This is a genomic window from Streptomyces araujoniae (assembly GCF_050871195.1).
In the GTDB taxonomy this organism is placed as follows: domain Bacteria; phylum Actinomycetota; class Actinomycetes; order Streptomycetales; family Streptomycetaceae; genus Streptomyces; species Streptomyces bacillaris.
Genome location: NZ_CP194070.1, coordinates 5,574,104 through 5,631,774, shown reverse-complemented (window position 1 = coordinate 5,631,774; position 57,671 = coordinate 5,574,104). Strand labels below are relative to the sequence as shown.

The 57,671-nt window shown below is 72.6% G+C and carries 41 protein-coding genes and 1 pseudogene (2 of these 42 running past the window's edge); 22 read left to right on the top strand and 20 right to left on the bottom strand.

Features of this window, described 5'->3' with window-relative positions; translation table 11 throughout:
* The 6 genes and pseudogenes from ACQ9ZG_RS24395 to ACQ9ZG_RS24370 form a co-directional block, all read left to right on the top strand.
* A protein-coding gene (locus tag ACQ9ZG_RS24395; RefSeq protein ID WP_028416450.1) for a phage tail protein crosses the window boundary here: on the top strand, positions 1-379 show its 3' portion. 212 nt of this gene lie to the left of the window's left edge; the window shows 379 of its 591 coding nt (coding positions 213-591); its start codon lies beyond the left edge, outside the window; the stop codon is at positions 377-379.
* 4 nt (positions 380-383) lie between these two features.
* A pseudogene (locus tag ACQ9ZG_RS24390) lies at positions 384-446 on the top strand (zinc ribbon domain-containing protein); the annotation flags it as partial.
* Between the two features lie 624 nt (positions 447-1,070).
* Complete coding sequence (locus ACQ9ZG_RS24385) at positions 1,071-1,790, top strand: zinc ribbon domain-containing protein (protein ID WP_028416449.1); 720 nt, start codon at positions 1,071-1,073, stop codon at positions 1,788-1,790.
* Between the two features lie 242 nt (positions 1,791-2,032).
* Positions 2,033-3,088, top strand: coding sequence for a terpene synthase family protein (locus tag ACQ9ZG_RS24380; protein ID WP_441350853.1), 1,056 nt, complete (start codon positions 2,033-2,035; stop codon positions 3,086-3,088).
* A gap of 298 nt (positions 3,089-3,386) precedes the next feature.
* Positions 3,387-5,696 carry an N-acetylmuramoyl-L-alanine amidase gene (locus ACQ9ZG_RS24375; RefSeq protein ID WP_499281235.1) on the top strand — a complete coding sequence of 770 codons (2,310 nt, stop codon included), beginning with the start codon at positions 3,387-3,389 and terminating at the stop codon, positions 5,694-5,696.
* A gap of 41 nt (positions 5,697-5,737) precedes the next feature.
* Positions 5,738-7,246, top strand: a complete 1,509-nt coding sequence (locus ACQ9ZG_RS24370; RefSeq protein ID WP_499281234.1) for a carboxylesterase/lipase family protein — start codon at positions 5,738-5,740, stop codon at positions 7,244-7,246.
* Here ACQ9ZG_RS24370 and ACQ9ZG_RS24365 read toward each other — a convergent pair.
* The 7 genes from ACQ9ZG_RS24365 to ACQ9ZG_RS24335 all read right to left on the bottom strand — a co-directional run bounded on the left by ACQ9ZG_RS24365 (position 7,243) and on the right by ACQ9ZG_RS24335 (position 14,579).
* Complete coding sequence (locus tag ACQ9ZG_RS24365) at positions 7,243-8,406, bottom strand: CopD family protein (protein ID WP_499281233.1); 1,164 nt, start codon at positions 8,404-8,406, stop codon at positions 7,243-7,245. The genes ACQ9ZG_RS24370 and ACQ9ZG_RS24365 overlap by 4 nt on opposite strands.
* Positions 8,407-8,494: 88 nt before the next feature.
* The gene (locus ACQ9ZG_RS24360; protein WP_018492268.1) at positions 8,495-8,710 is read right to left on the bottom strand and encodes an EF-hand domain-containing protein; all 216 of its coding nucleotides are present in this window, start codon (positions 8,708-8,710) and stop codon (positions 8,495-8,497) included.
* A gap of 105 nt (positions 8,711-8,815) precedes the next feature.
* Positions 8,816-9,721, bottom strand: a complete 906-nt coding sequence (locus ACQ9ZG_RS24355; protein ID WP_499281232.1) for a polysaccharide deacetylase family protein — start codon at positions 9,719-9,721, stop codon at positions 8,816-8,818.
* 391 nt (positions 9,722-10,112) lie between these two features.
* Positions 10,113-10,628, bottom strand: coding sequence for an ATP-binding protein (locus ACQ9ZG_RS24350; RefSeq protein WP_018492266.1), 516 nt, complete (start codon positions 10,626-10,628; stop codon positions 10,113-10,115).
* A 293-nt stretch (positions 10,629-10,921) separates the two neighbouring features.
* Entirely contained in the window at positions 10,922-11,689 is a 768-nt protein-coding gene (locus tag ACQ9ZG_RS24345; RefSeq protein WP_028416443.1) for an enoyl-CoA hydratase/isomerase family protein, read from the bottom strand.
* Positions 11,690-11,788: 99 nt separating this feature from the next.
* Positions 11,789-13,033, bottom strand: a complete 1,245-nt coding sequence (locus tag ACQ9ZG_RS24340; protein ID WP_084992104.1) for a L,D-transpeptidase — start codon at positions 13,031-13,033, stop codon at positions 11,789-11,791.
* 295 nt (positions 13,034-13,328) lie between these two features.
* Complete coding sequence (locus tag ACQ9ZG_RS24335) at positions 13,329-14,579, bottom strand: L,D-transpeptidase (protein ID WP_099220402.1); 1,251 nt, start codon at positions 14,577-14,579, stop codon at positions 13,329-13,331.
* Positions 14,580-14,733: 154 nt separating this feature from the next.
* On the opposite strand from ACQ9ZG_RS24335, the gene glgX reads away from it, so the two are divergent.
* Positions 14,734-17,061 carry a glycogen debranching protein GlgX gene (gene glgX, locus ACQ9ZG_RS24330; RefSeq protein ID WP_499281231.1) on the top strand — a complete coding sequence of 776 codons (2,328 nt, stop codon included), beginning with the start codon at positions 14,734-14,736 and terminating at the stop codon, positions 17,059-17,061.
* A 12-nt stretch (positions 17,062-17,073) separates the two neighbouring features.
* On the opposite strand, the gene ACQ9ZG_RS24325 is transcribed toward glgX, so the two are convergent.
* From ACQ9ZG_RS24325 to ACQ9ZG_RS24310, 4 genes are all read right to left on the bottom strand, one after another.
* Positions 17,074-17,739: a response regulator gene (locus tag ACQ9ZG_RS24325; protein WP_109916932.1), complete on the bottom strand. Its 666-nt coding sequence runs from the start codon at positions 17,737-17,739 to the stop codon at positions 17,074-17,076.
* Between the two features lie 58 nt (positions 17,740-17,797).
* Positions 17,798-19,087, bottom strand: coding sequence for a sensor histidine kinase (locus tag ACQ9ZG_RS24320; RefSeq protein ID WP_499281230.1), 1,290 nt, complete (start codon positions 19,085-19,087; stop codon positions 17,798-17,800).
* 65 nt (positions 19,088-19,152) lie between these two features.
* Positions 19,153-19,884 (bottom strand): ABC transporter permease, encoded by a 732-nt coding sequence (locus ACQ9ZG_RS24315; RefSeq protein WP_499281635.1) that lies wholly within the window; start codon positions 19,882-19,884, stop codon positions 19,153-19,155.
* Positions 19,885-20,014: 130 nt separating this feature from the next.
* Positions 20,015-20,932 carry an ABC transporter ATP-binding protein gene (locus tag ACQ9ZG_RS24310; protein ID WP_109917241.1) on the bottom strand — a complete coding sequence of 306 codons (918 nt, stop codon included), beginning with the start codon at positions 20,930-20,932 and terminating at the stop codon, positions 20,015-20,017.
* 194 nt (positions 20,933-21,126) lie between these two features.
* Here ACQ9ZG_RS24310 and ACQ9ZG_RS24305 point away from each other — a divergent pair, with 194 nt between their 5' ends.
* Together ACQ9ZG_RS24305 and ACQ9ZG_RS24300 are read left to right on the top strand one after the other, a co-directional pair.
* On the top strand, positions 21,127-23,217 hold the full coding sequence (locus ACQ9ZG_RS24305; protein WP_499281229.1) for an ABC transporter ATP-binding protein: 2,091 nt from the start codon (positions 21,127-21,129) through the stop codon (positions 23,215-23,217).
* A complete protein-coding gene (locus tag ACQ9ZG_RS24300) occupies positions 23,214-25,175 on the top strand; it encodes an ABC transporter ATP-binding protein (protein ID WP_499281228.1) in 1,962 nt (653 codons plus the stop codon). Before ACQ9ZG_RS24305 ends, ACQ9ZG_RS24300 begins: the two co-directional genes overlap by 4 nt.
* Before the next feature lie 83 nt (positions 25,176-25,258).
* Here ACQ9ZG_RS24300 and ACQ9ZG_RS24295 read toward each other — a convergent pair whose 3' ends face one another.
* Entirely contained in the window at positions 25,259-25,525 is a 267-nt protein-coding gene (locus ACQ9ZG_RS24295; protein ID WP_338106997.1) for an LPXTG cell wall anchor domain-containing protein, read from the bottom strand.
* Between the two features lie 25 nt (positions 25,526-25,550).
* Positions 25,551-26,762: an FAD-dependent oxidoreductase gene (locus ACQ9ZG_RS24290; RefSeq protein ID WP_499281227.1), complete on the bottom strand. Its 1,212-nt coding sequence runs from the start codon at positions 26,760-26,762 to the stop codon at positions 25,551-25,553.
* Between the two features lie 155 nt (positions 26,763-26,917).
* Here ACQ9ZG_RS24290 and ACQ9ZG_RS24285 point away from each other — a divergent pair, with 155 nt between their 5' ends.
* Both ACQ9ZG_RS24285 and ACQ9ZG_RS24280 read left to right on the top strand, forming a co-directional pair.
* Positions 26,918-27,508: a TetR/AcrR family transcriptional regulator gene (locus ACQ9ZG_RS24285; protein ID WP_499281226.1), complete on the top strand. Its 591-nt coding sequence runs from the start codon at positions 26,918-26,920 to the stop codon at positions 27,506-27,508.
* A gap of 374 nt (positions 27,509-27,882) precedes the next feature.
* Positions 27,883-29,928 (top strand): M4 family metallopeptidase, encoded by a 2,046-nt coding sequence (locus ACQ9ZG_RS24280; protein ID WP_028416430.1) that lies wholly within the window; start codon positions 27,883-27,885, stop codon positions 29,926-29,928.
* A 118-nt stretch (positions 29,929-30,046) separates the two neighbouring features.
* Here ACQ9ZG_RS24280 and glgP read toward each other — a convergent pair whose 3' ends face one another.
* On the bottom strand, positions 30,047-32,719 hold the full coding sequence (glgP, locus tag ACQ9ZG_RS24275; RefSeq protein ID WP_499281225.1) for an alpha-glucan family phosphorylase: 2,673 nt from the start codon (positions 32,717-32,719) through the stop codon (positions 30,047-30,049).
* Between the two features lie 726 nt (positions 32,720-33,445).
* On the opposite strand from glgP, the gene ACQ9ZG_RS24270 reads away from it, so the two are divergent.
* The 4 genes from ACQ9ZG_RS24270 (at position 33,446) to glgB (ending at position 41,444) form a co-directional block, all read left to right on the top strand.
* Positions 33,446-35,464, top strand: a complete 2,019-nt coding sequence (locus tag ACQ9ZG_RS24270) for an alpha-1,4-glucan--maltose-1-phosphate maltosyltransferase (RefSeq protein WP_499281224.1) — start codon at positions 33,446-33,448, stop codon at positions 35,462-35,464.
* The gene (gene treS, locus ACQ9ZG_RS24265; RefSeq protein WP_018492249.1) at positions 35,461-37,167 is read left to right on the top strand and encodes a maltose alpha-D-glucosyltransferase; all 1,707 of its coding nucleotides are present in this window, start codon (positions 35,461-35,463) and stop codon (positions 37,165-37,167) included. The genes ACQ9ZG_RS24270 and treS overlap by 4 nt, the downstream gene beginning before the upstream one ends.
* 252 nt (positions 37,168-37,419) lie before the next feature.
* Positions 37,420-38,850: a maltokinase N-terminal cap-like domain-containing protein gene (locus ACQ9ZG_RS24260; protein ID WP_499281223.1), complete on the top strand. Its 1,431-nt coding sequence runs from the start codon at positions 37,420-37,422 to the stop codon at positions 38,848-38,850.
* A gap of 65 nt (positions 38,851-38,915) precedes the next feature.
* A complete protein-coding gene (glgB, locus tag ACQ9ZG_RS24255; protein WP_499281222.1) occupies positions 38,916-41,444 on the top strand; it encodes a 1,4-alpha-glucan branching enzyme in 2,529 nt (842 codons plus the stop codon).
* Between the two features lie 118 nt (positions 41,445-41,562).
* Here glgB and ACQ9ZG_RS24250 read toward each other — a convergent pair whose 3' ends face one another.
* A complete protein-coding gene (locus tag ACQ9ZG_RS24250; RefSeq protein WP_026238270.1) occupies positions 41,563-42,921 on the bottom strand; it encodes a cation:dicarboxylate symporter family transporter in 1,359 nt (452 codons plus the stop codon).
* A 159-nt stretch (positions 42,922-43,080) separates the two neighbouring features.
* On the opposite strand from ACQ9ZG_RS24250, the gene ACQ9ZG_RS24245 reads away from it, so the two are divergent.
* From ACQ9ZG_RS24245 to ACQ9ZG_RS24235, 3 genes are all read left to right on the top strand, one after another.
* The gene (locus tag ACQ9ZG_RS24245; protein ID WP_028416425.1) at positions 43,081-44,784 is read left to right on the top strand and encodes a sensor histidine kinase; all 1,704 of its coding nucleotides are present in this window, start codon (positions 43,081-43,083) and stop codon (positions 44,782-44,784) included.
* Positions 44,781-45,455: a response regulator gene (locus ACQ9ZG_RS24240; RefSeq protein ID WP_028416424.1), complete on the top strand. Its 675-nt coding sequence runs from the start codon at positions 44,781-44,783 to the stop codon at positions 45,453-45,455. The genes ACQ9ZG_RS24245 and ACQ9ZG_RS24240 overlap by 4 nt, the downstream gene beginning before the upstream one ends.
* Positions 45,456-45,719: 264 nt before the next feature.
* Positions 45,720-46,343, top strand: coding sequence for a helix-turn-helix domain-containing protein (locus ACQ9ZG_RS24235; RefSeq protein WP_018492243.1), 624 nt, complete (start codon positions 45,720-45,722; stop codon positions 46,341-46,343).
* Between the two features lie 49 nt (positions 46,344-46,392).
* On the opposite strand, the gene ACQ9ZG_RS24230 is transcribed toward ACQ9ZG_RS24235, so the two are convergent.
* Entirely contained in the window at positions 46,393-47,418 is a 1,026-nt protein-coding gene (locus ACQ9ZG_RS24230; protein WP_018492242.1) for an ATP-dependent 6-phosphofructokinase, read from the bottom strand.
* Positions 47,419-47,734: 316 nt separating this feature from the next.
* Between ACQ9ZG_RS24230 and pta the strand changes: the two genes are divergently transcribed.
* From pta to pyk, 3 genes are all read left to right on the top strand, one after another.
* Complete coding sequence (gene pta / locus ACQ9ZG_RS24225) at positions 47,735-49,816, top strand: phosphate acetyltransferase (RefSeq protein ID WP_028416422.1); 2,082 nt, start codon at positions 47,735-47,737, stop codon at positions 49,814-49,816.
* A complete protein-coding gene (locus ACQ9ZG_RS24220; RefSeq protein WP_499281221.1) occupies positions 49,813-51,084 on the top strand; it encodes an acetate kinase in 1,272 nt (423 codons plus the stop codon). The genes pta and ACQ9ZG_RS24220 overlap by 4 nt, the downstream gene beginning before the upstream one ends.
* Before the next feature lie 74 nt (positions 51,085-51,158).
* On the top strand, positions 51,159-52,586 hold the full coding sequence (gene pyk / locus ACQ9ZG_RS24215) for a pyruvate kinase (RefSeq protein WP_028416420.1): 1,428 nt from the start codon (positions 51,159-51,161) through the stop codon (positions 52,584-52,586).
* Between the two features lie 136 nt (positions 52,587-52,722).
* Here the strand turns inward: pyk and ACQ9ZG_RS24210 are convergent, their stop codons facing one another.
* The 4 genes from ACQ9ZG_RS24210 to ACQ9ZG_RS24195 form a co-directional block, all read right to left on the bottom strand.
* Positions 52,723-54,084, bottom strand: a complete 1,362-nt coding sequence (locus ACQ9ZG_RS24210; protein ID WP_109914799.1) for a hypothetical protein — start codon at positions 54,082-54,084, stop codon at positions 52,723-52,725.
* Entirely contained in the window at positions 54,074-54,643 is a 570-nt protein-coding gene (locus ACQ9ZG_RS24205) for a DUF6114 domain-containing protein (protein ID WP_109914800.1), read from the bottom strand. Before ACQ9ZG_RS24205 ends, ACQ9ZG_RS24210 begins: the two co-directional genes overlap by 11 nt.
* Before the next feature lie 90 nt (positions 54,644-54,733).
* Positions 54,734-55,387, bottom strand: a complete 654-nt coding sequence (locus ACQ9ZG_RS24200; RefSeq protein ID WP_026238268.1) for a DUF6230 family protein — start codon at positions 55,385-55,387, stop codon at positions 54,734-54,736.
* Positions 55,388-56,074: 687 nt separating this feature from the next.
* Complete coding sequence (locus tag ACQ9ZG_RS24195; RefSeq protein WP_109914801.1) at positions 56,075-57,043, bottom strand: tetratricopeptide repeat protein; 969 nt, start codon at positions 57,041-57,043, stop codon at positions 56,075-56,077.
* Between the two features lie 434 nt (positions 57,044-57,477).
* Here ACQ9ZG_RS24195 and ACQ9ZG_RS24190 point away from each other — a divergent pair, with 434 nt between their 5' ends.
* Positions 57,478-57,671, top strand: partial view of a TetR/AcrR family transcriptional regulator gene (locus ACQ9ZG_RS24190; RefSeq protein WP_109914802.1) — the beginning only. It continues 433 nt past the right edge of the window; the window shows 194 of its 627 coding nt (coding positions 1-194); the start codon lies at positions 57,478-57,480; the stop codon falls past the right edge of the window.

The window sequence follows — 57,671 nt, the reverse complement described above, 5'->3', positions numbered from 1 at the left end:
GGGGGCGGGCATCGACCCGGCCTGGCCGCCGGAGCTGCAACGGGCGGTGGTGGCGCGAGCGGTGGAGCTGCACCGGTGGCGCGGCACCCGGCGCGGCCTGGTCGACCACCTCCGGCTCTGCTTCGGCGTCCACGCCGACGTCCGGGACGGCGGGGGCGTGGCCTGGTCGGCCGAGCCGGGTACGGAGCTGCCCCCGGCCCCGACCGGTGAACTGCTCGTACGGGTCTGGCCCGTGGCCCCCGGCGCCACGGTGGAGGCGGCCCGCGTCCTGGAGGTGGTGACGGCCTCCTGCCCGGTCCACCTCACCTGCCGGGTGGAGATCCTGCCGGGCCCGCCCGAGACGGCGCCCGGGACGACCACAGAGACGACGGGAGGCTGACGCGATGCGCTCGTGTCCGGCGTGCGGAACGGCCAACCGCGAGGACGACGACTTCTGCGGCAACTGCGGTGCGTACCTGGGGTGGTCGACCGAGCCCCGGCGCACTCCGGCAGCGCGCGGACCGGAGCCCGCGCCCGCGCCTGCGCCCGCACCCGAACCGGCCCCTGAGCCGGTCCCGCAGCAGGAGCCGGAGCGGCGACCGGCACCGGAGCCCGTACGCGAGGGGCGTACGCCCCCGGAGCCCGCGACCATGCCCCCACCTGCGCCGCGCCCGGAAGCGGCACCGGCACCGGCACCGGCACCGGAAGCACCGCAACCTGCCCCGCGAACGGAACCGGAACAGGAACCGGAGGCACCGGACACTCCGGCGCCCCCGGCGGCCCAGCCCGCGAGGCCGACCGCCCCGCCCGCCGCGCCCCCACGCCCGGCGACAGCCCCGGCGCCTCCCGCAACGCCCACACCGACACCCCCGTCTCCGCCCCCGCCGGGCACCCCACCGAGCACCGCGCCGACGGCCGCCCGCACCACCCCCGTACCACCGCGACCCACCGCCGTACCACCGCAGCAGCCCCGGCAGCACGCTCCGGCTCCCGCCCCCGTACGGCCGGGAGTTCCCCGGCCCCCGGAGGAGGCGCCCGTCGGGGCGGTCCGGCCGGCCAGGCCCGTCGCCCGGCGGCCCGTCGTACGGCCGGTGGAGGCGGACGAGGCGGTGGAGGGGGAGCCGTGTCCGGCCTGCGGTACGCCGAACGCGCCCGGGCGCCGGTTCTGCCGCCGGTGCGCGGCGCCCCTCCGGGCGAAGGCGGAGGCCGCGCCGCTGCCGTGGTGGCGGACGGTGTGGCCGTTCCGCCGCCGGGTGCGGGTCCGGTCGGGTCGGGCGCTGCGGCGGATCCTGCTGGTGCTGGCGGTCGTCGGACTGCTCTTCGTGGGCTTCCTGTTCCTGCCCGCCGGGCGCGTGATCTTCGAGGACGTCCGGGACAAGCTGGGCGGCACGGCGGAGATCAGCCCCTCCGCGGTGACCGCGAGCGCCGAGGCGCCCGGCCATCCGGCGGGCGCGGCCGTGGACGGCCTGACCAACAAGTACTGGGGCGCGCCCGCCCTCGGCGCGTCGCTGACGGCCACCTTCGGGACGCCGTTCCGGCTCGTCGGGGTGGTCCTGCACACCGGGGCGTCGACCGAGCCCGAGGAGTTCCGGCGGGAGCCCCGGCCCGTCCGGGCGGATCTGATCGTCACCACGGTGGACGGCACGGTCCATGAGAAGGAGCTGACGCTCAACGACAAGCCCGGCGAGCAGACGGTACGGACCGGGATCAGCGATGTCGTCACCGTCCGGCTCGTCCTCCGGGAGGCCGCAGGTGAATCGAAAAAGCGTCCGATAGCACTAGGCGAGATCGAATTCTTCCAGCGCACCTGAGGGCCGTGAAAAGGGCGCATATTCCAGGGGCACAGACACCTCACCGTCACGTTCAACCCCAGAAGCCCCGCAACTGCTCATATCTGCTCAGCTGTTCGGTTCGATGAAGCAATTCCGGTCACATATGGCTTCCCTTCATGACTCCACAAGCGGTTGACTGGGCATCACACATGGTGACGTGATCGCCTTCCGCGGCTCGCCGACCCAGCTCCGGCGGCCGCACATCCTCGCGATCACCGGGAATGCGCTGTGCGCATCGCCCGTCCGTACTCATCGACGAGGGGGCTGCAATGAGCCAGATAACGTTACCGGAGTTTCACATGCCGTTCGCCAGTACCGGATGCAATCCGGGCCTGGACAAAACCAGGGAGGCGGCCTGGGAATGGGCGGAGTCGGAAGGGCTGATCCTTTCGGTCCCGGCTCGCCGGAAGATGATCCGCACCCGGCCCGAACTCTGGATTTCTCTCATCTTCCCGAAAGCGTCGCAGGATCATCTGGATCTCTTCTGCCAATGGCTTTTCTGGGCCTTTCTGGTGGACGACGAGTTCGACGACGGACCGGCCGGGCGCGACCCCCTGATGTGCGAGGCGGCGATCACCCGGCTGGTGGACGTGTTCGACGGGGCCGAGCCGCACGGGCCGATGGAGCGGGCCCTCGCCGGGTTGCGCGAGCGGACCTGCCGCGACCGGTCCCCCCAGTGGAACAGGCAGTTCCGGCGGGACACCGCGGCCTGGCTCTGGACGTACTACGCCGAGGCGGTCGAGCGGGCGGCCGGGCAGGTGCCGAGCCGGGTGGAGTTCGTCAAGCACCGCCGGGACTCGGTGGCCATGCAGCCGTTCCTGGACCTGCACGAGATCACCGCAGGGATCGACCTGCCGGATTCCGCCCGCAGCCTGCCCGCGTACATCGCCCTGCGGAACGCGGTGACCGATCACTCGGGCCTCTGCAACGACATCTGCTCGTTCGAGAAGGAGGCCGCGCTCGGTTACGAGCACAATGCGGTACGGCTCATCCAGCGCGACCGGGGCTCCACGCTCCAGGAAGCCGTCGACGAGGCCGGAATTCAGCTGGCACGTATCGCCGAGCGGGTGGTGCGCGCGGAAAAGGAACTGATCGAGGAAATCGAGGCGGCGGGAATCAGCGCCTCCACCCGGACCGCCCTGGAGCGCTGCGTCCAGGACTACCGGGGGCTCGTGCGGGGCGACTTCGACTACCACGCGCGCGCCGAGCGCTACACCCGGCCGGACCTGGTGGAGCGGGAGGCACGCGACTCGATGTCCGGGTACTTCGCCGCCTGACGGTGCCTCGGCTCGCGGAGGTCCGGACGGCGGGAGCGTTCCGGACCTCCGCGAGCAGAAGCGATGAAAGCCCCATACCATCCCCAACCGCCCCATCGGCGGCGGTCGACCGCATCACATCGCGCCAGATCGGAAAGAAACAGGACCGGTCAGTAGCGATCACGTGGAAGACTGTGACGCGCAAGCATGTCCCGGGTCGCCCCACCGGCCGGGCGGACGCACCGCGTCCTGCCCCCGGTCGACGACTGACCGGTCGGAATGCCATGTCTTCCACCACAGTCCCCGGGGATGACCACACGTGAGATCACAGCGAAGAATATGGACCACGGCTGCCGTCGCCACGGCGGCCGTGGCGGGCACTCTGGTCTTCCAGGGGGTGACGGGAGGCTCCTCCCCCGACCGTGACGCGGACGCCATGTCCGCTCCGGGGGCGGCGGAGCCCGAGGTCCACCACACCCCGCTCAAGACCTCCGAGGACGGCACCACAGCATCCCTCGGCCGGCGCTCCACCGACCGGTTCAGCCTGCTCGGCGTGACCTGGACCGACCCCGCCGCCGAAGTGACCGGCCGGGTGGAGGCCCGTACCCGCTCCGCCGCCACGGGCGAGTGGACGGGCTGGCTGCCGCTGGACACCGAGATCGACGGCCGCACCGAGGCCGGCCGGTCCGGCGTCCGGGGCACCACCGAGCCCCGCTGGGTCGGTCCGTCCGACGGCGTCGAGGTGCGGGTCGGCGCCGCCGGCGGGGTGAAGGCCGGGCTGCCCGAGGGGCTGCGGCTGGACACCGTCGACCCGGGCGGCCGCACCACCCCGCTCGCCGCCGGACCGGCCGCCTTCGCCGCCGAGCCCGCCGCGTTCAGCGCCGACGGGTCCCCCTCCGCCGAGCCGGAGCCCTCCGACGAGCCGACCCCCGGGGAGCCGACACCGGCCCCGTCCCAGGAGCCGGAGCCCTCCCCAACCACCGCGTCTCCCGAACCGACGCCCCCGAGCCCCACCCCGAGCGCGAGCGCGACCACCGCGTCCCCGACGCCCTCCGCCCCGCCGACCCCCAGCCCCTCCACGACCCCGCCGCTGCCGCCCGGCCCGCCGTCCACGGTCCCGCAGCCGCCGATCGTCCCGCGGGCCGGCTGGAAGGCCGACGAGTCGCTCAACAACGAGTCGCCGGAGTACACGGCCTCCGTCAAGGCGGTCTTCGTCCACCACACCACGCAGACCAACGACTACTCCTGCGCCGACTCCCCGGCCATGGTCCGCGCGCTGCACACGTACCACGTGAACGCGAACAAGTGGAAGGACATCGGCTACAACTTCGTGGTCGACAAGTGCGGCACCGTCTTCGAGGGCCGCAAGGGCGGGGTGGACCGGCCCGTGATGGGCGCCCACACCTACGGCTTCAACCGGGACACCACCGGGATCGCCGTGATGGGCCTGCACACCCAGACCCCGGCGAGCAGCGCCGCGACCACCGCGGTCGCCCGGGTCGCCGCCTGGAAGCTCGGCCAGTACAAGGGCGACCCGACCGGCACGGTCCAGCTGACCGCCGGGGCCGACGGCGGCAACCTGGCGCACAAGAAGTTCACCGCCGGGCAGCAGTACCCCTTCCAGCAGATCTCCGGCCACCGGGACGGGTTCGCCACCGAGTGCCCCGGCCTCGGCCTCTACAACCAGCTCCCCGGCATCCGCTCGACGGCCGGCGGCACGGTCACCGGCCTCGCCATCGCCTCGATGAGCGGAGCGAGCGCCTCCGGCGCCACGTACTACACGAAGTCGGCCGTCACCGTCGGCTGGCGGACCACCACCCCCGCCGCCTTCGTCAAGGGGTACGAACTCCTCGTCGGCGGCAAGCCGGTGGCCTCCGTCAAGGGCAACGCCACCTCGGCCCCGGCCACCCTGGCGCTCGGCAGGCACTCCGTCCAGGTACGGGCCACCCACCAGTCGGGCAAGGTCACCACCTCGGCGGCGGCCACGGTCGTCGTCGAGCGGACGGCCCCCGCCTTCACCACGAAGCCGGCCCTCACCCTGCGCACCGGCACGGTGAACACGGCGGCGGTCCCGGTCACCCTGACATGGAAGGCGACGGACACCAACGCGCTGAAGGAGGTCCGGCTCACCGCGCCCGTCGCGAAGACGTACGGGCCGACGACGGGCAGCGCCGCGCACACCGCGAAGTCCGGCGCGGCGACCGCCTGGACGATGACGGCGTACGACCACGCGGGCAACACGGCCGCCGCCTCGGTCTCCGGCACCCCGGTGATCCTCCAGGAGACGGCCGCCACGAAGACCGGGAAGTGGACGGCGAAGTCCTCCTCCAGCTATCTGGGCGGCAAGTCCCTGACCAGCAGCGCCAAGGACGCCGGCCTCACCTGGACGTTCACCGGGCGGTCAGCCGCCTGGGTGGTGTCGCGGGCCGCCACTTCGGGGCAGGCATACGTCTACGTCGACGGCAAGAAGGTCGCCACGGTGGACCTGAAGTCCGCATCCACCAAGTACCGGGACGCGATCTGGACCCAGTCCTGGTCCACCAGCGCCAAGCGCACCGTCAAGATCGTGCTGGTCGGCACGAAGGGCCGCCCGGCCGTCACCACGGACGGGCTGGTCTATCTGAAGTAGGCGGCTCCACCACCGCACCGCGAGAGGGGTTGGCACACACCATGTCCGACATCGTGGAGGCCACGGCCGGGACCGCGCAGGGGACGGTACGCGGTGCGGTGGAGCGGGGTGTCGCGGTCTTCCGCGGCATTCCGTACGCGGCTGCGCCGGTGGGCGCGCGGAGGTTCCGCGCGCCGGAGCCGCCGGAGCCGTGGGAGGGCGTACGGGAAGCCCGCGCGTTCGGGCCGACCGCCCCCAAGCGCCCCTACGCCCCGCCGCTGGACCGGCTGCTGCCGGACCCGGAGGTGCCGGGCGACGCGTGGCTGAACCTCAATGTGTGGACGCCGTCCACCGGGGCCGCGGGGCTCCCCGTCCTCGTCTGGATCCACGGCGGTTCGCTGCTGCACGGCTCCTCGGCGGTGCCGGTCTACGACGGGTGGGCCTTCGCCCGGGACGGGGTGGTGCTGGTCTCGGTCAACTACCGCCTGGGCATCGAGGGCTTCGGCCTCTTCCCGGACGCGCCCGCCAACCGGGGGCTGCTGGATCAGCTGGCCGCCCTGGAGTGGGTGCGGGAGAACATCGCGGCGTTCGGCGGCGACCCGGACCGGGTGACGGTGGCCGGGGAGTCGGCGGGGGCGGTGAGCGTGGCCGCCCTGCTCGCCACGGACCGGGCGGCGGGGCTGTTCCGGCGGGCGGTGCTCCAGAGCGGGGCGCCCGCCGCCCTGGCCCCGGAGGCCGCGCGCGGGACGACCGGGCTGATCGCCCGGCGGCTCGGGGTCCCCGCCACTGCCGCCGCGCTGGCCGCCGTGGACCCGGAGGCGCTGCTGGCCGCGCAGACCCAGGTGACGAGCGGCGGCAACCCGCTGACCGGCCGCAACTCCTTCCAGCTCGTGGTGGACGGCGAGCTGCTGGACCGGGACCCGGCCGAGGCGCTGCGTACGGGTGCGGCGTCCGGGGTCGATCTGCTGATGGGGACGAACACCGAGGAGTACCGGCTCTGGTTCGTCCCCAGCGGCCTCGCCGACCGGATCGGCCGCCTCAAGCTCCGGCTCGCGCTGCTGAAGTTCGGGGTCCCGAACGCCACCGCCCGCACCTACCGGGCCAACCGCCCCGGCGCCACCCCCGGCGAACTCCTCGGCGCCCTCGCCACGGACCTGCTGCTGCGGGTCCCGCTCAACCGGCTGGCCGACGCGCGGACGGGCGCCGAGGGGGCCACGTACGTCTACGAGTTCGGCTGGCCCACCCCCGTACAGCGGCTCGGGGCCTGTCACGCGCTGGAGCTGGGCTTCGTCTTCGACACCCTGGCCCACCCCGACACGATGGCCCTGACCGGCCCGGACGCCCCGCAGGAGCTGGCGGACGCGATGCACCGGGCATGGGTGGACTTCGCGACGACGGGCGACCCGGGCTGGCCGTCCTGGGACGCGCGTCGGCCGGTGGGGTTCTTCGGCGCGGACGGTCCGGGCGGCACCGGCGGTCCGGGCGGCACCGGCGGTCCGGGCGGCACCAGCGGTCCGGCCGTCGTCCTGGCTCCGCGCGACGACGAGTTGCGGAGCTGGGGGCAGCCCTAGGGTCTCAGCGAGATCCAGTGCGGGTCGGGGACCACGGTGAGGATCGCGGAGACGACCACGACCGCGCCCAGCACCACCTGTTCGCGGCGGGCGAGGCGGTGGGCCACCCCCGGGTCGTCGTCCCGGAGCATCCGCCGCCGGGCGGCCAGCGCGAGCACGCTGACCACGGCCATCAGCGCCAGCTTGACCAGCAGGGTGCGCCCGTAGGCGGAGGTGAACACCACGTCCACGGGGAGCCGCCGCAGGGTGGAGACGGTGCCGGTGGCGGCGAGGGCGGCGTACAGCCAGATCGCCAGGCGGGCGTACCGGGCGAGCAGCGTCCGGGCGGCGGTGGGTGAGCCGCGCCAGAGCCACATGGTCCGCAGGACGTGCAGCAGACCTCCGGCCCACAGGGAGGCGGCGGTCAGGTGGACGACGGTGAGGGCGGCGCCGATCTCCGGGCTGTACGCCTCCGGGTGGGCGCGGACGGCCTCGGCGCCGACGACCACGGCGAGCGGGGCGAGCGCCAGGGCGGGCCGCCTGCTCGCGGCGCAGAGGGCGGCGGCGACGAACCCGTTGGTGATGAGGAGGAGGAGCCCGCCGTTCCGGGTCGCGTACGTCCCGGTGATCCCGAGTCCGCTCGCGGCGGCGAGCTGGGCGATCTGCCCGGCCGCGGCCCCGGCCCCGGCGAGCGCGGCGCAGACGGACCAGCTCCGCACGGCGGTACGGGGGCGGTCGCGGACGGTCCGGACGAACTGCGGGGCGAGCAGTTCGCCGAGGTGGACGGCGAGGCCCGCGAAGAGGACGGTACGGAGCAGGGTGGTGAGCCCCGCGCCGGGTATCCGCAGCTCCCCGGTGCCGCGCGCGGCGAGCCCGGGGCCGGAGACGGCCACGAGGAGCGCCAGAAGGGCGGCGGCGGACAGGGAGAGGGCGACGGGGAGCCGGGACGGCCGGCCGGGGCCGCCGCCCGCGGGCCCGCTCCCGTACCCGCTCCTGCCCTCACCGGAGAGCGGCACCACGTCGGCCGTGAGCGCGGCGGCCGGGGCGGACGTCGGTGCGCCGATGGACAGCGCGGCGGCCGGTAAGACGGCCGGTGCGTCGGCGCGGGCGCCGGTGGGAGGCGTACCGGATCCGGTCGGCGGGGTCGGTGCGGCCGGATCGGCGGGAGGTCCGGAGAACATCACGGACCGATCCTCGCCGGTGGACAGAAGGGCGGCAAACGACAGAAAGCCCCGGCCGGAGCAGTCCGGCCGGGGCCCTGTCCGCGCGTCAGGCCTTGTTCTGCGCGGCCCAGAACTCGTCGAAGGTGAGCAGGCCGTCACCGTTGGCGTCGTGGGCGTTGATGATCGCCTGGGCCACCGTCTCGGTGACGAACGGGTCGCCCAGCTGCGCCATCGCGCTCTTGTACTCGTTGGCCGTGATGAGACCGTCGCCGTTCGCGTCGAACTTCTCGAATACCGTCCGCGCCGACTCGATGTCCGCCACTGTTCCGCCCCTCCGTGCTGCCGAATGTCGAAGTCAGATTATCCGGCCGTACGGGTGACGGGCCGGACACCCCGGGCGCCGGAACCCGGCGTGGCCCCGGCGCCCTCAGCTCAGCAGTTCGGTGGCGGTCACCGCGCGCAGTCCGCGCCGGTCGATCTCGGTGAGGAGCAGGGGCAGCGCCGCCACGGTGACCGGCCGTGCGAGGCTCAGCCCCACGACGGAACCGTGCCGCAGCTCGCCCGTCACCTTGCGCAGGACGGCCGGCACCCCGGTCGCGGCATGGTCGCGCGACTCGACGTCGTAGCCGAGCACGTGCGGATAGCCGGCCCGCGCGGCGAGGCGCCGGACGGGTGCGGTGGCGCCGGGGCCGGGCGAGGGGCGGAACCAGGTGCCGATGGAGCCGGTGAGCCGGCGCAGCCGCCGGGCGCAGGCGTCGATCTCCTCGTACGCGGCGTGCTCGTCGCGCTCGGCGAGGGCCGCCAGGTCCCGGTGGCGCTGGGTGTGGTTGCCGATCTCGTGGCCGCCGTCCAGGATCCGGCGGGCCAGCTCCGGGTGCGCCTCCAGCCAGCTGCCGACGGCGAGGACGGTGACCCGCGCCCCGGCCCGCTCGATCCGGGCGAGCGCGGCCCGGGCGAGACCGGGGTCGCCCCGCCCCTCGAAGGTGAGGGCGATCCGGGGCCGGTCACGGGGGCCGTGGGTGATCTCCCCGGGCCACCCGGGGAGACGGCGCGGCCCGGCGGTGGCGGTCGACCCGTACGCGGACGGGGGCGGAGCCTGGGAGCCGGGCGCGGACGAGGACGGAGCCCGGGAGCCGGGCGCCGAGGAGGCCGGGGGCGAGGAGCCGGGCGCCCCGCCCCCGGTCCCGTCCCCTCCCCGTACGACCCCGTCCCCTCCCCGTACGTCCGCCTCCCCGCCGCCCCGCGCACAGCCCGCCGCGAGAGCCGACGCGAGGAGCGCGGCCCCGGCGCCCAGCGCGTCCCTGCGGTGCACCGGCCGCTCGCGCCCGCCCATGCCCGACCACCTCGCCTTCCCCACGGTCCACGGGATCCCGGGGACACAGTAGAGGCGGAACGGGCGAAATATAACGATTGAGCGATTCCTCGAATGATCTAGGAATCATTCAAGCAGCCTCATAAAAATGCATGGAAAGCCAGGCGAGTGATCGAGCACACCTATGATTCAGCCATGAGATGCCCGCTTGATGCCTGAATAGGGCGAAATACTCCTTTGGCACCGAGGTCCCCCGTCTGCCATAGTCGGAGCCACGACCCCCACTGACCCGGGCGAGGTCGCCATCAGCGGCCGTGAACACACCCCACCTTTCACGGCCTCCCACAGAAGCCCCCGCAGCGCCGCACCACGGCCGACCGGGGGCTTCTGCGCGCTCCGGGGGGCATCGGCGTCAGCGGTCGGAGATCCGCATCTCGAACCAGGTGGTCTTGCCGCGCGGCAGCAGGTCCACCCCCCACCGGTCGGAGAGCTTGTCGACGAGGAAGAGGCCGCGGCCGCTGACGTCCAGCTCGCGCACCGGCATCAGACACGGCAGTCCGCGCGAGGGGTCGCGCACCTCGATCCGGATCCAGCCCCGGCGGCGCACCATCCGTAACCCGAAGACGCGGGCGCCCGTGTGGCGGACCGCGTTGCCGACGAGTTCGGAGACGAGCAGCACCGCGTACTCGGCGGTCTGCGGGGAGAACCCCCACTGCCGGAGGACCACGCAGGAGGTGAGCCGGCGGGCGGTCGCCGCGGACTCCGGCCGCGACGGCAGCCGGACTTCCGCCTCGGCCGGATTTCCGAACAACTCCAGCGCCTTGAACGCCTGTTCGTCATCCATGCCCGACGTCCACCGTGCCGCGGTCGCACTGCTGCGTGGTCGCGGCTGATCCACATCCTCCAGGCCCGCCATGCCCACCATCATGGACGCACACTCCGGCCCCCGGGGCCGTTCCGGCGGAATCCGCCCCCCGGAACGCACCATTCCGAACCAGGCTCTCGGCATATGCCAGAGGCACAGCAAGAGTCTCCACACCCCTGCTGAGCTGCGGTGAAGCACCGGATGGGCGGGTTCACCCCCGGCCGTACGGCGCCGGGCCTTAAGGTTCTCTTAAGGCCCGGATAATCCGCCCGGAGGGATGAACCCCCGTCAGAAGCGCATCCGGGGAGGGCGAGCGGGCGGAAAAGAGGGAGCGCCGACGGCCCCGCGGCGGCAGCTCAGCGGAACGTCGCCTTCCCCGGGCCCTCCTCCACGAAGCTGCGCATCCCTCGCTCGCGGTCCTCGGTGGCGAACAGTCCGGCGAACCAGTTCCGCTCGACGGTGAGCCCGGTGTCGATGTCCGTCTCCAGACCGGCGTCCACCGACTCCTTGGCGGCGCGCAGCGCCAGCGCGGGGCCCTTCGCCAGCCGGGCGGCCCAGGCGTGCGCCTGCTCGTAGACCTCGGCGGCCGGGACCACCCGGTCCACCAGACCGAGTGTCAGGGCCTCCTCCGCCTTGACCATCCGGCCGGTGAAGATGAGGTCCTTGGCGCGGGACGGGCCGATCAGCCGGGCCAGGCGCTGGGTGCCGCCGGCGCCCGGGATCAGGCCGAGCAGGATCTCCGGCTGGCCGAGCTTGGCGTTCTCCGCCGCGATGCGGTAGTCGGCGCAGAGGGCCAGTTCGCAGCCGCCGCCGAGCGCGTAGCCGGTGACGGCGGCGACGACGGGCTTGGGGATGCGGGCGACGGCGGTGAAGGAGTCCTGGAGCGCCTTGGAGCGCAGGACCATCGCGGTGTGGTCCATCTCCTGCATCTCCTTGATGTCCGCACCGGCCGCGAACACCTTCTCACCGCCGTAGAGGACCACCGCGCGGACGTCCTCGCGCCGGGTGGCCTCCTCGGCCAGTTCCCGCAGCCGGTCCTGGACCGCCACGTCCAGGGCGTTCATCGGCGGCCGGTCCAGCAGGATCGTCCCGACGTTGTCGCGTACTTCGAGGGTCACAGTCATGCAGGCAGGTTAACCACTGCTAACGCGGGTGGGCCCGGTGCCGTCGGTCACAGCACCGGGCCCACCCGGGGTACAGCCGGAAGTCGCGGGCGCTGAGCCCTACTTCTTCCACTCCGCCCAGTCCATGTTCCAGCCGTTGAGGCCGTTGTCCGGCTGGATCTGCTTGTCCTTGGAGTTCTTCACGATGACGACGTCACCGATCATCGACTTGTTGTAGAACCAGGCCGCCGGGGTCTGGCTGTCGTAGCCGCCGCGCACGTCGCGCAGACCGACGCAGCCGTGGCTGGTGTTGGTCGTGCCGAAGATGGACGGGGCGCCCCAGTAGTTGCCGTGCAGGAAGGTGCCCGAGGTGGAGAGCCGCATGGCGTGCGGGACGTCCTTGATGTCGTACTCGCCGCCGAAGCCGACGGTGTCGCCGTTCATCCGGGTCACCTTGAGCTTCTCGCTGATGACCATCTGACCGTTGTACGTGGTGGTCGCCGGGGCGCCCGCGGAGATCGGGATGTCCTTGATCTCCTCGCCGTCACGGACGACCTTCATCCGCTTGGTGCTCGCGTCCACGGTGGAGACCTGGGAGCGGCCGATGGTGAACGTCACCGTCTTGGCCTGCTTGCCGTAGACCCCCGGTCGTCCCTCGACGCCGTCCAGGTGCAGTTCGACGGTGACCTTCGTACCGGGCTTCCAGTAGTGCTCCGGGCGGAAGTCGAGGCGGTCGTTGCCGAACCAGTGGCCCTCGATCTCGACCGGCGGGTCGGCCGTCACCTTGACGGCCTTCTCCACCGCGGCGGGCTCGGTGATGCCCCGGGTGAAGTTGATGGAGACCGGCATGCCGACCCCGACGGTGGAGCCGTCCTCCGGCGTGTAGTGGCCGATGAAGGTGTTGGCCGGCACCAGCGTGGTGAAGGTGGTGTCCTTGGCCGACTCCCGGCCCTTCGCGTCCTTGGCGACCGCGTGGACCGTGTACTTGGTGGCGGCGGCGAGATGGCGCTCCGGCGTCCAGCTCGCGCCGTCGGCCGCGATCTCGCCCGCGACCTCGTTGCCCTTGGGGTCGGCGACCTTGACCGTGGTCAGCTTCCCCTGCGCGGCGGTGATCTTCAGCGCGCCGCTGGTCGCCACCGAGTCCGCCCCGTCGTCCGGCGCGATGGTCACCACCGCCTGCGAGGCGGTGGTGTCCTCCGCCTTCGGGCTGCTCTGGCCGCCGCCCTTGCCGCCCGCGTCCGCGTCCCCGCCGCATGCCGTCACCAGCAGCAGCATCGCTCCCAGCGCCAGGGCCAGGGGCCCCGATGCGCCGCGCCGCCTTCTGCCCGCCCCGGCCGATGCCCCCGATATCGGCTGCCCGTTCACTGTGTCTCCCCTCGCTGGGCCTGGCACTGCCATGGCCCGCATCCCCCGCGCGCTGCACATCCGCGCTCGCTCCACGCAAGATAATCACACCGTCGGTGCGGTGGATCCCCTCCGGAATGTCACCGTTCCGTCCCAAGTGGCGGGGAGAGCCGTGCAGGTGGGCCGGGGTGCGGGACGGGCGGGACAGGGCGGTACGGGGAGCCCCCGGCGCGGGGCGGAAAGAGGCCTCGGGGCGGGACTGGGAGAGGCCTCGGGCGGGGGCGGGGGCGGGCCCCGGGGCCGGGGAGGACGGCCCTCAGCGCACGGCGGAGCCCGCCTTCCACTGCTTCCAGTCCATGTTCCAGCCGCTGAGCCCGTTGTCCGGCGCGACCGTCCTGTCCTTGGAGTTGACGACCTCCACCACGTCCCCGATCAGCGTCCGGTCGAAGAACCAGCCGCCCGGGGTGGTGGCGCTGCCGCCCTTCGCGTCGCGCAGGCCGATGCAGCCGTGGCTGACGTTCTCCTTGCCGAAGACGGACTCGTCGGCCCAGTAGTTGCCGTGCAGGAAGGTGCCGGAGGTGGTGAGCCGGATGGCGTGCGGGACGTCCTTGATGTCGTACTCGCCCTTGCCCTCCTTGTCCGTGAAGCCGACGGTGGCCCCGTCCATCCGGGTCACCTCGTGCATCTCGGTGACGACCATCTTCCCGTTGTACGTGGTCGTCTTCGGCGCCCCCGCGGTGATCGGGACGGTGCTGACCGGCTTCCCGTCCCGGCGCACCTCCATGGTCATGGCCTCCGCGTCCACCAGCGAGACCTGCGAGCGGCCGACGGTGAAGGTGACCTTCTTGTCCTGGCTGCCGTAGACCTCCGGCGCCCCCTCGACGTCCCGCAGCCCGATGTCCACGGTGACCTCCGTGCCCGGCTTCCAGTACTCCTCGGGACGGAAGTCGAGCCGGTCCTTGCCGAACCAGTGGCCGGCCACCTCCACCTCCGGTTCCGCGGTCACCCGGATCGCGCGCTGCACGGCCGCGCGGTCGGTGATGGCCCGGTTGAAGGAGAAGGAGACGATCATGCCGGTCCCGACGGTGGACCGGTTCTCCGGCTTGAAGTAGCCGATGAAGCGGCGCTCCGGAACGAGCGTGGTGAACGTGGCGTGGCGGGCCGAGCGCTGTCCTGACGCGTCCACCGCCACGGCGTCGACGCTGTACTTCGCGGCGAGGGCGAGCCGGGCCGCGCCGGGCTCCGGTTGCCAGGAGAGACCGTCGGCGGCGATGCGCCCCGCCACGGTCTGCTGCTGGGCATCCTCGATCCGCATCACCTTGACGCTCTCCAGCCGGCCGTCGGGGATCTGGACCCGGATCCGGGTCTCCGCGCCGACCTCCGTGGCCCCGTCCTCGGGAAAGATGCTGATCACATCGCCGGGAGAGCCCTCCTTGCCGTTGAGCGGAGCCTCTCTCGTATCGGTGCATCCGGTCAGCAGGACCAGCACGGCCAGCACGGTGAGCAGTCCTGCCCATGTCAGCACGGTGGCCGAGCCCGCCCGTGCGCTCTTCGCTACGTGGTTCACGCTCCCCCAACGACCAGGGCCGGTCGGGGGAAACGTGAGTCCGGGCCCCGCGGTGGGCAGAACAGAGGGAAGGACTGCCAGGGGAGGGCCGCGGCCGGGACGTCGCGCGCCCCCTTTTCCGGTGCCCGTCCTCATGAGCCGCGGGAGGCGACACGTGTCGAGCGCAGCCGAGCAGGAGGCAGTACAGGACCCGGCCGGAAGGGCGGTGGAACCCGGCCGCCCACCGGGGCGGGCCGCGCCCGTCACCGTACGGCCGGAGATCCCGGAGAGCACCGGGATCACGGCGGGCACGGGGCTCACGGCGGCCCCCGGGACCGTCCGGGCCGCGCCCCGCGCCCCCGTCGTCTGGCCCGGGGCGCCCATGCCGCTCGGGGCCCGCTTCCGGGTCGGCCCGGACGGGGTGGCGGGCACCAACTTCGCGCTCTGGGCGGGCGGGGCCGAGGCGGTCGAGGTGTGCCTCTTCGAGGCGGACGGAACCGAGACCCGCTGCCCGCTGACCGAGCTGACCCACGAGATCTGGCACGGCTTCCTGCCGGGCGTCCGGCCCGGTCAGCGGTACGGCTACCGGGTGCACGGCCGCTGGGACCCGTGGACCGGCGCCCGCTGGAACGCGGCCAAGCTGCTCCTGGACCCGTACGCCCGCGCGGTCGACGGCACGTTCACGCTGCCGCCCGAGGTGTACGGCCATATGAGGGACTGGCCGGACCAGCATGTGGCCGACACCGTGCGCGACGAGCGGGACTCTGCCCCGCACGTCCCCAAGGGCGTCGTCGTCCACGATGACGACGACTGGGTGGAGGACCGGCGCCCGAAGACCCCGTGGGCCGACTCGGTCATCTACGAACTCCACGTACGCGGCTTCACCAGACTCCACCCGGACATCCCGCCCGAGCTGCGCGGCACGTACGCCGGGCTCGCGCACCCGGCCGCGATCGGCCATCTGACCCGGCTCGGGGTGACGGCGGTGGAACTGCTGCCGGTCCACCAGTTCGCCCACGAGGACCACCTGCTGCGGCGCGGGCTGCACAACTACTGGGGCTACAACTCCATCGGCTACTTCGCCCCGCACGCCGGCTACTCCGCCTCCGGCACCGCCGGCCAGCAGGTCGGGGAGTTCAAGCGGATGGTGCGCGCGCTGCACGACGCCGGGATCGAGGTCATCCTCGACGTCGTCTACAACCACACCGCCGAGGCGGGCGAACTGGGCCCGATGCTCTCGCTGCGCGGCATCGACAACCGCGGCTACTACCGCCTCCAGCACGACCCCCGCCGCTACGCCGACTACACCGGCTGCGGCAACACCCTGCACGTCGTCCAGCCCCAGGTGCTGCGGCTCATCACCGACTCGCTGCGCTACTGGGTCACCGAGATGGGCGTCGACGGCTTCCGCTTCGACCTGGCGGCGGCGCTCGCCCGCTCGATGCACGACGTCGACATGCTCTCCCCGTTCCTCGCGGTCATCGCCCAGGACCCGGTGCTGCGCCGGGTCAAGCTGATCGCGGAGCCGTGGGACGTCGGCAACGGCGGCTACCAGGTCGGCGCGTTCCCTCCCCTGTGGACCGAGTGGAACGACCGCTACCGGGACGCCGTACGGGACTTCTGGCGCGGCGCCCTCCCCGACGTACGGGATCTCGGCTACCGGCTGACCGGCTCCAGCGACCTCTACGCCTGGGGCGGCCGCCGCCCGTACGCCTCGGTCAACTTCGTCACCGCGCACGACGGCTTCACCCTGCGCGACCTGGTCTCCTACGAGCACAAGCACAACGAGGCCAACGGCGAGGGCAACCGGGACGGGACGAACGACAACCGGGCGTGGAACTGCGGGGCCGAGGGCGAGAGCGACGATCCGGAGATCAACGCGCTGCGCCGCCGCCAGCTCCGCAACCTGCTCACCACGCTGCTGCTCTCCACCGGGGTGCCGATGCTGGTGGCGGGCGACGAGATGGGCCGGACGCAGGGCGGCAACAACAACGCCTACTGCCAGGACAACGAGACCGGCTGGCTGGACTGGTCGCTGCTGGAGCAGCCCGAGTGGCGGGAGCTGACCGCGCTGACGGCCCGGGTGCTGCGGCTGCGCCAGACCCATCCGGTGCTGCGCCGCCGGGCGTTCTTCTCCGGCCGGGCCCAGGCGCCGGACGGGCTGCGGGACCTGGCCTGGTTCGCGCGGGACGGCCGGGAGATGACGGAGGGCGACTGGTACGCGCCCGCCGCCACGCTCGGGCTCTACCTCTCGGGCCGGGACATCCCCGGGCGGGACGCGCGCGGCGAACCGGTCGCCGACGACAGCTTCCTGGCGGTGCTGCACGCGGGCGCGGAGCCGGTCGCCTTCGAGCTGCCGGGAGCCCCCTGGGCGAAGCGGTACGAACTGGTCCTGGACACCTCCCGGGAGGACCAGGCGGAACCGCCCGGCACGGTCCTGGCGGGCGGTACGGAGCTGACCGTCCCGGCCCGCTCGGTGCTGCTGCTGCGGGTGGCCGCGTAGGGCCCCGGGAGGTCAGCCGAGGATGCCCCGGTCGTAGCCGACGGCGACGGCCGCGGCCCGGTCCTTGGTGCCGAGCTTGGCGAAGATGTGGGTGAGGTGGGTCTTCACGGTCGCCTCGCTGATGAAGAGCTCGGCGGCGATCTCCCGGTTCGTGGTCCCGCGCGCCACCAGCACCAGCACCTCGCGCTCCCGGGCGGAGAGGGGCGTGTCGGCGGGGGCGGCGGCGGGGGTACGGACCCGGGTCATCAGCCGGGAGGCCACGGCGGGCGACAGGACGCTGCGCCCGTCGGCGGCGGCCCGGACGGCGGCGAACAGCTCCTCGCGCGGGGCGTCCTTGAGCAGATAGCCGGTGGCGCCCGCCTCGATCGCGGGGAGCGTGTCGGAGTCGGTGTCGTACGTGGTCAGCACCAGGACCTTCGCCCGGGCGCCGCGCCGGGCCAGCTCGGCGATGGCGGCCACTCCCCCGCCGCCGGGCATCCGCAGGTCCATCAGGACCACGTCCGGGTCGTGGCGTCCGACCACGTCGAGGGCGTCGACGCCGTTCGCCGCCTCGCCCAGGACCTCGAAGCCGGGTTCGGCGGTGAACATGCCGCGCAGCCCGTCGCGGACGACGGGGTGGTCGTCGACGAGGACGACGGTGACGGTGCGCTCGGGGGTGTGCTCGGGGTTCTCGGTCATGGCGAGGATCACCGTACGGCCGCTCAAGGCCGCCTGGCCAGCGCCGCCGCCCCGCCGGTCAGCCGTGCCGGACCAGGGGGACCCGGGCGGAGACGGCCGTGCCCCCGCCCGGTTCCGACTCCACCTCCACCGTGCCCGCGATGCGCTCCGCGCGGGCCCGCATGCCGCCGAGGCCGAAGCCGCCGGTGCGGCTCGCCGGTGCGGCGGCGCCCGGGTCGAAGCCGCGGCCGTCGTCCCGTACGTCCAGGGTCAGTTCGTCGTCCATGAAGGAGAGCGTGACGCCGACCCGTGAGGCCCCGGCGTGGCGGCCCGCGTTGGCCAGGGCCTCGCCCGCGATGCGCAGGAGGGTGGCGGCGACCTCGTCGTGGACGGGTTCGGCGGTGCCGGTGACGGTGAAGTCGGCCCGGACCCGGTGCTGTTCGGCCCAGGTGGCGACCGTCTTCTCCAGGGCGCCGGTCAGCTCGTCGTGCTCCAGGGCGGCGGGGGCCAGGTTGTGGACGGAGCGCCGGGCCTCGCCGAGGCTGTGGCGGGCGAGGGCGGCGGCGCGCTCCAGGTGGACGCGGGCGGTCTCCGGATCGCGGTCCGTGACGGAGGTGACGACCTGGAGCTGGGCGATGATCCCGGTGAGGCCCTGCGCGAGCGTGTCGTGGATCTCTGCGGCGAGCCGGCGCCGCTCGTCGTCCACTCCGGCCTCACGGGCCTGGACGAGGAGCTGGGCGTGGAGCGCCGCGTTCTCCGTCATCGCCTGCTCCAGCCGGATGTTGGTGCGCTCCAGCTCGGCGATGGTCTCCACCTGGATCCGGGCCCGCTCCTCCTCCCGCATCCCCATGTGCCAGAAGAAGAGGGTCAGGCAGGCGTTGAGGATGTACAGCGCGGCGAAGGCGGCCCAGCCCGTCAGCGATCCGGGCGGCAGTCCGCCGCTCTGCGAACCTGCGAGGACCACCGCGGTGGCCAGCAGTCCGGCGCGGACGGCCCGCCTGGGCAGCAGCGGCTCGACGTCGAAGTAGCCGAGGCACGCGTAGATCGCGAAGAACGGGTTGAGCCAGGAGAGGGTGAAGGCGAGGACGAACCGGACGGTGTAGTAGACCGCTCCGGCCGGTGCGCCCGGCGGGGTGTGCGCGCGCCTGCGGCCCCACCAGACCTGGAGCCCGTACGCCGCGGCGACCAGGGCCCCGGCCGCGTACATCTCCGGGACCGTCATCAGCTCACCGGCGACGACCACCCCGAGGACGGAGGCCAGGGTCAGGACGGCGTAGGGCCCGTACCGGTAGAACTGCTCCCAGCGGTGCTCGACCGTACGGGGGCCGGTGGGGCCGGCCGGGTAGGCCGGAGGGGACGGCTGGCTCATGTCCGCAGTCTCCCCCGCCCGGCAGGTGCCCGTCATGTGCGGCCCGGTGGTCCGGTCCCGCGCCGTCACTGCCACCGGAAGACGCGGCCGGCGGCGTAGCCCGCCACCAGGGTCCACAGCGCGGCGACGGCCAGGTGCGACCAGCTCGGCCACTGGCCGGCGGCCGCCTCGCCGAGGGCCTGGGCGGCGGAGCCGAAGGGGCTGAACTCCACGACGCGGCGCAGGGTGCCGGGCATGGCCTGGACGGGGACCCAGACCCCGGCGGTGAACATCATGACGATGTAGGAGACCGAGCCGACGGCGGTGGCCGCCTTCGCCGTGCGGAACAGGCCGGTGATCGTGGCGCCGAGGGCCAGGGCGGCGGCGAGGGCGAGCAGCAGCGCCAGGGCGTAGCCGGGCAGGTGTCCGGGCAGCGGCACGTCGTAGGCGATCCGGCCGACCGCGACGACCAGGACCGCCGAGGCGAGGGCGGCCACCCCGTGCAGGGCGATCTGGGCGGTGAGGAGGGCCGAGGGGCGGACCGGGGTGGCGGACATACGGCGCAGGATGCCGCGTTCCCGGTAGCCGGCCAGGACCGGGGGCATCGCCTGGAGCCCCGACATGATCATGGCGAGCAGGATGGAGACGGGCACGTAGAGGTCGATGACCCGCCGGTTGCCGAGGCCCTCCTCGGGTTCGTTGAACGCCGGGACGAAGCCGAGGATCACCAGGAGGACGGCGGGGAAGGCGAGGATCCAGAAGAGGCTGCTGGGTTCGCGCAGGAAGAGCCGGGTCTCGGCGGCGAGGACGGCGGCCATCGGGCCGCGGCGCCGGCCGGGCGCCGGGGCGGTGCCACCGGCCGGGGCGGTGCCGCCCGCCAGGTCGGCGTCCGGGGCAGTGGTCTCGTGGGCGGTGGCGGCCGGTCCGTGGGCGGTGTGGGAACTCATGTCAGGCGTCCTGTCCGGTGAGGTCGAGGAAGGCTTCGTCGAGGCTGGTCTCGGTGATCCGCAGCCGCTGGGCGGTGATGCCGAGTTCGGCGAGCAGGGCGATGAGCGGGGTGACGGTGTCGTCGGTGGCGTGCAGGACGAGGAGCCCGGCGGCGTCGGGCGGGGTCACGGAGGCGACGCCCGGCAGCGCGGCGAGCCGGGTCAGCTCGGGGCCGGCCGGGGGGCGGGAGGGGACGAAGGAGATGACGGTGGAGCCGGTGGCCTGCCGGATCAGCCCGGCCGGGGTGTCCAGCGCGACGACCCGGCCCCGGTCGATGACGGCGATCCGGTCGCAGAGGCGCTGGGCCTCCTCCATGAAGTGGGTGACGAGCAGGACGGTCACCCCGCCGTCGCGGACCTCCTCGATGAGCTTCCAGGTGTCGCGGCGGGCCCGGGGGTCCAGGCCGGTGGTCAGCTCGTCGAGGACGACGACCTTCGGGTTGCCGATCAGGGCGAGCGCGACGAACAGCCGCTGCTTCTGGCCACCGGAGAGCTTGGCGAAGCGGGTGGTGAGCCGGTCGGCCAGGCCGAGCCGCTCGACGAGGGGCCGCCAGTCGGCGGGGGCCCGGTAGAAGGAGCGGTACAGCTCCAGGGCCTCGCGGACGGTCAGCTTGGCCTGGAGTTCGCTCTCCTGGAGCTGGGCGCCGAGCAGCTGGGTCACCCGGTCGTGGTCGGCGACGGGGTCGAGCCCGGCGACCTTGACGGTGCCCGCGTCGGGGATGCGCAGCCCCTCCACGCACTCGACGGTGGTGGTCTTGCCCGCCCCGTTCGGGCCGAGGATGCCGAAGATCTCGCCCTCGTCGACGGAGAAGGTGACGCCGTCGACCACGTTGCGGCCCACGTAGGTCTTGCGCACCCCGTTGACTTCGATGATTGCCATGCCCCCAGGGTTCCGGCGGGCGGTGACCGGCGGTATCCGTCATCACGCCCGACACCGCATCAACCGATCGGCCGATGCGGGCGCGCGACCGGTTGACCCGGGGGTACGACCGGGCGGCCGACGGGTCCGGCCCGCACCGCTCCGGCCGAAATTGGGAGGACCGATGTCAGTGGTGAAACGTACAGTCGGTTCTGATGCCCGAAAAGCCTGCAGAGCACACGGACCGGTCCGCCGTGCGCTCCCTCCTGCGTCTGTGGCCCTATGTCCGCCCGGTACGGCTCCGCCTCCTCACCGCCGCTTTCGTGGCGATCCTGGCGTCCTGTCTGTCGCTGGTGATCCCGCTGATCCTGAAGTGGATGGTGGACGGTCCGGTGGCCGACCGCGACCCGGGCGGGGTCTGGCTCGGGGCGCTGTTCCTGCTGCTGCTCGGCATCGCGGAGGCCGTGCTGTTCGGGTTCCGGCGGTGGCTGGTGGCGCGTCCGCTGGCCGGGGTCGAGGCGTCCATGCGGGCGGACCTCTACCGCCGGCTGCAACGGCTGCCGGTGGCCTTCCACGACCGGTGGCCCTCGGGCCAGCTGCTGTCGCGCGGCACGACGGATCTGATGCTGCTGCGGATGTTCCTGGCGTTCCCGCTGACCTTCCTGGTCGTCAACTCCGCGACGATCCTGGTCGGTTTCGTGATCCTCTTCGCCCAGGACTGGTCGCTCGGCCTGGTGCTGCTGGCGCCCGTGGTGCCGCTGGTGATCCTGTGCTCGGTCTTCGAGACGAAGTACTCGCTGGTGGCGCGGAAGGCCCAGGACCAGACCGGCGATCTGACCACGGTGGTCGAGGAGAGCGTCCTCGGCATCCGGATCGTCAAGGGGTTCGGCCGCCACCGCAGCCAGGCCCAGGCGTTCAGGGCGCTGTCCCAGCGGCTGCGCTCCACCGAGCTGGGCAAGGCCCGGCTGCTCGCCGGGATCTGGGCGCTCATCACGACCATCCCGGAGCTGGCGATCGGGGCGGCGCTGGTGCTGGGCACGATCCAGGTGGCGGACGGTTCGCTGTCGGCGGGCACGCTGGTGGCCTTCCTCTCGACGGCGCTCGCGCTGCGGTGGCCGGTGGAGTCGATCGGCTTCCTGCTGGCGATGAGCCAGGAGGCGGCGACCGCGACCGACCGTTACTTCGAGGTGATGGACGCGACGGAGGAGCGGGACACGGCGGGTGCCGCCCGCGCCGGGGCACCCGCGGCCCCCGCCGGACTGGTCTTCGAGGGGGTGGAGTTCCGCTACCCGGACGCGGAGCCGGGTTCCCCGCCGGTCCTGGCCCGGATCGACCTGGCGGTGCGGCCCGGCGAGACGATGGCCCTGGTGGGCGGTACCGGCTCCGGGAAGACGACGCTGACCGCCCTGGTCCCCCGGCTGCACGAGGTGACCGGCGGGCGGATCACCCTGGACGGCGAGGACATCGCCACGATGGAGCGGGCGCGGCTGCGGGAGCTGGTGTCGGTGGCGTTCGAGGAGCCGACGCTGTTCTCCGCGACGGTCGGCGAGAACGTGCGGATGGGCGCCGAGGGCGCGGACGAGGAGCAGGTGCGGCGGGCGCTCGCGGTGGCCCAGGCCGACTTCGTGCACCGGCTGCCCCGGGGGCTGGACACGGAGGTCGGCGAGCAGGGCCTGAGCCTCTCCGGCGGCCAGCGCCAACGCCTCGCCCTGGCCCGTGCGGTGGTGGGCGAGCCGCGCTTCCTGGTGCTGGACGACCCGCTCTCGGCGCTCGACGTGCACACGGAGACCCTGGTGGAGGCGGCGCTGCGCCGGGTGCTGGAGGAGACCACGGCGGTGGTGGTGGCGCACCGCCCCTCGACGGTGATGCTGGCGGACCGGGTGGCGCTGCTGTCGGAGGGCCGGATCGCGGCGGTGGGCACGCACCAGGAGCTGCTGCGGTCGAACGCGGAGTACGCGTGGCTGATGTCGGGTGCGGAGCCGGGCGGCGGTGACTCCGGCGCGGACCGGGGCGACGGGTCCCTGGCCCACGGAGCCGGACCGGGCGGCGGAAACCCGCCCGACGACGCCCACGCCGATGCCGGGGCGGGCCCGGGTGACGGGCCCGTTGCGCCCGGAGCCGGACCGGGCGGCGGAAACCCGCCCGATGACGCCCACGCCGACGCCGGGGCGAGCCCGGATGACGGGTCCCTGGCCCACGGAGCCGGACCGGGCGGCGGTCCCGTCCCGGCCGGGGAGGAGCCCGGCGCCCCTGCCCCCGGCCCCGTGACGACCACCAAGGTTCCCGCCGAGGAGGGCACCCGATGACCACGACCACCGACGACGCCGGGCGCACCCCGCAGACCGACGACGGCGAAGCCACCGGAACAAGCACCGCTGCCGGGGGCCGCACCGGTGGCGGCGGCACCGCGCTCGCCGGGGCCGCCACCGGGAGCGGCGCCGGTCCGGCCCCGGGAAGGAAGTCCCCGGAGGGCCCCGACCCCTTCGACCAGGACGATCTGCCGGCCCCGCCCGGGGCGACCCGGGCGCTCCTGTTCTCGCTGCTCCGCCCCATGCGCGGCAGGGTCGCCGCGGTGGCGCTGCTGCTGGTGCTCCAGCAGGCGGCCGTCCAGGCGGGCCCGCTGCTGGTGGCGTACGCGATCGACAGCGGCGTCCCGGCGTTCCGGGACCACGACTACGGGCCGCTGATCGCGGTGGCGGTCGGCTATCTGCTCTGCTCCGTGGGGGCCGGGGTGTTCCAGTACGCCTTCATCAGGGGCTCGGCCCGGATCAACCAGAACGCGCTGCTGGACCTGCGCGGACGGATCTTCCGGCACGCCCAGGCGCTGAGCGTGGACTTCCACGAGCGCTACACCTCGGGCCGGCTGATCTCCCGCTCCACCACGGACGTCGAGTCGCTCCAGGAGCTGCTGAGCGAGGGGCTCCAGGAGCTGATCGCGGTCGTCCTCTCCTTCGTGTCGATCGGGCTGATCCTGCTCTGGCTGGACTTCGCCATCGGCGGGGTCGCGGTGCTCTCCTTCGTACCGCTGTATCTGCTGGTGCGGCTCTACCGGCGGCGCGCGGCCGTGGTGTACGGGGCGAGGTCCACGGCCATCGCGTCGGTGATCGTGAAGTTCGCGGAGACGATGAACGGCATCCGTCCGGTACGGGCGTTCCGCCGGGAGCGGGCCAACGACGCGGCGTTCGCCGTGCTCAACGGGGCGCACGAGCGGCGCAACGGCGACGCGCTGCTGGAGATGGCGCGCTATGTGGTCGGCTCCCGGCTGGTGGCGAACACGGCGGTGGCCGGGATGGTGCTGTGGGGCGCCTACCGGGTGGCGGACGGGACGCTGGCGCTCGGGGTGCTGGCGGCGGCGGTGCTGTATCTGCGCCGGCTGTACGACCCGATCGACCGGCTGGCGATGTTCCTCAACTCCTACCAGTCGGCGGCCGCCTCGCTGGAGAAGATCGCGGGCCTGCTGGCCCAGAACCCGACCGTCCCGGACGCGGCCGAGCCGAAGGAGCTGCCCGCCCGGACCGGCGGACACCCGGGCCGGGAGGTCGTCTTCGACGGGGTGCGGTTCGCCTACCGTACGGGCGGTGAGGTGCTGCCCACGTTCGACCTGCGCATCCCGGCGGGCACCACGGTGGCGGTCGTCGGCTCCACGGGCGCGGGCAAGTCGACGCTGGCCAAGCTGCTCGCCCGGTTCTACGACCCGACCGAGGGCCGGGTGCTGCTGGACGGGGTGGACCTGCGGGACCTGTCCACGGCCGAGCTGCGCAGGGGCGTGGTGATGGTGACGCAGGAGGCGTTCCTGTTCTCCGGGACGGTGGCGGAGAACATCGCCATCGGCCGCCCGGACGCCACCCGCGACGAGATCGAGCGGGCCGCGAAGGCGATCGGCGCGCACGACTTCATCGCGTCGCTGCCGGAGGGGTACGACACGGACGTACGGAAGCGGGGCGGCCGGATCTCGGCGGGCCAGCGCCAGCTGGTGGCCTTCGCCCGCGCGCTCCTGGCCGACCCGGCGGTCCTGATCCTGGACGAGGCGACCAGCTCTCTGGACATCCCGGGCGAGCGGGCGGTGCAGCACGCCATGGACACGGTGCTGCACGGCCGCACGGCCGTCGTGATCGCCCACCGCCTCTCCACGGTGGAGATCGCGGACCGGGTGCTGGTGATGGAGTCCGGCCGCGTCGTGGAGGACGGGGCCCCCGCCGAACTCATCGGCGGCACGGGCCGGTTCGCGGGGCTCCACCGGACGTGGAAGGACAGCCTGGTCTGACCGGCGTACGCGCACCGGGGTGTGGCCCCCGTCCGGACTCTTCCGGGCGGGGGCCACAGCCGTCAGGGCGTACGGGAAAAGCCTCAGACGGCCGCGTCCGCCTTGCGGCGGCGGCCCAGGGCGAAGACGACACCGGCACCGGCGAGGATCGCCACGCCGCCGACGGCCGCGATGACCGGCAGGCCGGAGTCCGAACCGGTCTGGGCGAGGGTGAGGGCCGTCTTCCGGGTTCGAAGGTGGAGGGATACACCGGTCGGGCCACCGGGTGTGACTCGTGTCAGAGATGGACGGTTGTACGCACCGACGCCCGGACCGGGTGAGACGGCACACAGCACACGCGTGAAGCGCACAGGCCGCCGCCGCGCACCGTCCCCCTCACCCCGGCAGCAGCCGCACCGCCGCATCCCGCAGCCAGGTCCGTTCCGTGCTCATGAAGCGGTGCAGGGTGCGCGAGGCGAAGGCGGTCCGCTGGGCGCTGCGGCGGCGCTCCCGGTCGTAGGCGCGCAGCGCCGCCGCGAGGGCGGCGGGCCCCGGGGGCGCGGCGGCCACCGCCCGGGCCAGGGCGTCGGCGTCCAGGATCGCGGTGCAGGCGCCCTGGCCCAGGTTGGGCGTCATGGCGTGGGCCGCGTCACCGACCAGTGCGACGGGGGCCGCCGGGGCATCCGGGGTGACCGGGGCGGAGACGAAGGAGGGCAGGGCCGGATGGAGGTGGCGCATCTCGTAGCGGATCCAGTCGGCCGGGTCGGTGGCCTCCAGGATGCGCGGGATCGGGTCGTGCCAGCCCGCGAAGGCGGCGCGCAACTCCCCGGCGGCGACGGCCGCCGAGGAAGCCGAGGAACCCGAGAAGGCCGTGGGACCCGAGGAGGCCGTAGGACCCGAGGAGGCCGTAGGACCCAAGGAATCCGGGGAGGCCGCGGGACCCGAGGAGCCCTCCGCGCCCCTCACCGGAACCGTCGCATACCAGTTCGTCCGCCCCGGCTCCACCGGCGTCAGCCCGAAGAACCGGCCGCGCCCCCAGGTCTCGCCGTGGACCGGGCTCTCGAAGTCCGCGATGCCGATCCAGGCGACGGTGGCGACCGGGCGCGGCCCGCTCCGGGCGCCGAAGCGGGCGGTCCGCACGGCGCTGCGGATGCCGTCGGCGCCGACCACCAGGTCCTGCGCGGCGGCGAGCGCGTTCACGTCGGTGACGGTCTCCCCCGGCTTCACCGCTACGTCCCCGAAGGCGTCCAGGGCCGCGAGCAGGGCGTCGATCAAGTAGGGCCGGGAGATGAGGAGTTCGGGGCGTCCGGCCTTCTTCTCGATGCGCTCCAGCGGGAGGCGGGCGAGCGTTCGGCCGCCGGGGGTGCGGATGTGCGCGTCGCGGTAGGGGACCGCGTGGGCGCGCAGGGCCTCCCCGACGCCGAGGCGGTCGAGCGCCGACTGCGCGGTGGGGTGGATGCCGAACGCGGCACCGTACCGCTCCGGTTCGGGGCGGCGCTCCAGCACGGTCACCGTCCACCCCGCCCGGCGCAGCCCGATCGCGGTCGCCAGGCCCGCGACGCCCGCGCCGACGACGGTCGCCGTTCCCGTTCTCTCGCACTCGGTCATGCCGCACTCCCCACGACTCGTCCACCACGGGCACGCACCCGCACCACCACATCCGTGGTACCACGTCTGGGGTAGCATCAGCAAGGGCAGGCCCGGAGGCAGCCCGGCAGAACACCGGCAGGCCCCCCTCGTACGCGACACCCCCAGGAGCCCCCGTGAACCCCGAGCGGCGCGACCGCCTGCGCGACGCGGCCATCGCCGTCCTGGCGGCGGAGGGCGGGCGCGGCCTGACCCACCGGGCCGTGGACCGGGCGGCCGAGGTCCCGGACGGCACCACGAAGAACTACTTCCCGACCCGCGACGCCGTGCTGCGGGCCGTGGCCGAACGCTGCCTGGAGCAGTACGCGGCACTCACCGCCCGGGCCGCCGCGGGCCCCGGACCGGCCGACCGCGCGGAGCTGGCCGCCCTCTTCCGCACGCTCCTGGCGAACGTCGCCGGCCCCGGCCGCCCGCGCCTGCTCGCCTATCTGGAGCTCCAGGCGGAGGCCGCCCGGCGCCCCTGGCTCTCCGCCCTCCTCGACCCGATGGCGAGCGGGGACTTCGCGGGGTTCGAGGCGGCGCAGCGGTCCGCCGGACTGCCCGTCACCCGGCAGCGGGCCGCCGCCGTGACCCTCGCCCTGCACGCGGCGATCCCGCACCTGCTGGCGGACGGGCCCGAGACGCTGGCGGCGGCGGGGCTGGACGATCTCGACCGGTTCGTACGGGACCTCCTCGACGCGGTCTACCCGACGGGCACCACCGACTGACACGGGACCGGCCCACCCCCGGGCCCCACTTCCGTCGACGGGAACTGGCCAGAACCCGACCCTGTCTCATCAGCTGGGCGGTAACCGCGTCCACAGCCGCCGCACAGCTGTGCCCCCGTCGCACCGAACCTGTGACCAGCCTGTGAACACAGGGCCGTGCATACCCCCGCAACATCCCGGCAATGATCGGCGAAACGTCCGCTTAACGAACATGACCTTTCCGGCAACGAACGAGTTCCGGCCAAGTTCTTGACGCGCTCCTGACAGGGATACGGATCTGCTGACACTCTTCACCCCGTTCTGCGCACCGCCTGCAACCTCCCGGACGGCCCATCCAGCGCCGCCCGGCAACCCCCCTCGCAGAAGGAGTCCGCGTGAGATCCACGCCCAGCCGTCGCGCCACCGCGACCGGCGCTCTGATAGCCGCAGCAGCCATGATCGCCGTCGGACTGCAGTCCGGCGCCGCCACCGCCACCCCCGCCGCCGCTCCCACCCCGGCCGGCGGGATCACCGCCGGCAGCAAGGTGGACACCGGCTCGCTCCCCGCCGAGCTCTCCCCCGCCCAGCGCGCCGCGCTCCTCAGCGAGGCCGACGCCACCAAGGCGGCCACCGCCAAGGCGCTGGGGCTCGGCACCACGGAGAAGCTCGTCGTCCGTGATGTCGTCCAGGACCGGGACGGCACCACGCACACCCGCTACGAGCGCACCCTGAACGGGCTCCCCGTCCTCGGCGGCGACCTGGTGGTCCAGGAGACCTCTGCGGGCAAGACCCTCGGCGTCTCCAAGGCGTCGAAGGCCACCAGCGCGCAGCTGAAGGCCGTCGACCTGGCCGCCGACGTGGCCCCGGCCACCGCCGAGAAGCAGGCGCTCGGCGCGGCGAAGGCCGAGGGCTCGAAGGCGACGAAGCCGAGCGAGGCCCCGCGCAAGGTGGTCTGGCTGGGCAGCGGTTCCCCGAAGCTCGCCTACGAGACGGTCGTCGGCGGACTCCAGCACGACGGCACCCCCAACGAGCTGCACGTCGTCACCGACGCGGCCACGGGCGAGAAGCTGTACGAGTGGCAGGCCGTCCACAACGGGACCGGCAACACCCAGTACAGCGGCCAGGTGACGCTGGGCACGGCGCCCTCGTACACCCTGACCGACACCACGCGCGGCAACCACAAGACGTACAACCTCAACCGGGGCACCTCCGGCACCGGCACGCTCTTCACCAACTCCACGGACGTGTGGGGCAACGGCACCCCGCAGAACCTGGAGACGGCCGGCGCCGACGCCCACTACGGCGCCGCGCTCACCTGGGACTACTACAAGAACGTGCACGGCCGCAACGGCATCCGCGGTGACGGCGTCGGCGCGTACTCCCGGGTCCACTACGGCAACAACTACGTCAACGCGTTCTGGCAGGACAGCTGCTTCTGCATGACGTACGGCGACGGGGCGGGCAATGCCAAGCCGCTCACCTCCATCGACGTGGCCGCCCACGAGATGACCCACGGCCTGACCTCGGTCACCGCGCGCCTCGTCTACAGCGGTGAGTCCGGCGGCCTCAACGAGGCGACGTCCGACATCTTCGCCGCCGCCGTCGAGTTCCACGCCAACAACGCGCAGGACCAGGGCGACTACCTGGTCGGCGAGAAGATCGACATCCGCGGCAACGGCACCCCGCTGCGCTACATGGACAAGCCGAGCCGCGACGGCAGCTCCAAGGACTACTGGTACTCCGGCATCGGCAGCGTCGACGTCCACTACTCCTCGGGCCCGGCCAACCACTGGTACTACCTGCTCTCCGAGGGCAGCGGTGCCAAGACCATCAACGGCGTCAGCTACGACTCCCCGACCTCCGACGGACTGCCGGTCACCGGCATCGGCCGGGACAAGGCGTCGCTGATCTGGTTCAAGGCGCTCACCACCAAGTTCACCTCGTCGACCAACTACGCGGGCGCCCGCACCGGCACCCTCGCGGTCGCCAGTGAGCTGTACGGCGCCAACAGCCCCGAGTACGCGGCCGTGGCGCACGCCTGGGCCGGTGTCAACGTGGGCACCCGCCCCGGCGGCGGCAACCCCGACCCGGGCGGCAAGGTCTTCGAGAACAACACCGTGGTGAACATCCCGGACGCGGGCGCGGCCGTCACCAGCTCGGTCAACGTCACCGGTGTCGCGGGCAACGCCCCCAGCGCCCTCAAGGTGGACGTCAACATCAGCCACACCTACCGCGGTGACCTGGTCATCGACCTGGTGGCCCCGGACGGCGGCACCTTCCGCCTGAAGAACTCCTCCTCCTCGGACTCCGCGGACAACGTGGTGGCGACCTACACGGTCAACGCCTCGTCCAAGGTGGCCAACGGCGAGTGGAAGCTGAAGGTCCAGGACGTGTACCGCTCGGACACCGGCCGGATCAACAGCTTCAAGCTCACCTTCTGATCCACCACGCCCGACCCCGGGCACCACAGCGCCACCGCACCACCACATGACCGAACGGCCCGGCAGGGGTTCTGCTCCCCTGCCGGGCCGTTCGCCGTCTCCGCCGTACGGGCCAGGCTCAGCGCATCAGCACGCCGGCGCCCTCCCCCGTGGCCTCGTCCGGCACGGCCACCAGCCCCAACTCGGCGCCCGATGCCAGCAGTTCGTGCGAGGGCAGGACGCGGACGGTGTAGCCGTACGGTCCCGTCCGGTCCAGGGCGAGCGGGCCCTCGTACAGCCAGCGGTCCTCCAGGTCGTGGCCGCCCGCCGGCTTCAGCGGGAAGACCTGGGCGTCCGCGATGGCGTCGGCGGAGTCCACCCGGCCCGCGACGACCTGCACCTCCACGTCGTCCGGCGCCAGCCCGCCGAGCGCGATCCGCACCCGGAGGGACAAGGTCGCCCCCAGCTCGGCCGAACCGCCCGCCACCGTGTCGGTGACCGACTCCACGTGGTCGACGGAGACGTCCGGCCAGGCCGCCCGGATCCTCGCCTTCCACTCCGCGAGATCCCGCGCCACCGCCGGGCCGAGCGCCCGCCGGGAGAGCGCGGCGGGGGCGTAGAGCCGCTCCACGTACTCACGCACCATCCGCCCCGCGAGCACCTTCGGCCCCAGGTTGACCAGGGTCGAGCGGACCATCTCGATCCACCGGTCCGGCAGCCCCTCCGCACCCCGGTCGTAGAAGCGCGGGGCGACCCGGTCCTCGATCAGGGCGTACAGGGCGTTGGACTCCAGCTCGTCGCGCCGGTCCTCGTCGACCGCGGAGCCGTCGGCGGTGGGGATCTCCCAGCCGAAGTCGGGGTCGAACCACTCGTCCCACCAGCCGTCGCGCACCGAGAGGTTGAGGCAGCCGTTGAGCGCGGCCTTCATCCCGCTGGTGCCGCACGCCTCCAGGGGGCGCAGCGGGTTGTTGAGCCAGACGTCGCAGCCCGGGTAGAGCTTCTGCGCCATGCCCATGCCGTAGTCCGGCAGGAAGACGATCCGGTGGCGTACGCGCGGGTCGTCCGCGAACCGCACCAGCTCCTGGACCAGCCGCTTGCCGCCGTCGTCGGCGGGGTGGGCCTTGCCGGCGACGACGATCTGGATCGGGTGCGTCGGGTGGAGCAGCAGCTCCCGCAGCCGGTCGCGGTCGCGGAGCATCAGCGTCAGCCGCTTGTACGAGGGGACGCGGCGGGCGAAGCCGATGGTCAGGATCTCCGGGTCGAGGACGTCGTCGATCCACCCCAGCTCGGCGGTGCCCGCGCCGCGCCTGCGCCAGGAGGCATAGAGGCGGCGGCGGACCTCGGTGACCAGCTGTCCGCGCAGCTCGCGGCGGAGTTCCCAGATCTCCCGGTCCCCGATGCCGCCCACCGCGTCCCAGCGGCGCGGGGTGCCGGGCTGCCGCTCGGGACCGCCGTCCGCCACCGGTCCGCCGGCCAGCACCTGGTGGGCGCGGTCGGTGCCGATCTGCCCGGCGCCGAGGCGGAAGACCTCGGGGGCGACCCAGGTGGGGGCGTGGACCCCGTTGGTGACGGAGGTGATCGGCACGTCCGCCGGGTCGAACCCCGGCCAGAGCCCGGAGAACATCTCCCGGCTGACCGACCCGTGGAGGGTGGAGACCCCGTTGGCGCGCTGGGCGAGGCGCAGCCCCATGACCGCCATGTTGAACAGCTCGGGCGCCCCGCCGGGGTAGGTCTCGCGGCCCAGCGGCAGGATCTTCTCCACGGGGACGCCCTGCAGCTCGCCGTCGTCTCCGAAGTGGCGGGCGATCAGCTGCCGGTCGAAACGGTCTATCCCGGCGGGCACCGGGGTGTGGGTGGTGAAGACGGTCCCGGCCCGGACCACTTCGAGGGCGGCGTCGAAGTCGAGCCCGTCGGCGGCCAGTTCGCGGATGCGCTCCAGGCCGAGGAAGCCGGCGTGCCCCTCGTTGGTGTGGAAGACCTCCGGCTCGGGGGTGCGGGTGAGCCGGCACCAGGTGCGCACGGCGCGCACGCCGCCGATGCCGAGCAGCATCTCCTGGAGGAGGCGGTGGTCGCTGCCGCCGCCGTAGAGCCGGTCGGTGACGTCGCGTTCGCCCGGTGCGTTCTCCTCGACGTCGGAGTCGAGCAGGAGGAGCGGGACGCGGCCGACCCGGGCCAGCCAGATGCAGGCGTGCAGCGAGCGGCCGCCGGGCAGGGCGAGCACCACCCGGGCGGGGGTGCCGTCGGCCTCGCGGACCAGGTCGAGCGGGAGTTCGTTGGGGTCGAGGACCGGATAGTGCTCCTGCTGCCAGCCCTCGCGGGAGAGGCTCTGGCGGAAGTAGCCGTGCCGGTAGAGCAGGCCGACGCCGATGAGCGGGACGCCCAGGTCGCTGGCGGCCTTGAGGTGGTCGCCGGCCAGGATGCCGAGGCCGCCGCTGTACTGCGGCAGGGCTGCGGTGACGCCGAATTCGGGTGAGAAGTAGGCGATGGCGGAGGGGAGTTCGGCTCCGGCCGCCTGCTGTTCCTGGTACCAGCGGGGACCGTCCAGGTAGTCCTTCAGGTCGGCGGAGGCCTCGGCCAGGCGGCCCAGGTACGCCTCGTCCCGGCCCAGTTCGGCCAGGCGCCCCGCGGTCAGGGAGCCGAGCAGCCGTACGGGGTCGGCGTCCGCGGGCCGCCACCCCTCGGGGTCGGCGGACCGGAAGAGCTCGCGGGTCTCGGTATGCCACGACCAGCGCAGGTTGCGCGCGAGGTCGTGGAGGGGTCGGAGGGGTTCGGGGAGGACAGGACGCACGGTGAATCGACGAATGGCCTTCACGTACTCCACCTTTACAGGGGACTTGCGCATCCGAGGGGACGCACGACGGTGTGCGCCCTTCCGTCACCCTCGACGGTAGCGGCCGTCCGCGGCCCGGGGCCACGGCGCGCGGACGGCTCACCGGGGTCGGGCACGGCCCGCGCGCGCCGCCCACCACGAGCCACACCCGCACCGCCCACCCTCTCCCACCCCACCCTTCACCTGCGGGTTTGGCCGATTTCCTGCCCGTACGCAGCCTTGTGGACCTTCGTGTCACAGGGAAGGCTGCCGTGTGGCGCCGCAGAGCGGGTATCCGGAACCTGTGAGGGCGCCGCGGGCTCCGTACGCCCACCGGGGCGCACGCGCCGGGCGCGACCGGACCGGACCGGGGCGCGACCGGGGCACGACCGGCGGTTACGACCGGCGGTTACGACCGAGTAGTTAACACAGCGCCGGATTTCCCGTGAACACGTGCGGGGAAGGCTTTCCGCGTACGTCCGGTACGCAGTCGGACCCGGCCCGCACGCCCTCCCGATGCAGTCGAAACATGCGCGAAACCCCCGCGACCCACCCATTCGAGTGCCATTCGAGTGAACGCGGACAGGAGCGGCCATGCCCACAGCCCGTCAGCACAGAGCCGAGCAGCTACAAAGGACAGATCCCCATCATCGCGGCACGCGCGGTCGGTCCTCCGCTTCCGTGCCGTCACCCGTGCACACCGAGCTCCTCCAGCCCCCAGGTGATTCCATGATCGGTCGAATTCCCGTCCTCGACGTCCGTCCCCTCGTCGACTGCGGCAGACGGGCGGCGAAGGCCGTCGTCGGTGAGACCTTCGAGGTCACCGCCACCGTCTTCCGCGAAGGCCATGACGCGGTGGCGGCCAACGTCGTGCTGCGCGATCCGAGCGGACGGGTGGGACCGTGGACCCCGATGCGCGAACTGGCCCCGGGCACGGACCGGTGGGGCGCCGAGGTGACGCCGACCGCCGAGGGGCGGTGGACGTACACGGTGGAGGCCTGGAGCGATCCGGTCACCACCTGGCGCCACCACGCGGCGATCAAGATCCCGGCGGGGATCGACACCGATCTGGTGCTGGCGGAGGGCGCGGCCCTGCTGGAGCGGGCCGCCGCCGGGGTGCCGAAGAAGAGCGGCCGGGAGGCGGTCCTCGCCGCCGTGGACGCGCTGCGCGACACCGCGCACGCCCCGGCCGCCCGGCTGGCCGCCGCCTGGACCCCGGCCGCCGAGGCCGTGCTCGCCCGCCATCCGCTGCGCGAACTGGTCACCCGGTCCAAGCCGCTGGCGGTGCGCGTGGAGCGCGAGCGGGCGCTGTACGGATCGTGGTACGAGCTGTTCCCTCGCTCGGAGGGCGCGAAGCGGGTGCCGGTGGACCCCTCCGACACCTCGCCGGACGCACCGACCCGCCTGGTGAGCGGCACCTTCCGTACGGCGGCCGAGCGGCTGCCGGCGGTCGCCGCCATGGGGTTCGATGTCGTGTACCTGCCCCCGATCCACCCGATCGGGACCACCCACCGCAAGGGCCCGGACAACACCCTCACGGCCGGTGAGCACGATCCGGGCGTGCCGTGGGCGATCGGTTCGCCGGACGGCGGGCACGACGCGGTCCACCCGGAGCTGGGGACGCTGGCGGACTTCGACCACTTCGTGGAGGTGGCCCGCAATCTGCGGATGGAGATCGCGCTCGACTTCGCGCTCCAGTGCTCGCCGGACCACCCGTGGGTGAAAGACCACCCGGACTGGTTCCACCACCGCCCCGACGGCTCGATCGCGTACGCCGAGAACCCGCCGAAGAAGTACCAGGACATCTATCCGATCGCCTTCGACCAGGACATGCGCGGTCTGGTGGCGGAGACCGTACGGGTCCTGCGCTTCTGGATGGACCACGGCGTCCGTATCTTCCGCGTCGACAACCCGCACACCAAGCCGGTGGTGTTCTGGGAGAAGGTCATCGCGGAGATCAACGGCTCCGACCCCGATGTCGTCTTCCTGGCGGAGGCGTTCACCCGCCCGGCGATGATGCACACCCTGGGCGCGGTCGGGTTCCAGCAGTCGTACACGTACTTCACCTGGCGGAACACCAAGCGGGAGCTGACGGAGTACGTCACGGAGCTGGCGGGCGAGGCCGCCTCGTACATGCGGCCCAACTTCTTCGTGAACACCCCGGACATCCTGCCGGGGTACCTCCAGCACGGCGGCCGCCCGGCCTTCGAGGCGCGGGCCGTGCTCGCCGCGACCCTCTCCCCCAGCTGGGGCGTGTACGCGGGGTTCGAGCTGTGCGAGAACACCCCGGCCAAGCCGGGGAGTGAGGAGTACCTGCACTCGGAGAAGTACGAACTGCGCCCGAGGGACTGGGAGTCGGCCGAGCGCGAGGGCCGCACGCTGACCCCCCTGATCACCTCGCTCAACCGGATCCGACGCCACAACCCCGCGCTCCGGCAGCTGCGTGACGTCCACTTCCACCACGTCGACAACGAGTCGCTGCTCGTCTACAGCAAGCGCTCGGGGTCGAACACCGTTCTGGTGGTCGTGAACCTCGACCCTCACCACACCCAGGAGGCCACGGTCTCGTTGGACATGGAGCGGCTCGGCCTCGAAGGGCACGAGCGCGTACCGGTGCGCGATCAGCTCACCGGCGACACCTATCACTGGGGCAGGACCTTCTATGTGCGCCTAGAGCCGGGCATCACGCCCGCGCACATCGCCGTCCTGCGACCGTCCCCGCCGACCGGAGGGTCACCCACACCATGATCGTCAATGAGCCTGTCCACGACACGTTCGAGGACACTCCCGCCAAGGACCGCGATCCCGACTGGTTCAAGCGAGCCGTCTTCTACGAGGTGCTCGTCCGGTCCTTCCAGGACTCCAACGGCGACGGAATCGGCGACCTCAAGGGCATCACCGCCAAACTGGACTATCTCCAGTGGCTCGGTGTCGACTGCCTCTGGCTGCCACCGTTCTTCAAGTCCCCGCTGCGCGACGGCGGTTACGACGTCTCCGACTACACCGCGGTCCTGCCGGAGTTCGGTGACCTCGCCGACTTCGTCGAGTTCGTGGACGCCGCCCACCAGCGCGGCATGCGCGTCATCATCGACTTCGTCATGAACCACACGAGCGACCAGCACGAGTGGTTCCAGCAGTCCCGCACGGACCCGGACGGGCCGTACGGCGACTACTACGTCTGGGCGGACGACGACAAACAGTTCCAGGACGCCCGGATCATCTTCGTCGACACCGAGACGTCGAACTGGACCTTCGACCCGGTGCGCAAGCAGTACTACTGGCACCGCTTCTTCTCCCACCAGCCGGACCTCAACTACGAGAACCCGGCGGTCCAGGAGGAGATCCTGGCGGCGCTCCGCTTCTGGCTGGACCTGGGTATCGACGGCTTCCGGGTCGACGCGGTGCCCTACCTCTACCAGCGCGAGGGCACCAACTGCGAGAACCTCCCCGAGACCCACCACTTCCTCAAGCGGGTCCGCAAGGAGATCGACGCCAACTACCCGGACACCGTGCTCCTCGCCGAGGCCAACCAGTGGCCCGAGGACGTCGTCGACTACTTCGGCGACTACGAGGCGGGCGGCGACGAGTGCCACATGGCGTTCCACTTCCCCGTCATGCCGCGCATCTTCATGGCGGTGCGCCGCGAGAGCCGCTACCCGGTCTCCGAGATCCTCGCCAAGACCCCGGCGATCCCGAAGAACTGCCAGTGGGGCATCTTCCTCCGCAACCACGACGAGCTGACCCTCGAAATGGTCACGGACGAAGAGCGCGACTACATGTACGCGGAGTACGCCAAGGACCCGCGGATGCGCGCCAACATCGGCATCCGCCGGCGGCTGGCCCCGCTGCTGGACAACGACCGCAACCAGATCGAGCTGTTCACCGCCCTGCTGCTGTCGCTGCCCGGCTCCCCGATCCTCTACTACGGGGACGAGATCGGGATGGGCGACAACATCTGGCTGGGCGACCGGGACGCGGTCCGCACCCCGATGCAGTGGACGCCCGACCGCAACGCCGGGTTCTCCTCCAGCGATCCGGGGCGGCTCTACCTCCCCACGATCATGGACCCGGTCTACGGCTACCAGGTCACCAACGTGGAGGCGTCGATGGCGTCGCCGTCCTCGCTGCTGCACTGGACCCGGCGGATGATCGAGATCCGCAAGCAGAACCCGGCCTTCGGGCTGGGCGAGTACACCGAACTGCCCTCGTCCAACCCGGCGGTGCTGGCGTTCACCCGTGAGTACAAGGACGACCTGGTCCTGTGCGTGCACAACTTCTCGCGGTTCGCCCAGCCCACCGAGCTGGATCTGCGGTCGTTCAACGGACGCCATCCGGTGGAGCTGATCGGCGGGGTGCGCTTCCCGGCCATCGGCCAGTGGCCCTACCTGCTGACCCTGGCGGGACACGGCTTCTACTGGTTCCGGCTGCGCAAGGACGCGCCGCCGGCCTGATGGACGGCCGCGTCGGCCCGAGGGTGGCCGACAGCTCGTGCGGGGCGGTTTCCCCCGTCCCGCACGGGGCACTCTGACCGAAACGAAAGGCCTTGGGCCTTCACGGTTCCCCCGCCTTCGGCCTTTCCCGGTTCCGCCGTTCGAGTCCGTACGGACCTTCCTCTCCCGACACGTCCCGCACAGCCGGACAGCCATTGCCGCAATCCGGGACACTCTTCGCATCCTGTGTGCCCGGGGAAAGGACGCGATGCCATGTCGGAGGCTGCATCCAGTCACGTCGCCCTGGCGAAGACCACGACGAGCACAAGGAACAGCGCGACCCAGAGCAGTACCGTGGACGGCACCCTGCTGCCGTCCCTCGCCCCTCTGCTGCACGCCTGGCTGCCCCGGCAGCGGTGGTTCGCCGGCAAGGGGCGGCCGGTCACCGGCTTCTCACTGGTCTCGGCCACCGAGATGCTGCCGCTGGACGGCACCGCGGGGCCGGGCCTCCTCCACCTCCTGGTCCGGGCCGAGCAGCCCGAGCGGTCCGCCCGCCCGGCGGACGACTGCTACCAACTCCTCATCGGCGTACGGACATCGCTGCCGACCACGCTCGCCGCGGCCCTGATCGGCCGGGTCGAACACGGGCCGCTGGCCGGACTGACGGCGTACGACGCGCTGCACGACCCGCGGCTGGCGGGCCTTCTGCTGGAACGGTTCCGCCGCCCCGGCACGCTCGGCGCCCTCCGCTTCGAACGGACCGCCGCGATCCCGGCCGGGCTGGCGCCCCGGGTGCTGGACGCCGAACAGTCCAACTCCTCGCTGGTCTACGGCGATGCGTTCATCCTCAAGATCTTCCGCCGGGTCTTCCCCGGAGCCAACCCGGATCTGGAGCTGCCGCTCGCCCTGGCCCGCGAGGGGTGCGAACGCGTCCCCGCCCCGATCGCCTGGTTCGAGGCCCCCGGCCCCGAACCGCTCACCCTCGGTGTGCTCCAGCCCTTCCTGCACGGCGCCCGGGACGGCTGGCAGCTCGCTCTGACCGCGCTCACGGCGGGCCGCGACTTCGTCCCCGAGGCGCGGGCGCTGGGCCGGGCCACCGCCGAGGTGCACACCGCCCTCGCCAAGGCGCTGCCCACCCCGGCGCTGCACGGCACCCAGACCCGGCAGCTGGTCGCCCGGATGGTCCAGCGCCTGGAGGCCGCCGCCGACGCGGTGCCCGCCCTCGTCCCGTACGTCCCCGCCCTGCGCACCGCGTTCGACGCCGTCACCGCGCTCGGCCACCGGGGCGGCGGCTGGGCGCAGCAGCGGGTCCACGGCGACCTCCACCTCGGCCAGGCGCTCCGCTCCCCCGACGGGTTCTGGTCGCTGATCGACTTCGAGGGCGAACCGGCCCGCCCGCTGGACGAGCGCCGCCGCCCGGCACCCCCGGTCCGCGATGTGGCGGGGATGCTGCGCTCCTTCGACTACGCGGCCCGCTCGCACCGCCCGTGGAACCCGGAGTGGGCCGCCCGCTGCCGTGCCGCCTACTGCGAGGGGTACGCGCTGGCGTCCGGCACCGATCCGCGCGGTGAGCCGGAGCTGCTGCGCGCCCATGAGACCGACAAGGCGGTGTACGAGGTGGTGTACGAGGCCCGGCACCGCCCCGACTGGCTGCCGGTCCCGATGGCCGCCATCCAGCGCCTGGCCCAGTCCGCCGCGGCCTGATCCCGGGCCACGCCCGCCCGCACCCTCTCCCCTTCCTCCCCCGAGCTCCCGAGGAGGCTGTCCCTGTGACCGCCCGCAAGCCGTCCCGCAAGGCACCCCGCGCCAAGTCCGCAGCCGCCGAAGCCACCACCGCCGATGCGCCTGCCGAGGCCGTGGGCGTGGAGGCCGCACAGCCGACCGGACCGACTCCGGCATCGGCACCGGCTCCGGCTCCGGCTCCGGCTCCGGCAGCCACGTCGGCGCCGGCCGCCGCTCCTGCTCCCGCTTCCGTGTCCGCTTCCGCTTCCGTGAAGGCGAAGGCGAAGGCGCGGGCCGCCGCTCCGGCAGCCGCCGAGACCGCCGCCCCCGCCAAGCGCTCCCGCCCCCGGCGTACGGACGCCGTCCCCCCGCTCCCCCGGCAGGCCGGCGACGGGAGCGCCCGGCCCGCCCCGGCTCTGGACCCCGCCGACCGCGGCCGGCTGCTGGCCGGTGACCACCACGACCCGCACGGCGTGCTCGGCGCCCGGGCGGTCCCGGGCGGGGTGCTGGTCCGGGCGCTGCGCCCGTACGCCCGGTCGGTCACGGTGCTGGCCGAGGGGGCGCGGACCGAACTCCACGACGACGGCGACGGGTTCTTCTCCGGGGTGCTGCCGGTGAAGGAGGTGCCCGTCTACCGGCTCCGGGTCGCGTACGACGACAACACCATCGAGGTCGACGACCCGTACCGCTTCCTGCCCGCCCTCGGCGAGCTGGATCTCCATCTGATCGGGGAGGGCCGGCACGAGGAGCTGTGGCGGGCGCTTGGCTCGGAGCCGATGGTCCACCAGGGGGTGGCCGGGACCCGGTTCACCGTGTGGGCGCCGAACGCGCGCGGGGTGCGGGTGACCGGCGACTTCACCTACTGGGACGGCACGGGCACGCCGATGCGGTCGCTCGGTTCGTCCGGGGTGTGGGAGCTGTTCCTGCCCGGGATCGGGGAGGGCGCGCTCTACAAGTTCGACATCTGCCGCCCGGACGGCTCGCACACGGTCCGGGCCGACCCGATGGCCCGCCGCACCGAGGTCCCGCCCGCGACGGCGTCGATCGTCACCGCCGAGCACCACGAGTGGCAGGACGCGGACTGGATGGCGCACCGGGGCGACCGCCCGGTCCACGAGGCCCCGTTCTCGGTGTACGAGATCCACCTCGCCTCCTGGCGACCCGGCCTGACCTATCGCCAGCTCGCCGAGCAGCTCCCCTCGTACGTCAAGGACCTGGGCTTCACGCATGTGGAGCTGATGCCGGTCGCGGAGCACCCCTTCGGCGGCTCCTGGGGCTACCAGGTCACCGGGTTCTACGCCCCGACCTCACGGATGGGGACCCCGGACGACTTCCGGTTCCTGGTGGACGCCCTGCACCGGGCGGGCATCGGCGTCATCATGGACTGGGTCCCGGCCCATTTCCCGCGCGACGAGTGGGCGTTGGCGGAGTTCGACGGGCGTCCGCTGTACGAGCACGCCGACCCGCAGCGGGCCGCGCACCCGGACTGGGGGACGCTGGAGTTCGACTACGGCCGCACGGAGGTGCGCAACTTCCTGGTCGCCAACGCGACATACTGGTGCGAGGAGTTCCACATCGACGGACTGCGGGTCGACGCAGTCGCCTCGATGCTCTACCTCGACTACTCCCGCGAGGACGGCCAGTGGTCGCCCAACGAGTTCGGCGGGCGGGAGAACCTGGACGCGGTCGCCTTCCTCCAGGAGATGAACGCCACGGTCTACCGCCGCAACCCGGGCGTCGTCACCATCGCGGAGGAGTCCACCGCCTGGGACGGGGTCACCCGGCCCACCGACAGCGGCGGCCTGGGCTTCGGGCTGAAGTGGAACATGGGCTGGATGCACGACTCGCTGGTCTACGTGTCCAAGGAGCCGGTGCACCGCAAGTACCACCACAACGAGATGACGTTCTCGATGGTGTACGCCTACAGCGAGAACTACGTCCTGCCGATCTCGCACGACGAGGTGGTGCACGGCAAGCGGGCGCTGGTGGCGAAGATGCCCGGCGACTGGTGGCAGCAGCGCGCTGACCACCGCGCCTATCTCGGCTTCATGTGGGCCCACCCGGGCAAGCAACTCCTCTTCATGGGACAGGAGTTCGCCCAGGGCGCCGAGTGGTCCGAGAGCCACGGACCGGACTGGTGGCTGCTGGACCCGGCGTACGACGCCTCCGGCGACCACCGGGGCGTGCGCACGCTCGTGGGTGATCTGAACGCGGTGTACGGGGCGGTGCCCGCGCTCTGGCAGCGCGACACCGTGCCGGAGGGGTTCAGCTGGGTCGACGGCGGGGCGGCCGAGGACAACGTCTTCGCCTTCCTGCGCTACGACGCCGACGGCTCCCCGCTCCTCGCGATCTCGCACTTCTCCCCGGTGGTCCGCCACGACTACCGCCTCGGGGTGCCGGAGACCGGGATGGAGGGGTGGGTGGAGGTCCTCAACACCGACGCGGAGCGGTACGGCGGCAGCGGCGTGACCAACGAGGAGCCGCTGAAGGCGGAGGCGGTGCCCGCACACGGCCGCCCGGCCAGCATCTCGCTGACGCTGCCGCCGCTGGCCACGGTCTGGTTCCGGCCCGCCTGAGCCGGACGGCCCGAGGCCCGACCCGGACGGTCCTCCGGGGCGCGGACGGCAAGGACACCCGTACCGGGGGATACGGGTGTCCTTGGGTGGGGGGTGTCGCAGTGGCTTGGAGGGCCCGTCAGACCTTGGCGGGCTCGGCCGCCTTCTCGCGCGGCTCGGGTACGTCGGCGGGGGCGCCGTGACCGTCGTCCACCAGCGTCTTCTCGTCGAACGGGATCTGGCCGGCGAGGACCTGGCCCACCCGCTCCTTGTCGATCTCCTTGGTCCAGTGGCCGACCAGGACCGTGGCGACCGCGTTGCCCGCGAAGTTGGTCAGGGCGCGGGCCTCGCTCATGAAGCGGTCGATGCCGACGATCAGGCCGACGCCGTCGACCAGTTCGGGGCGGTGCGACTGGAGCCCGCCCGCGAGGGTGGCGAGGCCGGCGCCGGTCACGCCCGCCGCTCCCTTCGAGGCGATGATCATGAAGATGAGGAGCGAGATCTGCTCGCTCGCGCTCAGCGGGTCGCCCATCGCGTTGGCGATGAAGAGCGAGGACATCGTGAGGTAGATCGCGGTGCCGTCGAGGTTGAAGGAGTAGCCGGTCGGCACGGTGATGCCGACGACCGGCTTGCTGACCCCCAGGTGCTCCATCTTCGCGATGAGCCGCGGCAGGGCCGACTCCGAGGAGGAGGTGGAGAGGATGAGCAGGAACTCGCGGCCCAGGTACTTCAGCAGCGAGAGCAGGTTGACCCCGGCCACCAGGCGCAGGATCGCGCCGAGCACCACGAAGACGAAGAGCGCACAGGTGACGTAGAAGCCGATCATGATGATCGCCAGGGACTTCAGGGCGTCGAGCCCGGTCTCCCCGACCACCGCCGCGATCGCGCCGAACGCGCCGACCGGGGCGGCCCACATGATCATGGCGAGGATGCGGAAGACGAGCCGCTGGATGTGGGTGATGCCCCGGATGATCGGCTCGCCCGCCGAGCCCATCGCCTGGAGCGCGAAGCCCGCGAGGAGCGCGACCAGCAGGGTCTGGAGCACCTCGCCCGCCGTGAAGGCCGAGACGATCGTGGTCGGGATGATGCCGAGCAGGAAGTCCACCGTGGACTCGCTGGCGCCGGACGCCTGCTTCTCCCCGGCCGCGCGGGCCGCCTCGGTGATGTGGAGGGTGGAGCCGGGCTCCAGGAAGTTGCCGACCAGCAGGCCGATGGCGAGGGCGACGGTCGACATGGCGAGGAAGTAGCCGAGCGCCAGCCCGCCGACGGCGCCGACCTTGGCCGCCTTGCGCACCGAGCCGACGCCCAGCACGATCGTGCAGAAGATGATCGGGGAGATCATCATCTTGATCAGGTTCACGAAGCCGGCGCCGATGGGCTTCAGCTCGACGGCCACCCCGGGGGCCACGAAGCCCACCAGGATGCCGAGCGCCACGGCGGCGATCACGGCGATGTACAGGTAGTGGGTGCGGTCCCGTTGTTTGGCTGCCACAGCCATGGTGGGGCTCCTCGGCTCGGTCAGGGGGTGCGCCCCCGTCCCTGGGGGCTCCGGTGACTATCCACCGCCCTGTGACCCCGGTCACCCTTGCGTTCATATCGTTCACGGGCGCTTTCGAGCCACTGGGGAGCAGGCGGTCCGGCGAGGCAGACTGTGGGCATGCGCCTCCCCCGTACCCGCCCCCGCAGCCTGGCCGGGCAGCTCTTCGCCATGCAGGTCGTGCTGATCGCCGCCGTGGTGGCCGGGTGCGCGGTCTTCGCGTACGTCTCCGGCTCCTCGCAGGCGGAGCAGACGGCGGCCCGGCAGGTGCGGGCCGCGGCGCTGGCGGTGGCCGATTCCCCCTCCGTACGGGAGGCCATCCGCACCCCGGACCCCTCCGCCGCGCTCCAGCCGTACGCGGAGCAGGTGCGCCGGGACACCGGGATCGCCTTCATCACGATCATGGACACCGACCGGAAGCGGTGGACGCACCCGGACACCGCGCAGATCGGGGAGACCTTCCTCGGCCACACCGAGGAGGCGCTCGCCGGGGCGACCTTCACCGAGACCTACACCGGCACGCTCGGCCCCTCGATACGGGTGGTCACCCCGGTCCGCGACGGCAAGGAGATCATCGGCCTGGTCAGCGCGGGCATCACCGTCGACCGGGTCTCCTCGCAGGTGCGCGAACAGCTCGGCGCCCTCGCGCTGGCGGCGGGCGGGGCGCTGGCGCTCGGCGGGATCGGCACCTACGTGATCAACGCCCGGCTGCGGCGGCACACCCACGGGATGAACGCGGCCGAGCTGAGCCGGCTGCACGACTACCACCAGGCCACCCTGCACGCGGTGCGCGAGGGGCTGCTGATGCTGGACGGACAGCGCCGGATCGCGCTCATCAACGACGCGGGGCGGGAGCTGCTGGGGCTCGGCCCGGAGACGGAGGCGGTCGGCCGCACCGTGGCGGAGCTGAATCTGCCCGCACCGCTCACCGGGGCGCTGCTGGCGTCGGAGGCGCGCGTGGACGAGCTGCATCTGACGGCGGAGCGGGTGGTCGTGGTCAACACCCGTCCGGTGGTGGGCGGGGAGCGCCGGGGCACGGTGGTGACCCTGCGGGACCACACGGAGCTCCAGGCGCTCACCGGTGAGCTGGACTCCGAGCGCGGCTTCACGCAGGCGCTGCGCTCGCAGGCCCACGAGGCGGCGAACCGGCTGCACACGGTGGTGTCGCTGATCGAGCTGGGGCGGGTGGAGGAGGCCGTGGAGTTCGCCACGGCGGAGCTGGAGCTGGCCCAGGTGCTGACCGACCGGGTGGTGGGGGCGGTGGAGGAGCCGGTGCTGGCCGCGCTGCTGCTGGGCAAGGCGGCCCAGGCCCATGAGCGGGGCGTCGAGCTGGAACTGGCGGAGGACAGCCTGATCGACGACGGGGCGCTGCCGCCGTCGCTGGCCCAGCGGGACCTGGTGACGATCCTCGGCAATCTCATCGACAACGCGGTGGAGGCGGCCTCGGAGGGGGCGGAGGAGGCGGAAGGCGCCCCCGGCGCCCCGGAGGCCGCCGTGCCGGGGCAGCGTACGGGCTCGCAGGGGGGAGCCGGGCGGGCCCGGGTCACCGTGACCGCGCTCGCCGACGGGCGGGAGCTGCTACTGCGGGTCTCGGACACCGGGGCGGGCATCGGGCCCGAGGAGGCGGAGGAGGTGTTCCGGCGCGGCTGGTCGACCCACGGGGCGGGGCGCGGGCTGGGCCTGGCGCTGGTGCGGCAGGCGGCCCACCGCAACGGCGGGTCGGTGGAGCTGGACCGGGCGCCGGAGGGCGGGGCGCGGTTCACCGTACGGCTGCCGCTCGGGGACCGTACGGCTCCGGTCCGTCCGAAGGAGGTCACGGCATGATCCGGGTGCTGGTGGTGGAGGACGATCCGGTGGCCGCCGACGCGCACCAGCTGTACGTGGAGCGGGTGGCCGGTTTCACCGTGGCCGCCGTCGCCCACACCCGGGCGGAGGCCGTACGGGTCCTGGAGCGCACCCCGGTCGATCTGCTGCTGCTCGATCTGTATCTGCCCGACGGGCACGGGCTCGGGCTGCTGCGGTCGCTGCGGGCCGCCGGGCACGGGGCGGACGTGATCGCGGTGACCTCGGCGCGGGACCTCGCGGTGGTGCGGGAGGGGGTGTCGCTGGGGGTCGTGCAGTACGTGCTGAAGCCGTTCACGTACCCCACGCTGCGGGACCGCCTGGTGCGGTACGCGGAGTTCCGGGGCGCCGCCGGAGAGGCGAGCGGGCAGGAGGAGGTGGACCGGGCGCTGGGCGCGCTGCGGGTCGCCGAGCCGGCCGCCCTGCCGAAGGGGCTCAGCGGGCCGACCCTGGAGGCGGTGACCCGGGTGCTGCGGGAGTCGGCGGAGGGGGTGACGGCGGCGGCCGCCGGGGAGCGGCTCGGGATCTCGCGGATCACCGCGCGCCGCTATCTGGAGCATCTGGTGACCGTGGGGAGCGCGGCGCGCCGTCCGCATTATGGGCAGGTCGGCCGACCTGAACTCCATTACCGCTGGCTGGCCGGGGGCCGCTGAATCCGCATCCGCCGCCCACAGGGCAAGCGCTTGCCGCAAGGGCGCACGGTAGCGCCGGGGCGGAGCTACCCGGAGTAAGGAAAGCGCTGGTAGGGCGCTTGTTTGCGTACCGCCCGCCCGGTTCGCGCTAGGAGGTTCGTACGAAGCGTGTTCCGGACGGGACAGACCGTAGCCAGGGCGTCGGCGGACTCCTACGGTGGGCCCGTGCACCCCACCCCGCCCTTCAACGCCCCCGCCGCGCGCCGACTCCGTGAGGCACTGGGGATGGCGCCCGGCCATGTCGCCTACGGTCTCGCCGCCCAGTACGGACTCCGCATCCCCGCCGAGACCGTCGTCGCCTGGGAGCGCGGCCTCGCGACCCCCGGCGAACGCGAGCTGACCGCCCTGGCCGGCGTCCTCTGGTGCGCCCCGGGCGAACTGCTGGCCGCCGCCTCCACCCTGCGCGAGCACCGGCTCAGCCGGGAGCTGTCGGTGGACGACCTGGCGCGGCAGCTCGGGATGACCGGGGCCTCGTACCTGCGCATGGAGGAGACCGGGCGCTGGAAGGGCAACGAGCGCCAGTCCGCCGCTCTCTGCCGGGCGCTCGGCCTGTCACCGGCCCAGTTCCTCACGGCCACCGGCCGCGACGAGGAGCTGTCCGAGCTGCTGACGAGTGCGGTGACCACCCGCTGGCAGGCGTACGTCCGCCCGGTGGCGAAGATCGTCCCGCTGGAGCGGGCCCGGATCCAGGAGGTCCTGGAGCAGCTGCACGCCGACTACCAGGCGCTGATGGTCTCGACCCTGAGCTGGAGCAGCACGGGCCAGGAACGGTCCGGGTCGACGGGCGACGCGGGACGGGCGTTCCTGGCCCGGGTGGTGGACCAGTTCTGGCGGACGGCCGGGGTGTGAGCCCCCTACGGAACCGGACGTACGCCCCTGGAGGGCCGGGCGCACGCGGCTAGAAGACCGACTCCGCCTCGTCCATCCGGGCCACCGGGACGCGCTTGAGCTGGGTGACCGCGTCCGCGAGCGGGACCATGGCGATGTCGGTGCCGCGCAGGGCGGTCATCCGGCCGAAGTCGCCGCGGTGCACGGCCTCCACGGCGTGCCAGCCGAAGCGGGTGGCGAGGACCCGGTCGTACGCGGTGGGGGTGCCGCCGCGCTGGACATGGCCGAGGATGACCGGCCGGGCCTCCTTGCCGAGCCGGGTCTCCAGCTCGACGGCGAGGCGGTTGCCGATGCCCTGGAAGCGCTCGTGGCCGTACTGGTCGATGGCGCCCTTGGCGTACGGCATGGAGCCCTCGGCCGGGTGCGCGCCCTCGGCGACGCAGATGACGGCGAACTTCTTGCCCCGGGCGAACCGCTCCTCGACCATCTTGACCAGGTCGTCGACCGCGAAGGGGCGCTCGGGCAGGCAGATGCCGTGGGCGCCGCCGGCCATCCCGGACTCCAGCGCGATCCAGCCCGCGTGGCGGCCCATGACCTCGACGACCATCACCCGCTGGTGGGACTCGGCGGTCGTCTTGAGACGGTCTATGGCCTCGGTCGCGACGCCCACGGCGGTGTCGAAGCCGAAGGTCCGGTCGGTGGCGGAGATGTCGTTGTCGATGGTCTTCGGGACGCCGACGACCGGCATGCCCGCGTCGGAGAGCATCCGGGCCGCCGTCAGCGTGCCCTCGCCGCCGATCGGGATGAGCGCGTCGATGTCGTAACGGCGGGCCAGCTCCTCGCAGTTCTCGGCGGCCTCGCGCAGCCGGTCGCGCTCCAGGCGGGCGGAGCCGAGGATGGTGCCGCCGCGGGCCAGGATGCCGCTGACCGCGTTGAGGTCGAGGGGACGGAAGTGGCCGTCGAGCAGCCCCTTGAAGCCGTCCTCGAAGCCGATGACCTCGTCGCCGTGGCCCACGACGGCGCGGTGGACGACCGACCGGATCACTGCGTTCAGGCCGGGGCAGTCGCCGCCCGCGGTGAGAATTCCGATGCGCATCGAGGTGTGTCTCCTGCTCGCTAGTCGCGCTTTTCCGGGAGGCCGACCGGGGCGGCCTCCGTGCCCTGAACCAGCTCGATTGTTTCACGCCCGGCACGGACCCCGCGCTTTCGGCCGGGCGGGGCGGATGGGCCGGGAGCGGGTAGGGGGGTCCCGGAGGCGGAAACTCCGGCGGGCGGCATAGCGGCCCGCGCAGGTATCGTCAAGAGTCAATGCAGGCCAATGCCGCATTCCTCGGGACGCCGGGGACAGCGCGGGGAGACCCCCCGCGTCCCGGACCCCGGGTGCGGCAGCGCACAACGACGGGAGAGCACGCGTGGCGCGGAGCGTGTACGTGACCGGGATCGACCGGGGGGACGGCCGGCAGGTCGTCGAGCTGGGAGTCATGGAGCTTCTGACGCGTCAGGTGGACCGGGTCGGGGTCTTCCGTCCGCTGGTCCACGACGGCCCCGACCGGCTCTACGAGCTGCTGCGGGCGCGCTACCGGCTCTCCCAGAGCCCGGCGTCGGTCTACGGCCTGGACTACCACGAGGCCTCCACCGTGCAGGCCGAGAAGGGCACCGACGAGCTGGTCTCGCTGCTGGTCGAGAGGTTCCACCAGGTGGCCCGGGAGTACGAGGTGGTGCTCGTCCTCGGCAGTGACTTCGCCGCCACCCAGCTCCCGGACGAGCTGGCGCTGAACGCGCGTCTGGCCAACGAGTTCGGCGCCTCGGTGATCGCGGTCGTCGGGGGCAAGGGCCAGACCGCGGAGTCCGTGCGCGCCGAGACCCGCAACGCCTACCGCGCCTACGCGGGCCTGGGCTGCGACGTGCTGGCGATGGTGGTGAACCGGGTCGCCCCGGAGGACCGGGCGGCGATAGCCGAGCGGCTGGCGGCCCGGCTGCCGGTGCCCGTCTCCGTGCTGCCGGACGACCCGGCGCTCTCCGCCCCGACCGTCGCCCAGGTCACCGCGGCGCTGAACGGCACGGTGCTGCTCGGGGACGACTCGGGGCTGGCGCGCGACGCGCTGGACTTCGTCTTCGGCGGGGCGATGCTGCCGAACCTGCTGAACGCGCTGACGCCCGGCTGCATGGTGGTGACGCCCGGGGACCGGGCCGACCTGGTGGTGGGGTCGCTGGCCGCGCACAGCGCGGGGACCCCGCCCATCGCGGGCGTCCTGCTGACCCTGAACGAGCGCCCCGGCGAGGAGATACTCACCCTGGCCGCCCGGCTCGCACCGGGGACCCCGGTCGTCTCGGTGGCCGGTGGCTCCTTCCCCACCGCGGCCGAACTCTTCACCCTGGAAGGCAAGTTGAACGCGGCGACGCCCCGCAAGGCGGAGACCGCGCTCGGCCTCTTCGAGCGCCACGTGGACACCGGTGCCCTGCTGGAGCGGATCTCGGTGGCCCGCAGCGGCCGGGTCACGCCGATGATGTTCGAGCACGAGCTGCTGGAGCAGGCCCGCTCCGACCGCAAGCGCGTGGTGCTGCCCGAGGGCACCGAGGAGCGGGTGCTGCGCGCGGCGGACGTGCTGCTGCGCCGGGACGTCTGCGACCTCACCCTCCTCGGCGATGTGGACACCATCCGCAAGAAGGCCGCCGACCTCGGCATCGACCTCGCCGAGACCCAGATCATCGACCCGCAGACCTCCGAGCTGCGCCAGGTGTTCGCCGAGCGGTACGCACAGCTCCGGGCGCACCGCGGAGTGACGGTGGAACTCGCGTACGACGCCGTGGCGGACGTCAACTACTTCGGCACGCTGATGGTGCAGGAGGGGCTGGCCGACGGAATGGTGTCCGGCTCGGTCCACTCCACCGCCGCCACGATCCGCCCGGCCTTCGAGATCATCAAGACCAAGCCGGACGCCTCGATCGTCTCGTCCGTCTTCTTCATGTGCCTGGCCGACAAGGTCCTCGTGTACGGCGACTGCGCGGTCAACCCGGACCCGGACGCCGAGCAGCTCGCGGACATCGCGGTGCAGTCGGCGGTGACGGCGGCCCGCTTCGGCGTCGAGCCCCGGATCGCGATGCTCTCGTACTCCACCGGCACCTCCGGCTCCGGCGCGGACGTCGACAAGGTGCGCGAGGCCACCGAGCGGGTACGGGCCTCGCGGCCGGAACTGCGGGTGGAGGGGCCGATCCAGTACGACGCGGCCGTCGAGCCGACCGTCGCGGCGACCAAGCTCCCGGACTCCGAGGTGGCCGGGCAGGCGACGGTCCTGATCTTCCCGGACCTCAACACCGGCAACAACACCTACAAGGCCGTGCAGCGCTCGGCGGGCGCGGTGGCGGTCGGCCCGGTGCTCCAGGGTCTGCGCAAGCCCGTCAACGACCTCTCCCGGGGGGCGCTCGTCCAGGACATCGTCAACACGGTGGCCATCACGGCGATCCAGGCGCAGGGCGAGGAGCGCCCCGCATGACGACCCCCGCACCCGACCACGAAAGCACGGCAGCCCCTGTGGAACCGCACCGCGTCCTCGTCCTCAACTCCGGCTCCTCGTCGGTGAAGTACCAGCTGCTCGACATGCGCGACCGCTCGCGCCTCGCCTCCGGGCTGGTGGAGCGGATCGGCGAGGAGACCTCCCGGCTGGTGCACACCCCGCTGGCCGGCGGCGGCGACGGGCCCCGGGAGCGTACGGGCCGGATGGCCGACCACGGCGCGGCGCTCCGGGCGGCGGCCGAGGAGCTGACGGCCGACGGGCTCGGCCTGGACTCCCCCGAACTCGCCGCGATCGGCCACCGGGTGGTCCACGGCGGGCTGCGGTTCACCGCGCCGACCGTGGTCACCGACGAGGTGCTGAAGGAGATCGAGCGGCTGGTCCCGGTGGCCCCGCTGCACAACCCGGCCAACATCACCGGTATCCGTACGGCGCGGGCGCTGCGCCCGGACCTGCCGCAGGTGGCGGTCTTCGACACGGCGTTCCACACGACGATGCCGGAGGCGGCCGCCCGGTACGCGATCGACGTGGAGACCGCCGACGCGCACCGCATCCGCCGCTACGGCTTCCACGGCACCTCCCACGCGTACGTCTCCCGGAGGACGGCCGAGCTGCTGGGCAAGGCACCGGAGGACGTCAACGTCATCGTGCTGCACCTGGGCAACGGGGCCTCCGCCTCGGCGGTCGCGGGCGGGCGGTGCGTGGAGACCTCCATGGGGCTGACGCCCTTGGAAGGGCTCGTGATGGGTACGCGCTCCGGGGACATCGACCCGGCGGTCACCTTCCACCTCAAGCGGGTGGCGGGGATGTCGGCGGACGAGATCGACGTCCTGCTCAACAAGCGGAGCGGGCTGGTCGGGCTCTGCGGCGACAACGACATGCGGGAGATCCGCCGCCGGATCGACGAGGGCGACGAGCGGGCCGCGCTCGCCTTCGACATCTACATCCACCGGCTGAAGAAGTACATCGGCGCGTACGCGGCGGTGCTCGGCCGGGTGGACGCGGTGGCGTTCACGGCGGGGGTCGGGGAGAACTCGGCCCCGGTGCGGGAGGCTGCCATCGCGGGTCTGGAGGGATTCGGCCTCGCGGTGGACGCCGGGCTCAACGCCCGACGGTCCGTTGAGCCGCGGCTGATCTCGCCGGAGCACGCACGGGTGGCGGTCGCCGTGGTGCCGACGGACGAGGAGCTGGAGATCGCCGACCAGACGTTCGCGCTCGTCGCCCCGGACGCCGGACAGCTCGACAACTGAGCACCCCCGCGCCCCTTTGTATCTTCCACCAGACGGAATATTCCGCAGCGAAACAAACCGATAGGATCCGCCTCATGCGCCGTTCCAAAATCGTCTGTACCCTCGGTCCCGCCGTCGACTCCCATGAGCAGCTCGTCGCTCTGATCGAGGCCGGCATGAGCGTGGCCCGTTTCAACTTCAGCCACGGCTCCCACGAGGAACACCAGGGCCGTTACGACCGTGTCCGCAAGGCGGCCGCCGAGACCGGCCGCGCCGTGGGCGTGCTCGCCGACCTCCAGGGCCCCAAGATCCGGCTGGCGAAGTTCGCCGAGGGCCCGGTCGAGCTGGTCCGCGGGGACGAGTTCACCATCACCTCCGAGGACGTCCCCGGCGACAAGTCGATCTGCGGCACCACCTACAAGGGGCTGCCCGGCGATGTCGTCAAGGGCGACCCGATCCTGATCAACGACGGCAACGTCGAGCTGAAGGTCGTCGCGGTCGAGGGCCCCCGGGTGAAGACCATCGTCATCGAGGGCGGTGTCATCTCCGACCACAAGGGCATCAACCTGCCCGGCGCGGCGGTCAACGTCCCGGCCCTCTCCGAGAAGGACGTCGAGGACCTGCGCTTCGCCCTGCGGATGGGCTGCGACCTGGTCGCCCTCTCCTTCGTCCGGGACGCGAACGACGTCAAGGACGTGCACAAGGTGATGGACGAGGAGGGCCGCCGGGTCCCCGTCATCGCCAAGGTGGAGAAGCCGCAGGCGGTCGAGCACATGGAGGGCGTCGTCATGGCGTTCGACGGTGTGATGGTGGCCCGTGGCGACCTGGCGGTGGAGTACCCGCTGGAGAAGGTCCCGATGGTGCAGAAGCGCCTCATCGAACTGTGCCGCCGCAACGCCAAGCCGGTGATCGTGGCGACCCAGATGATGGAGTCGATGATCACCAACTCGCGGCCCACCCGCGCCGAGGCGTCCGACGTCGCCAACGCGATCCTGGACGGCGCGGACGCGGTCATGCTCTCGGCCGAGTCGTCGGTGGGCGCGTACCCGATCGAGACGGTCAAGACGATGTCGAAGATCGTCGTCGCCGCCGAGGAGGAGCTGCTCTCCAAGGGCCTCCAGCCGCTGGTGCAGGGCAAGAAGCCCCGTACGCAGGGCGGTTCGGTGGCCCGCGCCGCCTGCGAGATCGCGGACTTCCTCAACGGCAAGGCCCTGGTCGCCTTCACCCAGTCCGGCGACACCGCCCGCCGCCTCTCCCGCTACCGCGTGGCCCAGCCGATCCTGGCCTTCACCACGGACGAGAACACCCGCAACCAGCTCGCCCTGAGCTGGGGCGTCGAGTCGTACATCGTCCCGCACGCGGACAACACCGACGCGATGGTCGACCTGGTCGACGCGGAGCTGCTGAAGCTGAACCGCTACAACACCGGTGACACGATGGTCATCACCGCCGGCTCGCCCCCCGGCATCCCCGGCACCACCAACATGGTCCGGGTCCACCACCTGGGCGGCGGCGAGGGCTAGGGAGCGTCCGGCGGATCAGGACCGGACACCCCCTGGTCCCCCAGCCCCTGTTCCGTACGACCGTGGGCCGTACCCCTGGTGAGGGGTACGGCCCACGGTTCTGTGCGGCTCCCGGACGGGATCGGGGGTGGTGTCGCTAGCTTCGGCCGGGCTCCAGGTAGTTGTTCAGACCCGGGACCGTGAGCGAGCCGCCGAACTGGCCGGCCTGGACCACCCTGACCTTGGTGAAGAAGGCGAAGGGGACGTTCAGCGGCGGCGGGGTCTGCGGGTTGAAGGTGATCGGGATGAGGCCGAAGAGGTTGCCCTTCAGCTCCTCCGTGTACATCGTCACCGTGCCGTTGCGGATGGTCGACGTGGAGCCGGGGCGCGACTTCACATGGCCCGTGGTCCCCGCCGGGCCGACGGTGAGCTGGTGGAGGTCCTTGATGTCGATGGAGCTGGCGGTGAACTTCAGCACCTTCTTGACGGAGCCGTCCGCCTTCTTCACCTCGACGATGCCCTTGTAGTCCAGGCCGTTCAGGGTGAGCAGCGTGGACTCCAGGACCCACGGCTCGGCCGGGAGCAGCGGGATACCGGGCTCCATGGACGCGGCGGCGAGCGCCTCCGGGTCGGGCACGGGGCAGGGGAAGCGGGGCTTGGCGCCGTCCGGTATGTCCTCGTCCTTCTTGGGGTCGAGGCCCTTGGCGTCCTCGGGCAGCTCCTCGACGCTCCGGCCAGCCTTCTCGGCCGCCTCGCGGATGGCGTCGGCGGTCTTTCCGGCCGCGTCCTCCGCCGGGGACTTCTCCGGCGGCTTCTCCGGGCTCTTCCCGTCGGTCTTCGGCCGGTCCGCCGGCTTCGGGGACTCCGCCGTGGGGCTCGGGGAGGGGCTCGCCGGCGGAGCGGGCTTCTCCTCGGGCTCCTCCTCCGCCTTGTCCTTGTCCTTGTCCGGGTTGAACAGGTCCCTGAGGGCGTCGCCCAGGCCCAGCGGGTCGAGCGGGTTCTTCGACTTGGTGGGCGTGGGGGTGGGGGTGGGGCTCGGCTCCCCGGCGGGCTTCTGCGCGTCCGGCAGCTGTGCGGCGTCGGGCTTCCGCTCGTCCGGCTTCCCGGTGTCCGCCGGGTCCTCGGCGGCCGGGGCGGTCTCCGTGGGCTTCGGGGTGGCGCCGTCGTCCTCGCCCGGCCTCCCGCCCCCGTCCGGCCCGTCCGTGGGCGTCGCCGACGGGGTCGGGGAGGCGGAGGGGCTCGGGGACTCGGAGGCCTCCGGCTCGTCGGACCGGGTGACGCAGGGGCCCGGGGCGAAGGGGATGTCGGGGTTGCCGTCGGCCATGGCGAGCTTGGGCGTGAGGCCCATGCCCACGAAGACGGCGGTCGGCATCGCGGCGAGCGCGAGCGCCTTCTTGCCGTTCGGCATGTGCAACTTGGCCAGCAGCGACTTCTTGGGAGCCGCGTGACGGGGCCCTCGGCGGACCGGGATGCCGTCGTCCGCGTACGCCTTCGGCTGCTGTTGCTCGTCACCCCGCACGGTGTGTCCCTCCGTCATGGCCGGAGGCCGCGTCGTGGTCACCCACCTGCTGCTGCGGAACGGTCGCACCGTGCAGGACGGACCCGGCGTGCTCGCCGCTCTCCGGCCGGCGCTCGTCCAGGGGCGAGGGGTCCGCGTACGGGGCCTCCTCGTCCGCCTCCGGTGCGCCCGGCGCCCAGGAAATGGACAGGGCTCCGCCGACGAGCGCGAAAAGGAATCCGACCAGGAAGCCGCCGATGTTGGCGACGGGCAGGGAGATCAGCGCGAGGAGGATGGCCGCCACACCGGCGAAGACCCGGACGATGCTGTGGAACCACATGGTCAGGCCCAGCGTGATCAGCAGGATGCCGATGATGAGGGATCCGGCGCCGGCGGTGGTGGACATGGCCAGCGTCATATTGCCGAGCCGGAGGTCGGCGTACGGGAAGTAGGCGATGGGCGCACCGCCCAGCATGGTGAACAGACCCGCCCAGAACGGCCGGTTACCCCGCCAGGTGCGGAATTCCCGCCGGTAGGCGGTGAAGTTGTGCTTGTTCTGCCCTGTGGACTCGGGGCTCATGGAAAACAGCTCCCTGGAACCGGTACTGCGGTGAGAAGAGGAGGGGAGCGGCCGGACCCGCCGACGCGGGTCCGGCCACCCGGGCGGGTGCTAGAAGCACTCCTTCTTGTCGCCCGTGTGCAGCCTCAGCTTCAGGTCGCTGAGCTTGAAGGTGCCGGCCGTGGTCGCCCACGCCGTCTGCTTCACCTTCGTCAGGACGGCCTCGTCGGCGCGCTGCGCGAAGCCCTCCTTCTTCGCCTGCGTTCCGGGCTGGATGCCTATGCCCTCCGGGTCGCCGTCCTTCTTCAGCGAGCCGGCCGCGACACCGATGTCGATGTTCTTGAACTCGGCATCCGCGTCGAGCTGGGAGACGTCCAGGTAGAGGTTGGTGGCCCTAACCGGATTGTCGGGGTTCGTCCCGGCCCTCAGCTCAAGGCTGACGTTGCCGAGGACGGGCACCTTCGGCGTGACCACCGACTGGCACATGTTGGTGATCGTGGCGCTGCTGAAGCCCGACACCGCGACCGCGTGCACCGCGTCCTTGCCCTCGAGGTCCTTGCCGGTCGCGACGCTGCCGTACTGGACGAAGTTCTTGCCCTCCAGCCGGTCGGTCCTGACCTTGAACTCCTGGCCGGACACGCTGAACGACGCGGCCAGGGCGCCCTGGGCAAGACCGACACCGACCGCCGCCGTCGCGACGACGCTCGGCACCATGACCAGAGCGAAACGCTTCCATCTCGTCCCACCGCGAACCTGGGAACTCATAACTTGCTCCTTCTTCTCGGACGTACATCTCCGGTCGGGTGCGGGACCCGTCCTGGGATGGGAGAAGTTCTACGTCCTCGGGAAGGAGAGCGCCCGCGGACGGAGACGCGTACCGCATCCGCCCCACCGGCGTTCACCCCCGAGCGACAACCACCGGCCGCACGGTGTGCGCGGCCGGTCGGACAGGCCCCGCCTGTCGGCGGGAACCCCCCTGTCCACGACCGGCGCCACTGCCGCCGGCCCACTCGGTGGGGACCCATCAGACCCTCCCGCACCGGCTGGGGACCGGACCGGAGGTATGGGACCGAGCGTGGCCGATCGTGGTGCATTCGGGGCCGCCGCACAAGGGGGGTCGTTACTTGTCAGTAACGGCGCGATAACCGAGCCGCGACCGGACGACACATACCGGCCACACAGGGTGGAACGAAAGGGACATCCAAATGGCGGGAAAATCCCTGGAACCGGGACAGAGCCACCACCTTGACTTACTCCGAGTAACAGCATGTTGCTTTGTTAAGATTTGGCAAAGCGGAGGCGACTCTTGGCGTCCGGACGGCAAAACGGCCGCGCTGCCCGAAGGGCATCACGGCCGTCTTGTCATATCGGAACAATCGGGAACATCAGCGCCCGGTCGGCGCCCCCGGTCACCTCCCGGCCGCCCCTGATCGGCTTCCGGTCGGCTTCCGGTCAGAAGAGGACGCGCGCCAGCGCGGTGCGGGCCGCGGTGACCCGGGGGTCCTCCGGGCCGATCACCTCGAACAGCTCCAGCAGCCGCAGCCGGGCGGTGTTCCGCTCGTCGCCCGTGGTGCGGCGGACCGCCTCGACGAGCCGGCCGAAGGCGTCCTCGACATGACCGCCCACCAGATCCAGGTCTGCGGCGGCGATCTGGGCGTTCACGTCGTCCGGCTTCTCCGCCGCGTCCTTGCGGACCGCGGCCGGATCCATGCTCTGCACCCGGCCGAGCAGCTCCGCCTGGGCCAGCCCGAGCTTGGCCTCCGGGTTGCCCGGGTCGTCGGTGAGCACGTTCTTGTACGCCTGCACGGCGCCGCCGAAGTCATTGGCGTCGAGCGCGGAGGCGGCGGCCTCCAGCAGGGCGTCGTACGGACCGGCCGGCACCTCGGCCGGGGCGGCGTCCGCCGAGGCGTTCGGGTCGACGGCGATCCCGGTGAGGCCGAAGCGCTGCTCACCGACCTGGATCAGCTGGTCCAGCGTCTCGCGGATCTGGGCCTCGGGGGCCGCGCCCTGGAAGAGCGGGAGGGCCTGCCCGGCGACCACGGCGAAAACGGCCGGGATGCCCTGGATGCCGAACTGCTGCATCAGCATCTGGTTGGCGTCGACATCGACCTTGGCCAGCAGGAAGCGGCCGTTGTACTCGACGGCCAGGCGCTCCAGCAGGGGGCCCAGCTGCTTGCACGGCTCGCACCACTCGGCCCAGAAGTCGATGACGACCGGGACCTCGGCCGAGCGCTGGAGGACATCGCGCTCGAAGCCTGCTTCATCGACGTCGATCACCAGGGCGGCGGGCGTCACGGCACCGGCGCCCCCCGTGCGGGCGGCCTGTGCACGGGCCTGCTCCGCCTTGGCCTTGGCCTCGCCGGCCGCCTTGACAGCGGCGAGGTCGACGACGCCGCTCATGGACATGTTCCTAGGCTGCATACGTACATCCTCCCCCCTGAGCACGCCGTTCCGGAAAGCGATACGGGAACCGGGCCGGTCCGCGGCACCGGCCGGTGTGCCGGGCGGGCGGACGAAGGCGGTCCCCAGGGCCCTGAAGAACCCCGGCGGGGCTCCGAAAAGACCCCGGTGGATCAGAGACGGGCCCCGATGAGGCCCGGTGGACCTTCCGGATCCCCATCCGGCCGGTCCGTGCGGCTCCGGGTCCCCACCCGGCGCCTGGGGCCTTGTCGAAGGCCCCGGTGGCTGTCGCTCGTTCGTTCCGTGGCGTACGGGGGCGGGCCTGCCGCCTTCCTTACGCTACGACCCGTAGCGTAACTGCCGATCAGCCCGCCGGAACAGGCCCTCCCGGTGATCTGTCTCACGGAACCCGGGCCGGAGCGGACGTGCCTACCGGCCGGTATGGTCACCGCATCATGAGCAGCACCGACCCCCGAGCCGCCCGGACAGGGCGTCCTCGCTCCACCGCCGCCGACGCCGCGATCCTGGAGGCGACGCGCGCCTCCCTGGTCGACCTCGGCTGGTCGAAGCTGACCATGGGCGACGTGGCGGCCCGGGCCGGTGTCGCCAAGACGACCCTCTACCGGCGGTGGGCGGGGAAGAACGAGCT

Excerpts from the sequence above, each read along its gene's own strand:
- ACQ9ZG_RS24380 (WP_441350853.1), top strand. The coding sequence starts at position 2,033 with ATGCGCTGTGCGCATCGCCCGTCCGTACTCATCGACGAGGGGGCTGCA.
- ACQ9ZG_RS24370 (WP_499281234.1), top strand. The coding sequence starts at position 5,738 with ATGTCCGACATCGTGGAGGCCACGGCCGGGACCGCGCAGGGGACGGTA.
- ACQ9ZG_RS24365 (WP_499281233.1), bottom strand. The coding sequence starts at position 8,406 with ATGTTCTCCGGACCTCCCGCCGATCCGGCCGCACCGACCCCGCCGACC.
- ACQ9ZG_RS24355 (WP_499281232.1), bottom strand. The coding sequence starts at position 9,721 with ATGGGCGGGCGCGAGCGGCCGGTGCACCGCAGGGACGCGCTGGGCGCC.
- ACQ9ZG_RS24350 (WP_018492266.1), bottom strand. The coding sequence starts at position 10,628 with ATGATGGTGGGCATGGCGGGCCTGGAGGATGTGGATCAGCCGCGACCA.
- ACQ9ZG_RS24345 (WP_028416443.1), bottom strand. The coding sequence starts at position 11,689 with ATGACTGTGACCCTCGAAGTACGCGACAACGTCGGGACGATCCTGCTG.
- ACQ9ZG_RS24325 (WP_109916932.1), bottom strand. The coding sequence starts at position 17,739 with ATGACCGAGAACCCCGAGCACACCCCCGAGCGCACCGTCACCGTCGTC.
- ACQ9ZG_RS24320 (WP_499281230.1), bottom strand. The coding sequence starts at position 19,087 with ATGAGCCAGCCGTCCCCTCCGGCCTACCCGGCCGGCCCCACCGGCCCC.
- ACQ9ZG_RS24315 (WP_499281635.1), bottom strand. The coding sequence starts at position 19,884 with ATGGCCGCCGTCCTCGCCGCCGAGACCCGGCTCTTCCTGCGCGAACCC.
- ACQ9ZG_RS24310 (WP_109917241.1), bottom strand. The coding sequence starts at position 20,932 with ATGGCAATCATCGAAGTCAACGGGGTGCGCAAGACCTACGTGGGCCGC.
- ACQ9ZG_RS24305 (WP_499281229.1), top strand. The coding sequence starts at position 21,127 with ATGCCCGAAAAGCCTGCAGAGCACACGGACCGGTCCGCCGTGCGCTCC.
- ACQ9ZG_RS24300 (WP_499281228.1), top strand. The coding sequence starts at position 23,214 with ATGACCACGACCACCGACGACGCCGGGCGCACCCCGCAGACCGACGAC.
- ACQ9ZG_RS24290 (WP_499281227.1), bottom strand. The coding sequence starts at position 26,762 with ATGACCGAGTGCGAGAGAACGGGAACGGCGACCGTCGTCGGCGCGGGC.
- ACQ9ZG_RS24270 (WP_499281224.1), top strand. The coding sequence starts at position 33,446 with ATGATCGGTCGAATTCCCGTCCTCGACGTCCGTCCCCTCGTCGACTGC.
- treS (WP_018492249.1), top strand. The coding sequence starts at position 35,461 with ATGATCGTCAATGAGCCTGTCCACGACACGTTCGAGGACACTCCCGCC.
- ACQ9ZG_RS24260 (WP_499281223.1), top strand. The coding sequence starts at position 37,420 with ATGTCGGAGGCTGCATCCAGTCACGTCGCCCTGGCGAAGACCACGACG.
- ACQ9ZG_RS24250 (WP_026238270.1), bottom strand. The coding sequence starts at position 42,921 with ATGGCTGTGGCAGCCAAACAACGGGACCGCACCCACTACCTGTACATC.
- ACQ9ZG_RS24245 (WP_028416425.1), top strand. The coding sequence starts at position 43,081 with ATGCGCCTCCCCCGTACCCGCCCCCGCAGCCTGGCCGGGCAGCTCTTC.
- ACQ9ZG_RS24240 (WP_028416424.1), top strand. The coding sequence starts at position 44,781 with ATGATCCGGGTGCTGGTGGTGGAGGACGATCCGGTGGCCGCCGACGCG.
- ACQ9ZG_RS24235 (WP_018492243.1), top strand. The coding sequence starts at position 45,720 with ATGGCGCCCGGCCATGTCGCCTACGGTCTCGCCGCCCAGTACGGACTC.
- ACQ9ZG_RS24230 (WP_018492242.1), bottom strand. The coding sequence starts at position 47,418 with ATGCGCATCGGAATTCTCACCGCGGGCGGCGACTGCCCCGGCCTGAAC.
- ACQ9ZG_RS24220 (WP_499281221.1), top strand. The coding sequence starts at position 49,813 with ATGACGACCCCCGCACCCGACCACGAAAGCACGGCAGCCCCTGTGGAA.
- pyk (WP_028416420.1), top strand. The coding sequence starts at position 51,159 with ATGCGCCGTTCCAAAATCGTCTGTACCCTCGGTCCCGCCGTCGACTCC.
- ACQ9ZG_RS24205 (WP_109914800.1), bottom strand. The coding sequence starts at position 54,643 with ATGAGCCCCGAGTCCACAGGGCAGAACAAGCACAACTTCACCGCCTAC.
- ACQ9ZG_RS24200 (WP_026238268.1), bottom strand. The coding sequence starts at position 55,387 with ATGAGTTCCCAGGTTCGCGGTGGGACGAGATGGAAGCGTTTCGCTCTG.
- ACQ9ZG_RS24195 (WP_109914801.1), bottom strand. The coding sequence starts at position 57,043 with ATGCAGCCTAGGAACATGTCCATGAGCGGCGTCGTCGACCTCGCCGCT.